At 53.5% G+C, this 57,671-nt stretch carries 55 protein-coding genes and 1 tRNA gene (1 of these 56 cut by a window edge); 21 read left to right on the forward strand and 35 right to left on the reverse strand.

Annotated elements, in window-relative coordinates; all coding sequences use genetic code 11:
* Positions 1-261 precede the first annotated feature (261 nt).
* The gene (fbaA, locus tag O4G22_RS03810) at positions 262-1,293 is read left to right on the forward strand and encodes a class II fructose-bisphosphate aldolase (protein WP_012419773.1); all 1,032 of its coding nucleotides are present in this window, start codon (positions 262-264) and stop codon (positions 1,291-1,293) included.
* A gap of 400 nt (positions 1,294-1,693) precedes the next feature.
* Here fbaA and typA read toward each other — a convergent pair whose 3' ends face one another.
* A complete protein-coding gene (gene typA / locus O4G22_RS03815; protein WP_290489461.1) occupies positions 1,694-3,529 on the reverse strand; it encodes a translational GTPase TypA in 1,836 nt (611 codons plus the stop codon).
* A 207-nt stretch (positions 3,530-3,736) separates the two neighbouring features.
* Between typA and ilvE the strand changes: the two genes are divergently transcribed.
* A complete protein-coding gene (gene ilvE / locus O4G22_RS03820; RefSeq protein WP_094136739.1) occupies positions 3,737-4,603 on the forward strand; it encodes a branched-chain-amino-acid transaminase in 867 nt (288 codons plus the stop codon).
* A gap of 291 nt (positions 4,604-4,894) precedes the next feature.
* On the opposite strand, the gene O4G22_RS03825 is transcribed toward ilvE, so the two are convergent.
* Complete coding sequence (locus tag O4G22_RS03825) at positions 4,895-5,767, reverse strand: glycoside hydrolase family 16 protein (protein WP_297404619.1); 873 nt, start codon at positions 5,765-5,767, stop codon at positions 4,895-4,897.
* Positions 5,768-5,949: 182 nt separating this feature from the next.
* Positions 5,950-6,540: an FHA domain-containing protein gene (locus tag O4G22_RS03830; protein WP_297404617.1), complete on the reverse strand. Its 591-nt coding sequence runs from the start codon at positions 6,538-6,540 to the stop codon at positions 5,950-5,952.
* 498 nt (positions 6,541-7,038) lie between these two features.
* Between O4G22_RS03830 and obgE the strand changes: the two genes are divergently transcribed.
* The 3 genes from obgE to O4G22_RS03845 all read left to right on the forward strand — a co-directional run bounded on the left by obgE (position 7,039) and on the right by O4G22_RS03845 (position 10,431).
* On the forward strand, positions 7,039-8,091 hold the full coding sequence (obgE, locus tag O4G22_RS03835) for a GTPase ObgE (RefSeq protein ID WP_094136736.1): 1,053 nt from the start codon (positions 7,039-7,041) through the stop codon (positions 8,089-8,091).
* Between the two features lie 30 nt (positions 8,092-8,121).
* Positions 8,122-9,279, forward strand: a complete 1,158-nt coding sequence (locus O4G22_RS03840; protein WP_094136735.1) for a phosphotransferase enzyme family protein — start codon at positions 8,122-8,124, stop codon at positions 9,277-9,279.
* 126 nt (positions 9,280-9,405) lie between these two features.
* Entirely contained in the window at positions 9,406-10,431 is a 1,026-nt protein-coding gene (locus O4G22_RS03845; RefSeq protein ID WP_306702209.1) for a hypothetical protein, read from the forward strand.
* Between the two features lie 48 nt (positions 10,432-10,479).
* On the opposite strand, the gene O4G22_RS03850 is transcribed toward O4G22_RS03845, so the two are convergent.
* The 13 genes from O4G22_RS03850 to O4G22_RS03910 all read right to left on the reverse strand — a co-directional run bounded on the left by O4G22_RS03850 (position 10,480) and on the right by O4G22_RS03910 (position 23,569).
* On the reverse strand, positions 10,480-11,520 hold the full coding sequence (locus tag O4G22_RS03850; RefSeq protein ID WP_306702210.1) for a glycosyltransferase: 1,041 nt from the start codon (positions 11,518-11,520) through the stop codon (positions 10,480-10,482).
* 253 nt (positions 11,521-11,773) lie between these two features.
* Complete coding sequence (locus O4G22_RS03855; protein ID WP_306702211.1) at positions 11,774-11,977, reverse strand: hypothetical protein; 204 nt, start codon at positions 11,975-11,977, stop codon at positions 11,774-11,776.
* Positions 11,974-12,792 (reverse strand): hypothetical protein, encoded by an 819-nt coding sequence (locus O4G22_RS03860; protein WP_094136729.1) that lies wholly within the window; start codon positions 12,790-12,792, stop codon positions 11,974-11,976. Before O4G22_RS03860 ends, O4G22_RS03855 begins: the two co-directional genes overlap by 4 nt.
* Before the next feature lie 130 nt (positions 12,793-12,922).
* On the reverse strand, positions 12,923-13,453 hold the full coding sequence (locus O4G22_RS03865; RefSeq protein ID WP_143247172.1) for a hypothetical protein: 531 nt from the start codon (positions 13,451-13,453) through the stop codon (positions 12,923-12,925).
* 26 nt (positions 13,454-13,479) lie between these two features.
* A complete protein-coding gene (locus tag O4G22_RS03870; protein ID WP_143245663.1) occupies positions 13,480-13,791 on the reverse strand; it encodes a hypothetical protein in 312 nt (103 codons plus the stop codon).
* A 350-nt stretch (positions 13,792-14,141) separates the two neighbouring features.
* Positions 14,142-14,546: a hypothetical protein gene (locus tag O4G22_RS03875; RefSeq protein WP_306702212.1), complete on the reverse strand. Its 405-nt coding sequence runs from the start codon at positions 14,544-14,546 to the stop codon at positions 14,142-14,144.
* Positions 14,539-14,916, reverse strand: a complete 378-nt coding sequence (locus O4G22_RS03880) for a hypothetical protein (protein ID WP_143245661.1) — start codon at positions 14,914-14,916, stop codon at positions 14,539-14,541. Before O4G22_RS03880 ends, O4G22_RS03875 begins: the two co-directional genes overlap by 8 nt.
* A gap of 3 nt (positions 14,917-14,919) precedes the next feature.
* The gene (locus O4G22_RS03885; protein ID WP_306702423.1) at positions 14,920-15,477 is read right to left on the reverse strand and encodes an RHS repeat domain-containing protein; all 558 of its coding nucleotides are present in this window, start codon (positions 15,475-15,477) and stop codon (positions 14,920-14,922) included.
* A gap of 2 nt (positions 15,478-15,479) precedes the next feature.
* Positions 15,480-15,674: a hypothetical protein gene (locus O4G22_RS03890; RefSeq protein WP_143245659.1), complete on the reverse strand. Its 195-nt coding sequence runs from the start codon at positions 15,672-15,674 to the stop codon at positions 15,480-15,482.
* A 212-nt stretch (positions 15,675-15,886) separates the two neighbouring features.
* Complete coding sequence (locus O4G22_RS03895; protein ID WP_300770781.1) at positions 15,887-16,738, reverse strand: tetratricopeptide repeat protein; 852 nt, start codon at positions 16,736-16,738, stop codon at positions 15,887-15,889.
* A 31-nt stretch (positions 16,739-16,769) separates the two neighbouring features.
* Entirely contained in the window at positions 16,770-17,603 is an 834-nt protein-coding gene (locus O4G22_RS03900) for an RHS repeat domain-containing protein (protein ID WP_306713939.1), read from the reverse strand.
* Positions 17,590-22,620 (reverse strand): RHS repeat domain-containing protein, encoded by a 5,031-nt coding sequence (locus O4G22_RS03905; RefSeq protein WP_306713940.1) that lies wholly within the window; start codon positions 22,618-22,620, stop codon positions 17,590-17,592. The genes O4G22_RS03900 and O4G22_RS03905 overlap by 14 nt, the downstream gene beginning before the upstream one ends.
* 454 nt (positions 22,621-23,074) lie before the next feature.
* Entirely contained in the window at positions 23,075-23,569 is a 495-nt protein-coding gene (locus O4G22_RS03910; RefSeq protein ID WP_306713942.1) for a low molecular weight protein-tyrosine-phosphatase, read from the reverse strand.
* A gap of 188 nt (positions 23,570-23,757) precedes the next feature.
* On the opposite strand from O4G22_RS03910, the gene guaB reads away from it, so the two are divergent.
* The 7 genes from guaB (at position 23,758) to O4G22_RS03945 (ending at position 30,597) form a co-directional block, all read left to right on the forward strand.
* Positions 23,758-25,209 carry an IMP dehydrogenase gene (gene guaB, locus O4G22_RS03915; RefSeq protein ID WP_102733769.1) on the forward strand — a complete coding sequence of 484 codons (1,452 nt, stop codon included), beginning with the start codon at positions 23,758-23,760 and terminating at the stop codon, positions 25,207-25,209.
* A gap of 12 nt (positions 25,210-25,221) precedes the next feature.
* The gene (gene guaA / locus O4G22_RS03920) at positions 25,222-26,745 is read left to right on the forward strand and encodes a glutamine-hydrolyzing GMP synthase (RefSeq protein ID WP_306702215.1); all 1,524 of its coding nucleotides are present in this window, start codon (positions 25,222-25,224) and stop codon (positions 26,743-26,745) included.
* Between the two features lie 80 nt (positions 26,746-26,825).
* Entirely contained in the window at positions 26,826-27,431 is a 606-nt protein-coding gene (locus O4G22_RS03925) for a sugar O-acetyltransferase (protein WP_345781591.1), read from the forward strand.
* Positions 27,428-28,066 (forward strand): HAD family hydrolase, encoded by a 639-nt coding sequence (locus O4G22_RS03930; protein WP_306702216.1) that lies wholly within the window; start codon positions 27,428-27,430, stop codon positions 28,064-28,066. The genes O4G22_RS03925 and O4G22_RS03930 overlap by 4 nt, the downstream gene beginning before the upstream one ends.
* A 34-nt stretch (positions 28,067-28,100) precedes the next feature.
* On the forward strand, positions 28,101-28,820 hold the full coding sequence (locus O4G22_RS03935) for an NYN domain-containing protein (protein WP_306702217.1): 720 nt from the start codon (positions 28,101-28,103) through the stop codon (positions 28,818-28,820).
* A 53-nt stretch (positions 28,821-28,873) separates the two neighbouring features.
* Positions 28,874-29,860 (forward strand): AEC family transporter, encoded by a 987-nt coding sequence (locus O4G22_RS03940; RefSeq protein WP_094136721.1) that lies wholly within the window; start codon positions 28,874-28,876, stop codon positions 29,858-29,860.
* A gap of 257 nt (positions 29,861-30,117) precedes the next feature.
* A complete protein-coding gene (locus O4G22_RS03945; protein WP_306702218.1) occupies positions 30,118-30,597 on the forward strand; it encodes a hypothetical protein in 480 nt (159 codons plus the stop codon).
* Positions 30,598-30,746: 149 nt separating this feature from the next.
* Here the strand turns inward: O4G22_RS03945 and O4G22_RS03950 are convergent, their stop codons facing one another.
* The 8 genes from O4G22_RS03950 to O4G22_RS03985 all read right to left on the reverse strand — a co-directional run bounded on the left by O4G22_RS03950 (position 30,747) and on the right by O4G22_RS03985 (position 36,641).
* Positions 30,747-31,814 carry a 3-deoxy-7-phosphoheptulonate synthase gene (locus O4G22_RS03950; protein ID WP_288675854.1) on the reverse strand — a complete coding sequence of 356 codons (1,068 nt, stop codon included), beginning with the start codon at positions 31,812-31,814 and terminating at the stop codon, positions 30,747-30,749.
* Between the two features lie 155 nt (positions 31,815-31,969).
* Positions 31,970-32,611, reverse strand: a complete 642-nt coding sequence (locus tag O4G22_RS03955) for a type II secretion system protein (protein ID WP_295979185.1) — start codon at positions 32,609-32,611, stop codon at positions 31,970-31,972.
* Positions 32,612-32,774: 163 nt separating this feature from the next.
* Positions 32,775-33,248 carry a preprotein translocase subunit SecG gene (secG, locus tag O4G22_RS03960; RefSeq protein ID WP_306702219.1) on the reverse strand — a complete coding sequence of 158 codons (474 nt, stop codon included), beginning with the start codon at positions 33,246-33,248 and terminating at the stop codon, positions 32,775-32,777.
* A 41-nt stretch (positions 33,249-33,289) separates the two neighbouring features.
* Entirely contained in the window at positions 33,290-33,628 is a 339-nt protein-coding gene (locus tag O4G22_RS03965) for an aspartate 1-decarboxylase (protein WP_012419798.1), read from the reverse strand.
* A 73-nt stretch (positions 33,629-33,701) separates the two neighbouring features.
* Positions 33,702-34,637 carry a riboflavin biosynthesis protein RibF gene (gene ribF, locus O4G22_RS03970; protein WP_306702220.1) on the reverse strand — a complete coding sequence of 312 codons (936 nt, stop codon included), beginning with the start codon at positions 34,635-34,637 and terminating at the stop codon, positions 33,702-33,704.
* A 4-nt stretch (positions 34,638-34,641) separates the two neighbouring features.
* Entirely contained in the window at positions 34,642-35,376 is a 735-nt protein-coding gene (gene truB, locus O4G22_RS03975) for a tRNA pseudouridine(55) synthase TruB (RefSeq protein WP_297406911.1), read from the reverse strand.
* Complete coding sequence (locus O4G22_RS03980) at positions 35,373-36,350, reverse strand: DHH family phosphoesterase (protein WP_306702221.1); 978 nt, start codon at positions 36,348-36,350, stop codon at positions 35,373-35,375. Before O4G22_RS03980 ends, truB begins: the two co-directional genes overlap by 4 nt.
* 123 nt (positions 36,351-36,473) lie before the next feature.
* Positions 36,474-36,641 carry a hypothetical protein gene (locus tag O4G22_RS03985; protein WP_179218443.1) on the reverse strand — a complete coding sequence of 56 codons (168 nt, stop codon included), beginning with the start codon at positions 36,639-36,641 and terminating at the stop codon, positions 36,474-36,476.
* Between the two features lie 189 nt (positions 36,642-36,830).
* Here O4G22_RS03985 and O4G22_RS03990 point away from each other — a divergent pair, with 189 nt between their 5' ends.
* Positions 36,831-37,682: a metallophosphoesterase gene (locus tag O4G22_RS03990; RefSeq protein ID WP_295979178.1), complete on the forward strand. Its 852-nt coding sequence runs from the start codon at positions 36,831-36,833 to the stop codon at positions 37,680-37,682.
* Between the two features lie 103 nt (positions 37,683-37,785).
* On the opposite strand, the gene O4G22_RS03995 is transcribed toward O4G22_RS03990, so the two are convergent.
* Genes O4G22_RS03995 through rfaD form a run of 4 tightly spaced genes read right to left on the reverse strand, consistent with a single transcriptional unit; the run spans position 37,786 to position 41,787 of the window.
* Positions 37,786-38,772, reverse strand: a complete 987-nt coding sequence (locus tag O4G22_RS03995) for a glycosyltransferase family 8 protein (RefSeq protein WP_306702222.1) — start codon at positions 38,770-38,772, stop codon at positions 37,786-37,788.
* Between the two features lie 10 nt (positions 38,773-38,782).
* Positions 38,783-39,808, reverse strand: a complete 1,026-nt coding sequence (locus tag O4G22_RS04000) for a glycosyltransferase family 2 protein (RefSeq protein ID WP_306702223.1) — start codon at positions 39,806-39,808, stop codon at positions 38,783-38,785.
* Positions 39,805-40,779 carry a glycosyltransferase family 9 protein gene (locus O4G22_RS04005; protein WP_306702224.1) on the reverse strand — a complete coding sequence of 325 codons (975 nt, stop codon included), beginning with the start codon at positions 40,777-40,779 and terminating at the stop codon, positions 39,805-39,807. Before O4G22_RS04005 ends, O4G22_RS04000 begins: the two co-directional genes overlap by 4 nt.
* A gap of 21 nt (positions 40,780-40,800) precedes the next feature.
* Positions 40,801-41,787 carry an ADP-glyceromanno-heptose 6-epimerase gene (gene rfaD / locus O4G22_RS04010; protein ID WP_290489407.1) on the reverse strand — a complete coding sequence of 329 codons (987 nt, stop codon included), beginning with the start codon at positions 41,785-41,787 and terminating at the stop codon, positions 40,801-40,803.
* A 301-nt stretch (positions 41,788-42,088) separates the two neighbouring features.
* Between rfaD and O4G22_RS04015 the strand changes: the two genes are divergently transcribed.
* The 6 genes from O4G22_RS04015 (at position 42,089) to O4G22_RS04040 (ending at position 50,256) form a co-directional block, all read left to right on the forward strand.
* Positions 42,089-43,243 (forward strand): glycosyltransferase family 2 protein, encoded by a 1,155-nt coding sequence (locus O4G22_RS04015; protein WP_300770761.1) that lies wholly within the window; start codon positions 42,089-42,091, stop codon positions 43,241-43,243.
* A 27-nt stretch (positions 43,244-43,270) separates the two neighbouring features.
* On the forward strand, positions 43,271-44,077 hold the full coding sequence (locus tag O4G22_RS04020; protein WP_300797011.1) for a hypothetical protein: 807 nt from the start codon (positions 43,271-43,273) through the stop codon (positions 44,075-44,077).
* A 516-nt stretch (positions 44,078-44,593) separates the two neighbouring features.
* Positions 44,594-45,796, forward strand: coding sequence for a glycosyltransferase (locus tag O4G22_RS04025; protein WP_300770748.1), 1,203 nt, complete (start codon positions 44,594-44,596; stop codon positions 45,794-45,796).
* A gap of 114 nt (positions 45,797-45,910) precedes the next feature.
* Positions 45,911-46,909 (forward strand): glycosyltransferase family 10 domain-containing protein, encoded by a 999-nt coding sequence (locus O4G22_RS04030; protein ID WP_306702225.1) that lies wholly within the window; start codon positions 45,911-45,913, stop codon positions 46,907-46,909.
* 81 nt (positions 46,910-46,990) lie between these two features.
* Entirely contained in the window at positions 46,991-49,063 is a 2,073-nt protein-coding gene (locus tag O4G22_RS04035; RefSeq protein WP_306702226.1) for an acyltransferase family protein, read from the forward strand.
* A 161-nt stretch (positions 49,064-49,224) separates the two neighbouring features.
* Positions 49,225-50,256, forward strand: coding sequence for a glycosyltransferase family 10 domain-containing protein (locus O4G22_RS04040; RefSeq protein WP_306702227.1), 1,032 nt, complete (start codon positions 49,225-49,227; stop codon positions 50,254-50,256).
* A gap of 168 nt (positions 50,257-50,424) precedes the next feature.
* Here the strand turns inward: O4G22_RS04040 and O4G22_RS04045 are convergent, their stop codons facing one another.
* From O4G22_RS04045 to O4G22_RS04075, 7 genes are all read right to left on the reverse strand, one after another.
* The gene (locus O4G22_RS04045) at positions 50,425-50,658 is read right to left on the reverse strand and encodes a hypothetical protein (protein WP_306702228.1); all 234 of its coding nucleotides are present in this window, start codon (positions 50,656-50,658) and stop codon (positions 50,425-50,427) included.
* 123 nt (positions 50,659-50,781) lie between these two features.
* Positions 50,782-52,647 carry an SLC13 family permease gene (locus O4G22_RS04050; protein ID WP_306702229.1) on the reverse strand — a complete coding sequence of 622 codons (1,866 nt, stop codon included), beginning with the start codon at positions 52,645-52,647 and terminating at the stop codon, positions 50,782-50,784.
* Between the two features lie 241 nt (positions 52,648-52,888).
* Positions 52,889-52,974: transfer RNA gene (locus O4G22_RS04055), tRNA-Tyr, on the reverse strand.
* Positions 52,975-53,132: 158 nt separating this feature from the next.
* A complete protein-coding gene (locus O4G22_RS04060; protein ID WP_306702230.1) occupies positions 53,133-53,618 on the reverse strand; it encodes a bifunctional nuclease family protein in 486 nt (161 codons plus the stop codon).
* A gap of 19 nt (positions 53,619-53,637) precedes the next feature.
* Positions 53,638-54,165, reverse strand: coding sequence for a gamma carbonic anhydrase family protein (locus tag O4G22_RS04065; protein WP_256943566.1), 528 nt, complete (start codon positions 54,163-54,165; stop codon positions 53,638-53,640).
* Between the two features lie 128 nt (positions 54,166-54,293).
* Positions 54,294-54,842, reverse strand: a complete 549-nt coding sequence (locus O4G22_RS04070; RefSeq protein WP_306713943.1) for a hypothetical protein — start codon at positions 54,840-54,842, stop codon at positions 54,294-54,296.
* A complete protein-coding gene (locus O4G22_RS04075; protein WP_306702232.1) occupies positions 54,778-56,442 on the reverse strand; it encodes a hypothetical protein in 1,665 nt (554 codons plus the stop codon). The genes O4G22_RS04070 and O4G22_RS04075 overlap by 65 nt, the downstream gene beginning before the upstream one ends.
* A 356-nt stretch (positions 56,443-56,798) precedes the next feature.
* On the opposite strand from O4G22_RS04075, the gene O4G22_RS04080 reads away from it, so the two are divergent.
* Both O4G22_RS04080 and O4G22_RS04085 read left to right on the forward strand, forming a co-directional pair.
* Positions 56,799-57,452 (forward strand): nitroreductase family protein, encoded by a 654-nt coding sequence (locus O4G22_RS04080; RefSeq protein WP_094136695.1) that lies wholly within the window; start codon positions 56,799-56,801, stop codon positions 57,450-57,452.
* Positions 57,453-57,460: 8 nt separating this feature from the next.
* Positions 57,461-57,671 carry the 5' end (the start) of a tyrosine-protein phosphatase gene (locus O4G22_RS04085; protein ID WP_094136694.1) on the forward strand. The gene runs 362 nt beyond the window's last position, so 211 of the gene's 573 nt are visible here — the first part of the coding sequence; its start codon is at positions 57,461-57,463; its stop codon lies off the right edge, out of view.

Below are 57,671 nucleotides of genomic sequence, written 5' to 3' on the forward strand. Positions count from 1 at the left end.
TTCCAACGGCAAAACGAAGGAGGGGCATCTCCTTTCAGCCGTACTGAGCGGAAAACAAAGCAGCATTTTCAGGTCCGCCAGTCCACGCGGAGCCCTTTCCGGAGACGCCGCACGCTACTGCCGTACGGACTCCGGAGGACCAGTTCGACCGCAAGTAAAAATGCGCCGGACATGAACATGCCCCCAAGAGCGCCGCAACCCCGGCGTGCACCTGAGTTCAGCCTTGCCCTCCCGGAAAAAAACACCTATCATATCCCCGTTATGCCAATAGCCACACCAGAACAATACATTACCATGCTTGAAACGGCCAAAAAGGAAGGCTACGCCTATCCGGCCGTTAACGTGACCACGATCGAAGTCATCAACGGCGCCCTCCGCGCTTTCTCCGAAGCCAAAAGCGACGGCATCATTCAGGTTTCCATCGGTGGCGGCAAATTCGCCTCCGGCAGCTCCGTAGGCAATTCCGCCCTTGGCGCCATTGTTCTGGCGGAAGCCACGCGCCGTCTGGCTGAAAAGCACAACGTTCTTGTGGCCCTCCACACGGACCACTGCCAGCCCGAACACGTGGATACCTTCCTGCGTCCTCTGATCGCCGAATCCCGCCGCCGCGTGGAACGCGGTGAAGCCCCCCTCTTCAATTCCCACATGCTGGACGCCTCCACGCTTCCCATGGCGGAAAACCTCAAGCTTTCCCGGGAACTGCTGAAGGAATGCGCCGAACTGGGCATCGTTCTTGAAATCGAAATCGGCGTTGTGGGCGGAGAAGAAGACGGAGTGGACAACTCCGGCCATCCCGCGGACAAGCTTTACACCTCTCCGGAAGACATGCTGATGACGTATGAAGCCCTTGCTCCCCTCGGCAAATTCATGCTGGCCGCCACTTTCGGCAACGTGCACGGCGTGTACAAGCCCGGCCACGTCAAGCTGAAGCCCAGCATTCTGCGGGACGGCCAGGAAGCTGTGGTCGCCAAACACGGCGAAGCGGCTCGCATGCCCCTCGTCTTCCACGGCGGTTCCGGTTCCGAACTCTCCGATATCCGTGAAGCCGTTTCCTACGGCGTCGTCAAGATGAACATCGACACCGACACGCAATACGCCTTCACCCGCCCGATCGTCTCCCATATGTGCGAACACATCAACGGAGTGCTCAAGATTGACGGTGAAGTGGGCAACAAGAAGGATTACGATCCCCGCTCCTATCTCGCCAAGGGTGAAAAGGGAGTCGCCGCCCGTCTTCAGGAAGCCGCAGACAACCTCATGTCCGCCGGCAAGACCCTCTTTGGCAAAATCTAAAAAGAGTTCCCTCAACGAATTTGATGCCATGCCCGGTTTCTTAAAAGAAACCGGGCATTTTTTCTGGAAAAGCCCGCCAGCAGGGTAAGGAGGGAAACACTTTCACCGGGTATCTATCCCTCTGAGACGACGGGAAAAACGAACCGTTCTCCTTCTTCTTCTTTTCTGCCCTCCAGGTTCCTCCCCCTCCGATTGATTATGGGGGGACCATTAACACGCATTCTTCCACAAGGGAACAGTCGCGGGCATATAAAACGATAGCCGCACAGGAAAAACGGGAAACATTTACAATGGAACAAGGATATTCCTCCGCTCAGAGGAATACAGAAAATCCGGCAGGGCGGCTCTACCTCGGCCCGCTTGTAAAACACAGGCACCTTTCCCCAGCGCTTCAGGCCCCTTAATTTCCAGCTTTGCGGGATTCTCTTACCCGGTCATTGGCGTTCAGGATGCGCTTGCGCAAACGGATAAAATGAGGCGTAGCCTCCACCAGTTCATCAGGTTCAATGTATTCAATGGCACGCTCCAGGGAAAAAATGACGGGAGGGGAGAGCTGGATGCCGTCTCCCTTCGTGGCTGAACGGATGTTGTTCAGGTGCTTTTCCTTGCACGGGTTGACCGGCATATCCATCTGCCGCGGGTTTTCACCTACAATCTGCCCTTCGTAAATATCTTCCTGCGGCCCCACAAACAGACGTCCGCGTTCTTCCAGCGCCACCAGCGCGAACGGGGTGGAAACGCCCGTTTCCATAGAAACCAGGGTGCCGGTGGTACGCGTCGTGATGTCCCCGGCGTAAGGCCCGTAATCCCGGAACAGGTGGGAGAAAATGCCGTGGCCGGACGTCAGGTTAACCAGCTCAAATTCAAACCCGATAATACCGCGGGTGGGAATATAAGCCTGAATGAACGTATGGCCCGTGCCTTCCCTGCATACCATGTCTTCCATCTGTCCCTTGCGGGCGTTAAGGAGCTTCATGACGCCGTTGGCGTGTTCGTCCGGAACTTCTACGTACATCGTTTCATACGGTTCCGTAAGACGGTCGTTTTCATCCCTCTTCATGATCACGGTAGGACGGGAAACGCACAGTTCGTAATTCTCACGGCGCATAGTCTCCACCAGCACGGCAATCTGCATGGCGCCGCGGGCGGAAACGGAGAAAACGCCGGCCTTGTCCGTATCTTCCACCTGGATGGAAATATTCGTCCGCATTTCCCTCATCAGGCGGTCGCGTATCACGCGGGAAGTCACGTTCTTGCCGTCTCGTCCCCCGAAAGGCCCGTTGTTGATGGAAAATTCCATGGAAATGGTAGGAGGATCAATCGCCACGAATGGCAGGGGTTCCGTATCCGCGGAACCGCCCAGGGTTTCCCCGATGTTGACGTTTTCAAACCCCGCCACACCCACGATGTTGCCTGCCACGCCAATGGCCGAATCCGTAGTGTTCAATCCGGAATATTCAAACATGCGGGTCACTTTTCCGGAAATGCAGGAGCCGTCGCTTTGATGGAGCCACACGGTATCCCCTTTCTTCACGGTGCCGGAAGTAATGCGCCCGATGGCCACACGGCCCACATAATCGTCCCAGTCAATATTGGAAACGAGCATCTTGAATTCACCCTCCGGATCGGCATCCTTCGGAGCGGGGATATGTTCCACAATCTTGAACAAAAGAGGCGTGCAGTCCACGGGGGGATCCCCTTCCATGGAATTCATGAAGTAGCCGTCGCGGGCGGAACCGTACACGAAGGGGGCTTCAAATTGTTCATCCGTGGCGCCCAGCTCCAGAAAAAGCTCCAGCACCTGGTCATGCACGGCGGCGGGATCGGCATGCGGACGGTCAATCTTGTTAATGACGACAATGGGCATCAGCCCTTCCTGCAGGGCCTTGCGGAGCACAAAACGCGTCTGGGCCTGCGGCCCTTCAAAAGCGTCCACCACCAGAAGCACGCCATCCACCATTTTCATCACGCGCTCCACTTCCCCGCCGAAATCCGCGTGGCCGGGAGTATCCACAATGTTGATCGTGTACCCATTCCAGAGGATGGATGTATTCTTGGCCTTGATCGTGATGCCTTTTTCTCGTTCCAGATCCATGGAATCCATGGCGCGTTCCTGCACGGCCTGGTTGGCACGGTAGGCGCCCCCCGCCTGCAAAAGTTGGTCAACCAGGGTCGTCTTCCCATGGTCAACGTGAGCGATAATGGCGAGGTTGCGGAACTTGGAAGGGTCTGACATTGCGCGCGAGAGCTAAAAACACTGGAAAATAAATGTCAAGTCTGCTCCATGAATACCGCTTATATTTTCAGCATTTGCAAGTCACCCTGCCCTTATTGCCGCAAGTGCTGGAACTTTTATGTTCCTCCGGTGCATTTATAGCTTTCCCCCCTCCTGAAATAGGAGTATTCTGCTTGGGCACAAGTAATTTCTCAATTCTAGATAACAATGAAGATTTGGTTAGATGGAAAGCTGGTGGAACAAGAAGAAGCGAAAACCTCGGTTTTTGACCACGGCACACTCTACGGAGACGGCATCTTTGAAGGTATCCGGTTCTATAACAAACGCGTTTTCCGCCTGGAAGACCACATGGACCGCCTGTACGACTGCGCCCATTATCTGTTGCTGGATATTCCTTACACTCAGGAAGAACTCTCCAACGCCGTATGTGAAACGGTCGCTGCCTCCGGCCTGAACGACGGCTATATCCGTCTGGTTGTTACCCGCGGCGTCGGCAATCTGGGACTCAACCCATTCAACTGCAAACGTTCCTGCGTCTTCATCATTGCGGATAAAATCTCCCTGTACGATCCGGCCGTATATGAAAACGGACTGGCCCTGATTACCAGTTCCGTACGGCGCAACCGTCCGGATACTGTCTGTCCGCAGGTCAAGTCGCTCAATTATCTCAACAACATCCTGGCCAAAATGGAAGCTGTTCGCCAGGGTGCGGCGGAAGCCCTGATGCTGAATGACCTGGGTAATGTGGCCGAATGCACGGGCGACAACATTTTCATTGTGAAGGACGGCGCCGTGTTCACGCCGCCAGTTACAGACGGCTGCCTGGACGGCATCACGCGCCGGGTAGTGCTGGAAATCTGCCGGGAACTGCAAATCCCGGCGAAGGAAAAAACCATGAACCGCTTTACCATCACCTGTGCGGATGAATGCTTCCTGACCGGTACTGCTGCGGAGTGCGTTCCCGTAACCAAACTGGACGGCTATCAGTTGGGTTCTGGAAAAATCGGTCCTGTCACGGCCCGAATCCTGGCCCGCTTCCAGGAACTGACCCAGACCACGGGAACATCCTGCTAGAATCGGCATCTCCCCTTTGATTAAAGAAAACGGCCCGTCATCCGGCGGAGCCGTTTTTTTGCGTTACTGTGTAAATATAAAAAAGAAAACACAGGCAAACACATTCCCAAGGCGGCAATACGGCAGGCTCCTCTGGAAATAAAAACCCGCAGCTTTCATGGCCTCCCCATCCCGAGATGCAGCAGAAAGCTCAAACACTAAGAACCACTCCGCCTGTGACGTAACAAGGCAAGCGGCATCTTGCATGTCCGGCCACCGGCGCCGGACATGCCTCAACCCGGAAAAGCAACGCTATTTCTTTTTGGGCAGGCCGGTTTCCGGATCAAACTGCTTGGCTTGCCGGACATGTTCCTTCGTCTGATAGAATCGAACGTAATCAATCAGGAATTTTACAGGATACCCTTGCCCGTCTTGAGGAGCTTTCTCGCACCAGGTGCCGCCCACGGCGGAATTGAGAATGAGGTAAAACGGCGTACGGAACGGATTACCCGCCCCATTGGCATAATTGGTGGTGTTCAGGTCAATGGACTTCACCAGCTTGTCATCCACCATCAACTTGATGGAATCTTTGTCCCATTCCATGACATAAGTATGAAAATTATCGGAAAGATGATCAATCTTCACCGTCCCTCCGCGGGAAGCATCCCTATTGGACACGCCGTCCGGACTTAAGTGGAAAGTGGAATAAACCACATCCGGCTGTTGGGAAATATTCTCCAGCATATCAATCTCTCCGTTGGCGGGCCAGCCCCATTTATTCTTGCCAAGCAGCCAGATAGCTGGCCAGATGCCCTTGGTTTTGGGAACCTTGGCACGCACTTCCAGTCTGCCAAACATGAAATTTTTGGTCTTGATCGTCGTAACGGAACCGGAGGTATAAGGCATGAACTTGGTATTCTTGATCCAATCCGCCGAACTTTTTTTGTAATTGATATTAGCGAACTTTTCAAAATGGGTTTCCAAAACAAGGCAGCCATCCTCCAGTCTCATATTCTTGGGCCGGCCTGTATAAGTCTGCTGGGATCCCTGGTTTCGGATTACTCCCAACTCCGGCTTCCATTTCTTGGCGTCTATCCTGGAACCATTGAACTCGTCACCCCAGACATAAACCCACCCGCCTGGGAGGGTCTTCGGTGGTTTGGAGTCTTCTCCTTTTACAGACATGCAAAGGCATGCAGTCAACAACACGGCAAACAGGCTCTTCTTCATACGGAGCAATACTGCACCTGATTCCGCAGCCTTTCAAACAAAATACATCTATCCGGGGTCTCATGCCTCCTTTCTCCTGCCAAATGGCGAAATACCATGCAAAAGAAAATGGCAGGACTGAGAAATTCCGGTCAGTATTACATGCCGTTTTCCGCCTGGTGAAGAGACATGGTTTTCAAGGCGGCCTTGGGAGATTCAATACCCAGCCATTGAAGAGGCAGCAATTCGCCCGTCACCCTGTAATGTTTGTAGGTTAATCCGGCAAAAACAGCCAGAAAAAATATCAGGACGGCATAAAGGGACATCCATAAATAATGATTCCGGGTCGTGCGGGCGGCTTCATCCGCCAACTGCTGCAAATTCCGCATGGCGGCCGAAGGAGCGGCCTTTTCCTCCTTTCCGGAAGATTCGGCAGGAAATCCCGGAGAAGGCTCTTCCGCAAACCGGAGCCTGGCATCCCCCAGAGCGATTTCATCGCCATCGTAAAGAGTGGCGGCGCCCATCGGCGTCAGGCCGTTGATTTTAGTCCCATTAGTAGAGCCAAGATCTTCCAGGACGTATCCCCCTTCCTTGAACTGAAGCAAAGCATGCTCTCCGGAAACCGACTGAAAGGGAAGCGCTATCTCGCAATGCTCGTCACGTCCGATGCGTGCGAAATATTCACCGTTCTTCGGAAGCACTATGGTTTTTTCGGAACCGTCGGGAAGGTAGATGAAAAGGCGTGGCATGATTTCCGGAAATCATGCCACGCCCATGTTCATTTTCAATCCAAAAGACCGTTCCCCCGTCACGTATAAGAAGAAACGTCCATATCCTCCTTCTCTCTGAGACAGAATTCCATGCGGATTCATGCTACGGCCCCATACTCCCCGATTTCTGTTTTTCCCGCCCCTCCTCCGGCATGAAGCCTTTTTACTCCCGGCCCCTCTCCGTCCGTCACGCGCAGAGACTGCATGGCGCCAATAAAAGCGGCATGTTGCCGCTATCCCCGGATTTCTTTAACAGGAGGAATCTTTTCTTCATTTATTGCTGAGAAAACAGCCGGCACGGCACAAACCCATCCGGGCCATCGTAAAAACATCCGGAGTTTCCGTGATGAATATGAACTCCTTTTTCATCAAAAAGCCTTCCGACGCATCGGAAAAATCAGCGGCCCACACCATGGAAAAGCCGTGCAGTCCTGCACATGTCTTGCGTTTTGAAGAAAAATGATTCATATTTAGAACATGTTCGTTGACAACATCCGCATATTCGCCAGGGCAGGAAAGGGAGGAAACGGGCTTGTCAGCTTCCGAAGGGCCAAATTCGTGCCCAAGGGAGGCCCGGACGGCGGTGATGGAGGCGATGGCGGAAGCGTCATTCTGGAAGTGGATCCGCACACGAATGACCTGCGTTCTTTTTTTTATGATCCCAAATTAATCGCCACAGACGGAGTAGGCGGCCAAAGCGCCAAAAAACATGGCAAGAACGGCAAATCCGTCATCGGGAAAGTGCCTCCCGGCACCATTATTTACCGCAGCAATGCCTCCTCCATGGCGGAGGCAACCTGGCTGGAACGGGAAGGTGAAGGCATTGAACTGGAAAAAATCGCGGATCTGACGGAAATCGGCACCCGGTTCACGTTGTGCCAGGGCGGCCTCGGCGGCAAGGGAAACTGGCATTTCCGCTCCGCGACCAACCAGGCGCCTACGGAAGCCGAGATGGGAACGGAAGGGGAGGAAGGCGTCTTCTTCATGGAATTGCGCCGCATTGCGGACGCCGGGCTGGTAGGCTACCCCAACGCGGGCAAAAGCACACTGCTGGGAGACATTTCGGAAGCCAAGCCCAAAGTAGCCAGCTATCCTTTTACCACGCTTCAGCCTATCATTGGAGTGGTGGAATTCGACAGCTTTCGCCGTTGCATTGTGGCGGACATTCCCGGCATCATTGAAGGCGCGCACAACAACCGAGGCCTGGGGCATGAATTCCTGCGCCACATCACGCGCTGCAAAGTGCTCGTCTTCGTCCTGGACATGGCTGGCAGCGAAGGCCGCGACCCCATTGAAGACCTTCAGAACCTCCGCACGGAAATTAAACTGTACAGCGAAGACCTGGCCAAACAGCCCTGGTTCGTCGTCGCCAACAAAATGGACCTGGAAGGAGCGGAAGAAAATCTGACTAACTTCCGCATGCGTTTTCCGAAAGTGGACGTCATCCCCATTTCCGCGCTCAACGGGGACGGTGTTTCCCGTCTCAAAAGCAAGCTTGATGAGCTTGTAGGTTACAAATTCATTCGTTAACTCCTTCACTCAACTCTCTCAAAATTAGACATGACTGACCATCCCTCCGTAACGACAGACCCTGACCAGATTTTGAACCGCATCGCCGGAATTGGAGACCTCTTCGCCATTGAAGGGGAATTCGTCATCGGCAAGGAAATCCCCAGTGGGCACATCAACACCACTTACAAGGCCACCTATCGTAAAAGCGACGGGCGAAAAGACTCCTACATCCTCCAGCGCATCAACGATTACGTCTTCAAAGACCCCAAAGCAGTCATGCGCAATGTGGAAAAAGTGACGCGTCACATCAACTGGAAAGTCCTGCGTCGTATAAAACATTCTGCCGGGCAAACCCTCAACCTCTATCCGGCGCGAGGAGGACGCAACTACATTGACATTCCCGGCGACGGTATCTGGCGCTGTTATAACTACCTGGCAGGCACCCACACTTACGATGTGGTGGAAAACACCCGCCAGGCCTATCAGGCCGGGTTTGCGTTCGGCTCCTTTCAGGATTTAGTCAGTGACATGAACCCGGACGACATTGTGGAAACCATACCTGGCTTCCATCATACCCGAAACCGCTTCAACCGCCTGATGGAAGTGGCGGCACAGGATCCTCAGGGACGTCTTTCCTCCTGTCTGCCTGAATTGGAATTCATCAAAGCCCGTGAGCAGGATGTGGACCGGTTGCTGGATCTTCAGAAAAACGGCGTGCTTCCTACCCGCATCACTCATAACGACACCAAAATCAACAATGTCATGCTGGATGAGGACACCGACCACGCCGTCTGCGTCATTGACCTGGATACGGTCATGCCCGGTCTGGTGCTTTACGACTTCGGCGATATGGTGCGCACCGTCACTCCGCCTACAAAAGAAGACGAAGAAGATCTGGACAAGGTGCGCATGCGCATGCCCATGTTCCAATCCATTGTAGAAGGCTATTTGACCGCTGCCCACGGTTTCCTCACCCAGGCGGAAATAGACCAGCTCGCCTTCTCCGGAAAACTCATCACGCTGGAAATAGGTATCCGGTTCCTGACGGACTATCTGGAAGGAGACCAATACTTCAAGGTCTCGCGCCCTAATCACAATCTCATCCGTTGCCGTACGCAGCTCAAACTGGTGGAATGCATTGAACAGGAACTTCCGGCCATGGAACAATATGTTCAGCGCGTCGCCAGGGGAATGTCCAAAAAATAAGGAAAAGATTCTCCCCTTTCTATTCCACCTCCTCCGGGAACGGCTATGCCGTCCCTTATTTTTTATATTTGAACATGGCGGCCAGTTCCATAATCCAAAAAACATCGCACGCGACAGCCACAAGCCATGTTTGAAATACCAGACATCCAACTCAATCAATATGGCAAGCCGGCAAGGATCATGTTCCTGGCTCCATATGCACCCGACGCTCCCGATTTTTCCAAAAAACCTTACACCGGCAATGGAGGCTATCCCCAATACCACTACAACATTTATAAAGCCATTCAGGACATAGGCTACGACGTCGTCTCCTCCTCCAAACCCTATTCCGTCCAATTCGCCAAAGGGAATGTGGACTACGTATTCTCCCTGATGAACAGATTCGCCATGTCCAGGCCTGAAATATTCATTTCCTCCTACTGCGAATTCATTCAGATTCCCTACTTGGGCGCCCCTCCCAACATCCGCGCCATAGCGGAAGACAAATTGCTGACCAAGATGGTGTTCCGCTCCCTGGAATTAAACGTTCCGGAAGGCATTGGAGTTTCCGGGGAAAAAGGCATTCCGGCCCAGGCGCCCTTCCCTGGACCCTATTTTGTCAAAAAGCGTTTTGGAGCCGCTTCCGGCGGCATCCGGGAAGACAGCATCTGCAGCTCATGGAAAGCCGTGGGAGCATGTGCCCGGCGCCTGATGGAAGAAGGGCACGAAGTGCTCGTGGAACAATACTGCGAAGGCATTGACGTCACCGTTCCCGTACTGGGCGGGGAAAACCCCGTCATCCTGGGATATGTGCAGCCGAAATCCGACAAACCGGGCAGCATCATCACGGAAGACCTGAAACTGCACGACCATCTGGGTTATCAACTGGTCTCCGTCCGGGATATGGAGCAGGACATCGCCAGTGACGTCCGGAAAATTTGGAACGCTCTGGGGCCGATGGACTATTTTCGCATCGACTACAGAATCGACTTCGAGACGGGAGAACGGCGCATTCTGGAAATGAACATCTGCTGCCACCTGGGCAAAAGCGGATCCATCTGCCTGGCGGCCGCGGAACACGGCTATTCCCAGGCGGACCTTCTCAAATACATCATTGCCTACAGCATGAACAGGCAGAAAAACCTTCGCCAATACGGCACATGGCTCATCTGACCCGCAGAGAGGAAGCGGTTAGCATTCCGGTCAGGGTAAAAGCGGCACTCACGAATCCGGTATCCGGCTGATTGCCTCAAACACCTCCCGCCAGCTTTCCATGGAAGCTTCCTGTCCGCCCAGGGCCATGCCCCGCTCACGGGCGGCGGCGGCCATGTCCTCCCGGTAGTGGGGTTCCCAAGCCATCTTAGTGGCGTACGTGATGAAATCCCCTGGGCATTCGCACAGCCATCCGGTCTTCCCGTGTTCCACCATCTGTTCCCATCCTCCGCGCCTGTCCACAATAAGCACACTCCCGCTTGCCATGGCCTCAAAACCCACACGCGGCCAATTCTCCGTCGTATCGGTGGGTTGCAAAACGATGTGGCAGCGCCGGTAAAACTCCTGTTGGGACAAAGATTTTTGATCATGGAAAGTCTCCACCCAATCGGGAGGCCTGCCGGTCTTCGCCTCGCTCCGCCGATCAAAACCGAGAAACGTGCCCTTCTTCCGGACAGGAGAAGCAAAATGCTCGTAAATATGCCACGTATCCTTGCTGAACTTATCTTCATCCTGCCGGGAAATGTGTCCGGCTCCAAACCAGTCCGTGGAACGCCCTGCAACAAAAGGAAAATCTGCCGCATCAAAATACGGTCTAAACGTCATGAACCGGATGGCCGGATCAGGATTTAAAGCCCTCAGGCGTGGCATGACGTTTCCCATTACGTTGTTATTTTGATAAAGAAACAGGGAAATATCTCCCCGCCTCATGGCTTCCTTTTCCCTGCCGAAAATCCAGGTCATGCAATTGACGAAAACTGTCCTCCCCGTCCGTTTTCGTATCTTCGGTAGAGCAGCTAAAAACTCTTCATTACAGAAGCTGATGACGGGAGCCCCTGCCGGAATGGCCTCCCAATCATAGCCTTCATGCACCGCAACACCCAATTTCACCATCTCCGGATAAAGTCCGGCACCGTGTGCATTTTTCTGGGTGGGGATAAGATGCATTTCCACCCCCATCTGTCTCCAAACCTTAATCTGGTGATAAAGCTCGGCCCCCGCACCGCCGTAAAGTGAAGGAAATCCAATGATGTAGAGAGAATATGTCATTAATTAATTCATGCCTGAATGATATTTCCCCGGAACTGCATGGAATAGTCTTGCCGTAAGGTTTTGAGAACATTTTAACTATTGCCATTTGTTAGATGAACCGTCTCTTCGACAGTAGGGCTTTCTCTTCATAGACGACTTTTTTCATATCATTATGAATGATTTTCTTTCCTCTTACCCAAATCGTTTTTTATTTTCCAAAATTTCTAAGAAATGAAAGGTATACTGGATGGTTAGTCAAGTATGTAGATCCCTATTTTTTAATAACTTTCTCTATCGTTCCTGGAGCAATAACTTCAGTAATGGCTACGGTAATTACTGCAACAGCTACAACTATCAATCCAACTGGATTCAACAACGCCGGCAATGCAAACCCAAATTTTCCTTGTACGTCTATAAAAGCGCTGGGGAAATTTCTCACATAGCCATACAGATTTTCCTGAAGCCTTTCCATCATCGGCTCCCGGGACAACCATCCAAAGTTTTAGCAGTTCCAAAGAGAGAACTATTCAAAATGATTTTTTCAATATTTGAATTTAATCCATTAATAAATAACGAATCACATCTAGGTATATCATTATTCTTCAAATTCTCAAAATATGCCATCATTGAGTTGAATAGTGAATAAATTTTAAAGGCTGTTGAATCCTCACGTGGTAATAACAGCCCCCCAAAAACTACTCCAAAAATTTTTGAATTGTATCCGTATGCAACCAGAGGAGTTCCAGAAACTTCATTTCCATATGCTCCAAATAAATTAATTATAAACTCCAGATTTTCTAACGACACTTGCTGATTAATCATATTTGATAATTTATATTGTTTCATTATTTTCATCAAAGCGCTACTGACGACGTCTTCAGAATCGGAAACCATAATAGAATATTGTTTCATCATTTTATTTTCAAGAAGACATATATAATAAAAATATATTTTATTATCATTCAAAAATAAAATATTATATTTTTTTCTTTCTTCATCTGCTTTCAAAAATAAAATATCATACTTATCAGGAAATTCAGCCTTTAAACAAGGATGTTCTCCAACCCAACATTCATAACCAAGAAAAGGCAAAATACTTCTCTCTTCACATGAAAAGGGAATGTATGTAGACAGACTTTTATTTATTATTTCAATATCTGAACTGATTTCTTTTATCTTATGCAAAGCGGTTTCTACAGCTGCATCCAACGGGGTAATATTATTGTTTCCCGCAAATAAAATATTACCCGCCGAAATAAAAAATAATAAAAATAAATAAATAATATTCATAGTCACTGTCTTATTCCATTAATAAATGTTGCATTCGTTTTTCCTGCAGATCTGTTAGGATTATAGAGATGGATACGCATATTATCCCCCGATTTCTTACTAATACCGTAATTATTACTACTGAAAAATTTTAACATTTTCTTTCATTTTTAATATTTTTCATTGCCGAATCTAATATTTTAAGAGCGTTGTCACAACTATCTGCAAAATAATTATCTTTATTTTGAAACAATATCCACTTCCTTACAATTTCAAGCTGATTTTTTGTATAAGAACGGTATATATAATTTAATTCTTTTTGCACATAAGTACGTATTCTCTCCGAAAAACAAACGACAATAAGTTTATTCATCATCCATTCCTCAGAGTCAGCCATATAATTATTTACCCCTGATATTTCTTCCATATAAGAATTCCTTATGATAGAAGGGAAAAAATAGGAAATAGCGCGATTAGATGAAAAATTAACAAATTCTGAATTATGATACCATTGGATGGCAGAAACGTCAATCCAACGTTTATTTAAAAATGCTTCAGCACATTCAGTCGCTTCCTCATCCGGATAATTTGGATTCTTTATTAGCCTTCGAATGTTTTTTGTTGGGAAAAAAGAGTTTTCTAAAGGAAATTCTCTTTCCACTTCCCGAATCATATCATTCAAATTTTTATGAGTATAATAATTCACCATTATAGTAATTTTTTCCTGCATTCTTTATATAAATTCCAACATCTTTCGGCACCTTTTCCTATCCCTTCAGACTGCTCTATATGTCCGTTATCTCCATCATCAAAGCAATTTGAATCATACATTTTTCTTGCTTCTTCAGCATTTTTTAATTTTTGAGATCGTCTCTTAAATTCATCACAAACAGAAGCTGTTGGATGCTCTGGGATACATAATTTTTTGCATGATTGACCTCGAGATGCTTCTTTAGCTTCTTTCTTTTTCCGCTTTAATTTTTCCCAATTTACTTTGGGAACTGTATTTGAAACAGGCACAACAATTGACTCGACTTTAGGAATTACATTCTCAGATATTTTTTAATAACTTCTTCTGTCGTTCCTGGGGCAATAACTTCAGTAATGGTTACGGTGGTTACTGCAACAGCAGTAACCATCAATCCAACTGGATACAACAACTCCGTTAATATAAATTCATAATATCATTAGTTCAAATCATTGTAAAAATCTTCCGGGAGACTGTATCTAAAGAAAGCATTTATCCTATTAAAAAACCAAATGAAGCAAACTGTCATTCCTTATTTTCAAATGGAATATATACTTCTACTCTCATTTATGATACTAATCTTAGTATTTTTTTCTTTGTCTACATGCGTCAGTTTCAATTGCTACTTGCAAAAGGAGAAACGAGAAGTTCGTCGTTTTTTACGAGCCTGTTTTTTTACAACATCGCTAAAATTACGAACATTTTTTAAAAATATCCCCTTGCGAATACAACTATGAATCCGAGCCTGATAGCACGACCAAGCTCTACTTGAATTTATTAGATTTCTCATCATGGAACATTCAATTTCAATACTTTCTGCTACGTTAGCATGCATCATGGGATGCATAATGAATAAATCCATTTCCATTTCCACAAAACAACGGGCATAATACTCTTGTTTACATGATAAAAACGTCTCTATTTTCAATCGTTCAATATCTCTTCCTGCATCTGGTAAAAAACAAAATTCTTTGAACCAATAATAATCCGTTCTGATTTTTCTCCCTGATTTAATTAATTCAGCCATGGTTTAATGGATTTTCATCTATAATACAGTTTTTTACATTGGGTGGTATTTCCCTGTTATTGATCCAATGATTGAGGTAGCTCTCCAGAATTTGTACTGCATGATCTTCATCCTTTGCCCGAATATGAGCATCCCAGCATAAATCTCTAAACGATTCTTCTGTCCACAACCAATGAGACACCGAACGCTTTCCATGTCTTGAAATCATATAGAGTTCCCGACTAAAAATTCGTGGATAATAAAGAACTTCCTTATTTTTTTTAGTTTTATACAAATCTAGCCTAACAATCCAATCAGGCAAAGAAGATTCTGTTGCAAGTTGGAATTCCAAAGTTGTAACTAATTCATATTTTGTGATTGACTCCATCATATTTTACCATTTCGCACATTTATAGTTGTTAGATTCATGTTTGGCTGTGCATCCCCTGGGAGTTCTAGAGGAAGCGTATCTCTTTGTAGCCTCATGAGCAATGTTTTGAGTTTTTCCTACACCATAACCATGAATAACTTCTGAACAACATGTTCCTTTATTTTCCTTCGTCGGGAGAGTGCTTCCTCGAACGTAACATACCCACATTCCTTTCCGATGTTTTAATTCTTTTAATATTTCTTCAACCTTGATTCCGCTTCTCATCATAGATCTTTGAAGGGATTCTTTAGAGACTATGGCTACTGTTCCAGCCGCTGCTATTACTCCTGCTGCCAGTGCCACTTTGGCAGGTTCTATCAATGTAGCTGCGCCGACGGAATTTGTTGGGCCAGTACCAAGCAGAGACGCGTCTATTGCCTGAAATCCTAAAAAATCAATATGTTGAGTCAATTTATTGTTGATAAAAAAATACAAATTCCATCCATCTATTTCTCCAGCAGGCTCCCTACTCATCCACCTGCCATTTTGGGGATTATAATAGCGGTAATTGTAGTAAACCAGCCCTAGTTCGTCATCAGCGTATTCGCTGGAGAACCGGAACGGATTGTCCTCTGCGGCATTCCTTCCATCCTGAGGATATTACCATACGGGCCGTATTCGTACAAGGCGCGGCGTCCCGCTCGGATGCCGAAGAGCGCCGTGGTGTTTTTCAACAGGTCGCGTGCAGTACAGGTCTTCCGCCCAGGTTCCCTTTTCATCAAAGAGGCTCATGGCCAGGATTAAAGTTCAATTTCAAGAATACAACCTTCTATGTGTAAAATAATAGTAGTAACAGATGCCATTCTAAGTGTCATATTAGATGAATTATTTTATCTTCAATGAAAAAGATTAATATTACCTCCCCATCCTTTGAATTTGGTTCTTGTCCCTCTCAAAAAAGAGCCGATGATGTAGAAATTCTTAGTTCATATTATTTCAGTTGCAAGGGAAGTTGTTCCAACGTTTTTTTAGCGCTTTCACAACCTTGCTCCGCTGCTTTTTTTAACCATTCAGATGCTTTCTTAAAGTTCTGCGGACAACCTCCCAACCCTTGCAAATAATAGAGACCTAAAACGTTCTGAGCATTCATGCTACCCTGGGTAGCTTTTTTTATTATCATAGCGGAAAGCATTTCGGAGGGGGAATACTCATTTTCTTCCGTTTCCTTTTCTAAAATTTTAGCTATCTCCAAAAACGCCTCCGCATATCCATGACTGGCTGACAACTTGGAAGAAACAGCAGTTACAGCTTTTCGAGCAAGAGTTAGATTATAATTTGAAAATCTATTAAAAAGATCGTCGTTATTTCTAAATCCGTATTTTTGAAGTTCTTTCAAATATTCAATATTATTGCTTCTACTTCCATAGGAATTGTCAAGCAACTTTTCAGCTATATCTAGAGTTACTTGCTTACTCTTATTCTGCGTAATCTTCAACAACTCCTCATATTGAATCTTTATTTGCTTTTGATAAAAAATAGGCAACTTGGAGAACCAGTCAGAATTAATACCTTTCTCCACCACACCTTTTAAACCCTGAAGAAATTGGGGATCGGCAAAATCTATCACGGGATTTTCTCCTTCTTGAGACTGTTTCAAAAAACCAGCCATCAAACGGAATTTATCAGCATAATCCTGATTAATGTAGTGATAAAGGGCTTTCCTCTCTTCAGAAGAAAATAATTTTAATCCGGAAGAAGAAGACTCCAGTTCTTTCAAATAAGAAGGGCTTATCTCCCATTTTTTCAAAAACTGGTTGTTTTCTCCTGATGCTGTGTTCCACATACAGCTGGCTATACACGAAATGGTTAATATTTTATACATGGGGAAATTGTTTTTTACAGTTTTCTACACATTCATTGTATTTAACCTGAATAGATGCCACAGTTATGAATTGACCGCCCCCTTTTAGTATCGAAGATCCTAGACAATCAGGATTGTATCGTATAGGGGGGCCATTGACTGGACTACAAGCCTGAGCCGCCCCCAAACTTTCACTCAATAATTTAATCGCTCTATCCCATCGCGATTCATCACATTCTTTAGAAGTTTTCATCATATCCTCCCACGCTTTGGAATGAGTATCTTCAGTTTTTCTATTCAGTTCTTCTGCACTTGCCTGTCTTTGGTCATCACATCGCTTCACACATTCATCATATTGTTTTTTACGTTCTTCTTTTTCTTTTTGCCTTTGTTCTTCTGTTTTGGCAGCTTCCTCCAATTGCCTTTGCAAATCTGCCCAAGCAAAACCAGCTTGCGATATTACAGATGGATCAATTGCCCAAGGAATCATATCCAACCCTATATAATCAAATCTAATTAGGGGATTATTATTTACGAATTCATAGAGATTTCTTGCGTAGAATTCTCCAATGGGATCCCTGCTTACCCACCTGCCATTTTGAGGATTATAATAGCGGTAATTGTAGTAAACCAGCCCCAGTTCGTCATCAGCGTATTCGCTGGAGAACCGGAACGGATTGTCCTCTGCGGCATTTCCTTCCATCCTGAGGATATTACCATACGGACCGTATTCGTACAAGGCGCGGCGTCCCGCTCGGATGCCGAAGAGCGCCGTGGCGTTTTTCAACAGGTCGTGCGTGTAGTACAGGTCTTCCGCCCAGGTTCCCGTTTCATCAAAGAGGCTCATGGCCAAGATGCGCGTGGCTACCGGTTCCAACGGATCCCACAGATAGGTTTTCCGCAGTACGGGCATTGCTGTTTCCGTCGCAACGGCGGCGTCCAGTTCCGCGATTTGCAGGTAGCCGTGATAGATGAATCGTTTTTTTCGACATCAGGACTTCTCCTTCATAGACGGCTTTCTCAATCCGTCTGTTCAGATAGTCATAGCGGCACTCCACCCGCCTGTTCCCCTGAATAAACCTTGCCGCCTGATTCAGGGCATTATAAGAAACTTCCCATTCTCCTGTGGACGTTTGAATCTTTGTCTGGTTGCCGTCGGCATCATAGCCAGGCGCGAAAGGCACTTCTTCCTCCCGGGTGATGGCCGTGTACTGGTTCAGGCTGTTGGCCGTGTACGCCGCCGCTGACGCGCCCGAACCTTCCCGGGAGGTGACGCGGTTGCCGATGTTGTCATACACATAGGAATATGTTCCTCCCCGGCTCATCGCGTCGGCGGCCAGTTCGTCGCGGCCGTTGTAGCTGTAGCTGTGCGTCAGGTCAGGAGCAGGGGTATTGAAGTAATCCTTCTTTTCCGTGGGCCGCCCCAGCGCGTCATAGGCGTAGTCGGTTTTGGCCGGGTAGTTGGCGCTGCCGGGACGCAGATAGTCGATTCTGGTCAGCAGATCCCGTTTTTCTTCCCGGGTGTACCATCTCCGGAGGGTATTGGGGTAATCAAGCGTTTCCAGCAGTCCGTTGACGGCGTGGTAACCATAGACGAAGGGATCGGCACCGTTATTGAGCGAAACCGTAGAAAGACGTCCGCAACCGTCATATTCCCAGGCCGTCTGCTGGACAACGCCCTCTCCGTAATGCAGACTGTAACCCGAAGGCCGCCCCAAACCGTCGCGCAGATAGTTGAGCGCGCTTGCCGCCAGCCCTGCCGCAGTTTCCGATTCCGCTTCATTATATTGGTTGTAAGCCAGCGTCCTCGTGCCGGAATCGTCCGTGACCTGCGTGAGCAGGTTAAGGTGATTGTAGGTACAGGTGATGGAAGGAGTCGCGTCGTTGTGAGTGACGGAGACCAAGTTGCCCGTCTGCGGATCGTAGGCATAAGAAGTCGCCAGAGGCGTTCCCTGCCCGTCCACCACCCGGGCCTGTCGTTTAACCGCCAGCCTGTTCCAGTCATCGTAAGAGTAGCTTTCCCCATGGCCGTCGGCATAGGTTTTAGCCGTCATCAGGCCGGAGGCGTCGTCATAGCTCCACGCCGTCACGTCCCCGTCCGTCCGTTCCCGCGGATCGGCAGCGATGGTTTCCCCCGGAACGCGGAACGTCATGAGGGATACCAGCCTGTCCGCATCATCGTAGCCAAAGACGGAGGGCTGAAGGGCCGTACCGTATTCGGCGGTTTTGCGTCCCCGCGGGTCATAAGCGTAGCAGGCCGTGTTGCCCAAAGAATCCGTGACGCAGGAGGGGGAAGCCGTGGACGGGTCATACTGGATGGCGGTCGTATTGCCGGCGGCGTCCGTCCTGGCTGTTTCACGTCCGGCGATGTCAAAGACGGTAACGGCGGCATTGCCGCGGGCGTCCGTATAAGTCTCCGTGCTGCCGCTGGCCGTATAAGCGCGGGAAGAAGCGGTCAGAACTCCCGCATGGTCTTTCCGGGATACGGCGTAACCGTCTATGACGACAGTTTCCGCAATGACGGAAGAAGCCGGAGACTGCGTTTTTACCGTCCGTCTGGACGGAGCCGCGTATTCCGTCCATTGCAGGGTTTCATTGCCCCGCGGATCGGTGGAGATGTTTTTTCCGGCCAGCGAGGGGGACAGGAAGGAAACCAGTTCGGCCGTGCTTTCCGCATATGTTGTTCCCTGGCTGTTGCAGCGCGTGACTGTGGTTACCCGGTACACGCCGTCTTCCCGCTGCCGGCGGGCATAGGCGTACTCCGTGACTAGGGAGTTGGCGGATGTGGGGTTTTCGGCCAGTTTGAGCGTGGTTTTGACGATATTGCCAAATGGGTCATAGTCATAAAGCAATGGAGCCATTCCATCCACTTGCTGCCGCAAAAGCCTGTTGTTCAGATCAAAAGCGCGCCGGTCATGAATAAGGCCGTCGTTGGCGTTCGCCCGGGAGACGCGCACCATGTTGCCCCTGCCGTCCGTGACGGTTTGTTCCACCAGCGCCGGTTCTCCCTCCGCCCGGGGAAGCAGCGAGGAACGGACCACGCCTTCCGCGGAGTATTCCGTACGGTAGAGGAGATGCCTCTGCCCCGTGCCGCTCTGCTCCAGCACGGTCCCGTCCGCATGGCGGATAGTGACGAGCGTCGCGCCCGTCGGCGTGGTGACGGTTTCCGTCAGGCCGTCCGCACTGTAGGCATGCGTATTGCTCCTCCCTAATACGTCCGTTTCCTGCACCAGCTGCCCCAGCAAATCGTAAGCCCTGCTTTCCGTCGTCGTCATGGGGCCGACGTCCCGGCGCGTTTGCAGGATTCTGCCGAAGGCGTCCCGAGTGTAGCTGACGATGGTTTCAGGCGTGACGATTGTTTCTCCGTCCGTGACTTCCGACCGGCTGACTTCCACCAGCTGGCGCGCCGTATTGTAGGAGTAAGTAGTCATGATGCCGTCTTCATCCTTTTCCCACAAGGGGCCGCAGCACATCATCTCCCGTTCCGTCACCCTGCCGTTGCCGCGCGTACGCTTAATCCACCGGTTTTCCTTGTCGTATTCGTAATCCGCCGTATCCGTCAGCGCCCAGGTTCCATCCGTCAGCAAGGCGTATTTCTCAACGCGCGTGTTATTTCCCTGAGCGGAAACGTACGTGACTTTCCTCGTACTGTGCCCCGGTACGGCCTGCCCCGCTATCTGCGTTTCCCTGGTCTCCCTGTAGAGGGCGCCGTACTGGCTGGCCGCCTCATAGCCATAGACCGTCTGCACGCCGTTGGCGGACTGCTTCATCTTCAGCCTCCCCCGGGCGTATTCGTTAGGCGCCGCCGGCAGCCACGTTTCCGTCACTTCCAGCTGCTCTCCCTCCGCGCCCAACGCCGTGGTGCGTTTTTCCACACGGCGCACATGGTTGGCTTCCGTATAGGCGTAATGCGTATCCGTCAGCCGGGCGGCGTTCATAGTAAGCACCACGTACTGGTGCGCAATATCCGGATCGGCATGGTCGGAGCAGCGGTAATAGGTATAGGTGCCCTTCCTTCCCCCGCCCGCCCAAGGTTCCATCCGGACGGTTTCACGCCCGAAGACGTCGTAGGACCAGGTCTTTTCGCCTCCGTCGGGAGCCGTCTCCCGGATCAGTTTGCCCACGGCGTTATAAGCGTAAGTCGTTTCACGGGCATAGTCGGTTCCATAAGCCTCAATACGGCTGGTGCACAGGTTGCCGCTGCGGCCCTGTTCATAGGTTTCGCACACCCGGGAAATAGGAGCGCCGTTTTCCCCGCGCTGCACGGTAGTAAAGAGCTTCCAAATCCCCGAAGAAACCTCCTGCCTTTCACGGATCGTGTAAATCGCGTCTTCCCCTTCCCCCTGGGACATGCACCAGGCCCCTCCCGTCCCCTGCCAGTAGCGGGTGACGTAAGGTGCGCGCGCTTCCGCCTGCTCCGTGACGGTGAGCTTGCCGGTCTCCGCATTGCCCTCAATGGTGAAGGTTTTAAAAGGCGCCCCCGTAACGGCGTAAAGACCGGTGGAGACGTTTTTGGCCCCCACCTGCTCGGGCAGATAAAAGGCGATCACATAGCCCGTATCCGTCACGTTCTCAATATTGGCCAGACCGTCCCACAGGTTCCAGACCTGGCGGATGACATCATCCGCGCTTCGGACGATGTCTAGGTAATTGGCAAAATCCTGAGTCGTCCATGAAGAACCCAGCTTGGTCCGGTAGCCGGAGGCCGCGTCCAAAGCGGAAACGGAAGAACCACCGTAGATGACTGTATTGCCCCTGGCGTTGCTGACCCTCATTTCCGCCGCGCTGGCGAAAGCCGAGACGGCACGCCCCTCTGCCGCAGCATACACCATGGAAACGGAACCCGTCCTTTTCCGCGAGCCGCCAATGGAGCCTGCACTGGCCGCGCCGGCATAGCAGTAATAGTTGGCGCGGGTGCCTCCGTTCCGGATCTGGAATGCCATGTCAGCCCCCAGCTCCGGACCGGAAGGGGGCAGAATACAGCTGGCCATGGGATGCAGGTATTGCAGGGCTGCGGGCGTCCACAACCTGGAAGAGAAGTGATAAGCCACAATTTCCAGCATCCCGTACGGCACGCCTTCCATACCGCGGAAGGAACCGAAGCTGGTGCGCCATACCATGCTGGTTTTCCGCGTCTGGGCAGTTACCCGTTTGCCTGCGGAAGAGAACTTTCCATAGGCGGAGGCGGAGGAAACTAGGCTGCGCACGGCAGACGCGCTGGGGGAACCGCCCCGGTTGTCCATGCAGTCATCCGGGGAAAAGGGATTGTCCGGATCAGTCTCATCCTCATCCCCGCCGTTGTCGCCATTCGGGCACGGATTGCTGGAACTGCTGTTGGGAGAACTGCTGCTTCCGCTGCTGGAGCCTCCGCATGGATCATCGTCGCCCTCGTCGTTGTTGTCCACTGGCTCCGTTTCTGCCTCCGGGGGCACATAGGAAGAAGAAGAACCCGTTTGCCTGTTGGTAATTTCCACCTTCAGGTCAAAGGTGAATTTGGCCATGTTGTTATTGGCATTGGGAATGGAAATATTGCTATAGTCCACATGCGCCCGATGCATTCCGGGCTCAATGCTGAAAGAAGCCGTCTGCGGCTCGTAGCTGCCGCCTCCGTACTGTCCGCGCGGACCGATGTCCAGCCGTTCTTCTCCATCCACGGTCAAGTTAGCCAGATCGTCGGCGCCCATGGTCACCTTGCATTCGGCCGTTTCATCAGGCCCCAGCTCCCTGACTTCAAAATCCCAGTCCCAGCTTCTTTCAAAAGCGTCCGTTGGCGCTTGTTCGTCGATCGCGGAGGGAGCTCCGCTATTGGAATTGCTCATGCCCGTCAGGGAATTGACATCGTTATCAAAGGATTGTTCTTTCATGGTTTGAATCGGATTAGCTATTGAAACGCAAACATTGCATCATCCCAATCTTGGAAAAACTGCAATAATTTTTATCCGTTCCTTATCCATAACAAAAAAACCTCCTGTTTCAACACGTCCAACACGGGATGCCCCCTGGCCTCAGCCGTGGTTCAATAAATGGTAAAAATTTCTTCTCTGCGCTTCCGAATGAAAAACCCTGGCCCATATGGAAAATTCCGGAAGCAACATATCCAAATGGCCTTTAACTGCGCGCCATGAAACACAGCAATTTTTCATTTAACATGGATTCATGAACTCTTCAACGAAAAAAGCATGATCTCCCTGAATTGGAAAAGAAATCCAAAATCCATAAAAACGGTTATCGCCTTCGGGCATGTTCAGCAACCCCGGCATGTCTGAATGGAAAGAAAGCAGGATAAACCACCACTTTCCCAGCCACCACGCCTGAATTTTACAAGGAAAGCTGCTCCTTCAAACGCTCCAGCAGATTGCCGCAACCGTCCTGAAGCAGTTTTACCACATATTCAAAGCCTTCCTGCCCCCCATAATAGGGATCCGGCACTTCTTCATCCGGAAAACGAGTCGTGAAAAAACACATGGGCGCTATCTTGCCTACCCACTGTCCCTTTTTATCCAACCGTTTCAAATCCCGCAGATTTTCACGGTCCATTCCCACAATCAGGTCAAATTGTTCCAAATCCTCTTTCCGCACGGGGCGCGACTTAAGCCCCGGATCCTCATATTCGTATTTTTTCAGCGCCGTCAGCATCCGGCTATCCGGAGGGCAACCCCGATGGTAACCGATCATTCCAGCGGAATCGCTCTCAATCAAATGTTCCAGACCTTGTTCTGCGACCATTTTTTTGAAAATGATTTCCGCGGCAGGAGAGCGGCAGATGTTGCCCAGACAGACAAACAGGACTCGGTAAGGTTCGGGAGCATTCATGGACGTCATTTCTTTTTCAGGATAGGCAGGCGGCCTCCCCATTTCAAGAGGGAAGAGTTTCTGCACGGGAAACGGAAACGCCCGCGAATATGGCATGGGGCAAAGAAAGAAACTGCGCCGCTCATTCAAAAATAAGATTCTCCTGTGTTTCGGCTTGCGTCAGAGGTTGTCCGGCTGTAGATTATCGCATGGCAGATTTCCCTCTTGGATTAAGTTTTGATGACGTGCTCCTGCTGCCCCGCCTGAGCGCGATTCTTCCCGGCGACGCGGATATCAGTTCCCAGCTTGTTCCCGGCTTTGACATGAAAATCCCCGTGTTGTCCGCGGCCATGGATACCGTTTCCGAATCGGAACTGGCGATTGCCCTGGCGCGGGAAGGCGGCCTGGCCGTCATCCACCGCAACAACCCCATTGACATCCAGGCAGCCATGGTTTCCCGCGTGAAGCGTTTTGAAAACGCGGTCATCCCGAATCCCGTCACGGTCAACAAGGACATGACGCTGGAAGAAGTCCACCAGATCATGATGGACCAAGGCTATTCCGGCTTCCCCGTCGTGGATGCCAACCGCAAGCTGGAAGGCATCATCACCGGCCGCGACATGCGCGGCGTGGACGATTACCAGAATGTCCGGGTCGAGGACGTCATGACTCCCCTTCCCCGCCTGATTACGGCGGCTCCCACCACGACCATTGAGGAAGCGCGCCACATCCTTTACACCCACCGCATTGAAAAGCTTCCCCTGGTGGATGAACACGGCGTGCTGGCCGGCCTTATCACGGAAACGGACATCCAGAAGCGCGCCATGTTTGCAGACGCTTCCAAGGATGAACACGGCCACCTGCGCTGCGGCGCCGCCGTGGGTGTGGGTCCCGATTATCTGGACCGCGCCAAAGCCCTGATTTCCGCCGGAGCGGACGCCCTGTTCATTGACGCCGCCACGGGACACACGACCCGAGTGATGGACGTGGTTTCCAACCTCCGCAAGCTGACGGACCGTCCCATCGTAGCCGGCAACGTGGTTACGGCGGAAGGAGCGGCCGACCTCATCAAGGCGGGCGTGCAGGCCATCAAGGTGGGCGTGGGTCCCGGCTCCATTTGCACCACCCGCGTCATCTCCGGCGTGGGCATGCCCCAATTCACCGCCATTCAGGAGGTAGCCTCCGTGGCGCGTCCCGCGGGCGTCACCGTCATTGCGGACGGCGGCATCCGCTATTCCGGGGACATTGTGAAAGCCCTGGCCGCCGGCGCCGACCTGGTGATGCTGGGCGGACTGCTGGCAGGTACGGAAGAAAGCCCCGGCAAAGTGGTTCATTACCAGGGCCGCCACTTCAAGCAGTATCGCGGCATGGGCTCCCTGGGAGCCATGCGCCGCGGTTCCGGCGACCGTTACGGGCAGAACAGTTCCGGCAAGCTCGTCGCGGAAGGCGTGGAAGCGCGTGTTCCGTACAAGGGCATGCTGGCGGACGTGGTATTCCAGCTCATGGGCGGCCTGCGCTCCGGCATGGGCTACCTGGGCGCGCACAACCTGGAGGAACTCCGAAACAAGGCTCGGTTCGTGCAAATCACCTCCGGCGGCCTGAAAGAAAGCCATCCCCACGATATCACCATCACGGAAGAACCCGTCAATTATTCCTGTTAACTCCTCCCTCACATGGACGACAAGCACCTCGTAGCCGTCATTGACTTCGGCTCCCAATACACCCAGCTCATCGTGCGCCGCGTGCGCGAACTGGGCTACATGGCCAAGCTGTATGCGCTGGAAGACCTGGACCAGATTCACGAACCCGGCGCCGTCATCCTTTCCGGCGGTCCCAAAAGCACCACGGACGCGGACGCCCCGGACATTGACTTTGAATGGCTCCAGAGCCTGAATGTCCCCGTCCTGGGCGTGTGCTACGGCATGCAGCTGCTGAACATCAAGCACGGCGGCACCGTAAAAGCCAGCAACAAGCGGGAATACGGCCCCGCCGCCCTGCTGCCGGAAACCTGCACGGGCCTGTACCGGGACATGTCCCCCTCCTCCCAGGTATGGATGAGCCATTCGGACACGGTGGACCATCTGGCGGAAGGCTGCCGCGTCATCGCCCGCAATGCGGAAGGCGTCCCTGTCTCCCTCCAATGGGGAGAAACCACCTTCGGCATCCAGTTTCATCCGGAAGTGACCCATTCCCATGAAGGGCGCACAATCCTGCGCAACTTCCTTTCCTGCGCGGCCAACCTCAAAAAATTCGACATCGGAGACTTTAAAAGGGAACTCATCCGGGAAATCCGGGAGCGCGTGGGCGACAAGCAGGTGGTCTGCGGCGTCTCCGGCGGCGTGGACAGCACCGTACTGGCCGTTCTGCTGCATGAAGCGGGCGTGAACATGCGCGCCATCTTTGTGGATAACGGCCTGCTCCGCAAAAACGAGGCAGAGGAAGTGCGAGCCAATTTCGCCCGCATGAACGTGGAAATTGAAACGGTGGATGCTTCCGAACGCTTCCTGGCGGCTCTGGCCGGAGAAAGCGATCCGGAAAAGAAACGCCATATCATCGGAGGCCTGTTCATCGACGTTTTCTGGGATGCCGTGGGAGACGCGGAAATGCTCGCCCAGGGCACCCTGTATCCGGACGTGATCGAAAGCGCCTCCAACGCCAAATCCAAGGCCTCCGTCATCAAGACCCACCACAATCGCGTGGAACGCGTGCTGGAACTCCAGGCGCAGGGGAAAGTATTGGAACCCCTGGCGGAACTGTTCAAGGACGAAGTGCGGGAACTGGGCGCTTCCATGGGCATCCCGCATGACATTCTGTGGCGCCACCCCTTCCCCGGTCCCGGCCTGGCCGTGCGCTGCCCCGGCGTGGTCACCAAAGAACGCCTGGACATCATCCGGGAATGCGATGCCATCTTCATCGGCAACCTGAAGAAATACGGTTGGTACGACAAAGTCTGGCAGGCCTACGCCGGCCTCATTCCCGTAAAAACGGTGGGCGTGAAGGGGGACGAACGCTCCTATGAATGGGCCACCAACCTGCGCGCCATCGTGTCGGAAGACGCCATGACGGCGGACTGGGTGGAACTCCCCCCGGCCCTGCTGAGGGAAACCAGCAACCGCATCCTCAATGAAGTAAAGGGCATCAACCGCGTCCTTTACGACATTTCCACCAAGCCCCCGGCTTCCATTGAGTGGGAGTAAAGCTTCCGCGCCCTGTTGACGCTCGTTCAGCAGGGTGCCCCGCTCCTCCTCTCCGGTAATAAGGATCAAGAAAGGAGAAAATAATGACTGAACTGGAAAAATGCATGGCGGGCGAATGGTATGACTGCCATGACAAGGTGTTTCTGGAATTCAAGAACAAGACGCACCGGCTCCTGATGAAATACAATTCCCTGCCTTACGACCATAAGGAGGAAAAGCGGCAGGTGCTGCAGGAAATGCTGGGCAGCATCGGCGCCAAGGTCTCCATCGGCCATTCCTTCATCTGCGATTACGGCCGCAACATCCATATCGGAAACAACGTCACTGTCAATACGGGCTGCACGTTCGTGGACTGCAACAGGATCACCATCGGCAACAATGTGCTGATCGCCCCCAACGTACAGATTTACACCGCTACGCACCCCATTGAGCTGAATGAACGCCTCACTCCCGTGGAAACGGATGAAGGCGTTGAATACATCCGCCATACCTACGCTCTTCCGGTAACGATAGAAGACGGCTGCTGGATTGGCGGCGGCGTCATTATCCTGCCCGGCATTACCATCGGAAAAGGAAGCGTCATCGGAGCCGGCAGCGTGGTCACCAAAAATATTCCTCCCGACAGCCTGGCGGCGGGGAACCCCTGCAAGGTTATTCGTAAAATCAACGGAAGTCGGGAACAATGATCAAGCTGATCGCTTTTGATCTGGACGGAACCATAGGGGACACGGTCCCCATGTGCATCAGGGCATTTGAAAAAGCGGTTTCTCCCTACGCCGGCCACACGCTGAGCGAACGGGAAATCACGCAGACTTTCGGCCTGAATGAAGTAGGAATGATCAAGAAAGTCGCCGGAGAAAAATGGCGGGAAGCTCTCCATGATTTCTACCCGGTTTATGAAGAAATGCATCAATCATGTCCGGCTCCGTATGAAGGCATACGCGAATTGATAGAAACCCTGCACAAGGCTGGCGTGCTTGTCGCCCTGATTACCGGAAAGGGAGACAAAAGCTGCCGCATCACGCTTGAGCAATTCGGCATGCGGGATTTGTTCTGTTCCGTCAAAACCGGAGCGGAAGACAGGCCCAACAAGGCGGAAGCTATTGAAGAGCTTCTGCACGACTTCCGCTTGAACAAAGATGAATTTTACTATATCGGGGATGCGGTTTCAGATGTGGCCGCCTGCAAAAAAGCGGGGGTGACCTGCCTGTCCGCCGCCTGGGCAACGACCGCAGACGTCGGCGGATTGGAAAAAGCCAACTCCTCAAAGGTTTTTCCCAGCATTAAGGAATTGACATTATTCCTGTCCATTGAGAAATAATTAGAAGATCCTCCTCACTTGGATAAGGAAAAACATGATGGAAAAATTTCAAAAACTGGCCCTTCTGATTGATGCTGAAAACGTCGCTCTGGATAAGCTTGAAAGCGTCATTCGGAAAATATCTGCATATGGCCGCATCGTGATTCAAAGAGCCTACGGCGACTGGAGCAAGGAAAGTTTAAAAAACTGGAAAGACTCGCTAAACCGGTTTGGCATAAAAGCGGAGCAGCAATTTAATTATACTCCCAAAAAAAACTCGACGGATATGGCGTTGACTATTGACGCCTTGGATTTATTGTATCAGTCATCTTACGATGCCCTCGCCATTGTTTCGAGCGACTGTGATTTCACTCCCGTTTCCCTATATGTCAGGGAACATGGTGTTTATGTAATCGGTATCGGGAAAAAGGACACTCCTGAATCCTTCCAAAAAGCATGTGATAAGTTTATTAAACTGGAAGATCTTGACATAAAAACGAATGCGGATCCATCAAAATCCTCTCAAACTGCCCCAGCCATCCACGGAATAACTATTCCCCCTATTCATGAAATGTTAAAAGAAGCAGTCAAAAAAAATCAGGATCCTAATGGATATGCTCCTATAGGAGCAGCTGCATATTACTTAAAAAAAACATATGGATGCACTTGGATAACTTATGGAAGAAAAAAATTCCTTAATCTTATTAAATTATTTCCTGATAAATACGAAATAAAAGAAATAACACCTACTGTAATAAAATACAAATTAAAATAATTTAAAATTATTTTATATTTTAATAATATTATCCAAAAACAGTTCCTTCTGCCATGGATACCGGCGCCGTCATCCTCACCACCTTTCTCTCCACCATTCCCGTTTATCTTTTCTTTGCCACGGGTTTCTATCTGCGCCACAAGCAAGTCATCCAGGCAGACCATGACGCGCCCATCATGCGCATCGCGATGGATGTGGCCTATCCCTGCCTCGTCTTCCACAGCATCATGAAGTACATGGTGCTCTCCGGAAATGAGACGCTCAGCAGCGTTTCCTTTTCCCTCCAGGCCATCGCAGCCGGGGCCCTGGAACTTCTGCTGGGCATCGCGGCCGCATGGCTGGTCGCGAAAATGCTGCGCATGCGCATCGGCACGGGCCTTCGTACGTTCACCCTGACGGCGGGAGTGCAGAACTACGCTTTTTTCGTCATTCCCATCATCCAGATGCTGTTTGCCGCCGGCAACGATCCCACGCTGGGCGTCCTTTTCGTCCACAATGTGGGGTGTGAGCTGGTCGTCTGGAGCATCGGCGTCATCATCATCGCGGGCGGCCCGGGCAATCTGAATATGGGCGTTTTCTTCCGCGGCCCCCTGCTGGCCGTTATCGTGGGCCTGGCTCTTGCCTGGTCCGGTTTGGGAACCTATGTAGCCCAACCGCCCCTGATGAAGACTCTTGAAATGATCGGCAACTGCGCCACTCCCCTCTGCCTGATTCTGTTCGGCTGTTCCATGCGGGATTTGTGGCATAACATGAAATGGGAACCCAAACCCATCATTTGCGGCCTGCTGACGCGCCTGGGGCTGGCCCCCGCGCTGCTGCTCCTGATGGCTTATTTCCTGCCGGTGGATGATTATATCAAGCGCGTCATCATCATCCAGGCAGCCATTCCCTCCGCCGTCATTCCGGTCATTCTGGCTAAACGTTTCGGCGGTCATCCGGATCTGGGCACTCAAATCCTGCTGACAACGACGGTGGCTTCCTTCCTCACGCTGCCCTGCTGGCTGACCCTGGGTTCCACCCTGGTCGTACCATTGTATTAACGGGTGGAACCACGGCATCAATCCCGGGACAGCCTGAAGCGTGCCGCCTGCCCAAAATCCTCCGGTTTTCCGAATGACTCCGTCTTGTTTCCGATGTCCCGCCCCCTGATGGCAAAAGCCGATCCGCAGGATTTGGCGGCGGAACAATCTTACTGCTGAAATATCCGCATTCTTTCCGTCTCCATACCACATTTTCATGCTGAAGCTTCCCCACCTTTGGGTTGACTCCCCGGACAGATATGTATTGAATGGAATCCATGAAATTTCCTGCTCCTTTCTGCGCCGCCCTGCTGCCGGTCCTGTTTTCCTGCGCGGAGCAGGTTTCCCGGATTAAACATGTGCGGGAGGTTCCCTTAAAAACCACGGTGGTTCCTGCGGAAGACGTAGGCATGCACCATACCCAGGCCACTTACCTGCTGCACGACGCCGTCTCCCAGCAACAGCGTCTTCAGCGTCTGGGCCAATACTACTTCGTCACCTGGAACGATGCCAATCCGGAACAGGCGGTAACCCTGGTCATGATGTATCGCCAGGGAAAAACAGGTTCAGCCGTCCTGACGAAATCCATTTCCTATCCTGCCGGGAGAAAAGGCGGCACGCAAAACTCCGTTTTCGAATTTATCGGGGATGAAGCCAAGGGAAAAGGGGAAATCCTCGCATGGAAACTCGTCCTGAAGGACAACCGCGGCAAAACGATTTCCGAACGCCATTCCTATCTGTGGGGGGACGAGTATTGACTCTTCGGCAAAAAACACCAAAGAGCCAATAAAATCATCCGGATATGAAAAATGAACCCCGCAGTGTCCGGCTGCCCCGTCAGCCAAGGCATAGCCGTTCCAGCCTTCAACTCCGTTGATAATCCTCCGCCTCCGGAATATGGGAAAGCTTACGCTTCCTGCCGTTTGGCACGGCGTTTGCGGACAGCGGCGGCAAGGGTTTCCAGCACTTCCTCCGTCGTCTCCCAGCCAATGCACTGGTCCGTGATGCTCTTGCCATACACCAGGTCGGAACTCAGCGGCTGGGCTCCTTCCACAATGTTGCTTTCAATCATCACGGCCACAACCTGGTCGGACCCGTTGGATATCTGTTCCGCGATATTGGCGGCTACAGCCGGTTGTTTGCGATAATCCTTGCAACTGTTTCCGTGGGAGCAATCTATCATGATGCGGTTGTTGATGCCGGCCTTCTGCAAGGCCGCTACCGCTTCTTTTACATGCTCTTCATCAAAGTTCGGCCCCAGGGAGGAACCGCGCAGAATCAGGTGGCAGGACTTATTGCCCGTAGTGGAAACAATGGCGGAAACTCCCTGCTTGGTCACGGAAAGGAAGCAGTGCGGGCAGGAGGAGGAAACAATGGCGTCCACAGCGATTTGCAGGCTGCCGCTGGTGCCATTCTTGAACCCCACAGGCATGGAAAGCCCGGAAGCCAGTTCACGGTGCACCTGGCTTTCCGTAGTGCGCGCGCCGATGGCGCCCCACGTGATCAGGTCCGCAATATACTGCGGCGTGATGGTGTCCAGGAACTCGGTGGCCGCGGGCACCCCCATGTCCCCCAGGCGCAGCAACAGCCCGCGGGCCATGTGAAGGCCGCGGTTAATGTCAAAGGTATGGTTCATGAACGGATCGTTGATGAGGCCCTTCCAGCCCACGGTGGTGCGGGGCTTTTCAAAATACACGCGCATAATAATCACCAGATCCTTTTCAAAGCGCGCCATTTGTTCCTTCAGGCGGGAAGCGTAATCCACGGCAGCCTGGGGATCATGGATGGAGCACGGCCCCACCACCACCAGCAGGCGGTCGTCATGGCCGGAAATGATGTTCTCCGCATTCTTGCGGGTCGTAGCCACCATTTTGGCGATCTCCGTGGTCGCCGGATAATCCTTGATTAAAATGGCGGGGGAAATCAGGGGCTCAATGTCTTGAATGCGTATGTCGTCTGTTTTGAACCAGTTCATGTCTGAGGCTTATTGAGAGGTTTTTGAGAGAAGTTGAAAAGAAAAAAATACGGTTTGAAGCCTTTATGCCTGAATATGCCGCGGGGCCTCACGGCCATAAGCCGGAAGCCCCTAAAAAACCGGCGCTGCCTCAAGACAGGAGGCGCTGCCATGCATTACCAGGAAGTCACATTGTCTTCCGTCAATTCCGGATTGTTGATATGGCCGTCCTCCGTGCTGCCCTGCTTGTCCTTGCCGGTGCTGTAAACGGCCACATTCTTGGTCACCATGCGGGAACCGACCTGGACACGGGGAGTGCGGTCGTCAGGGTTGGCATTCAAAATAATGTAATAGGGGGATTCCCAGGGATCCATCAGGCCCACACGGCCGCGGCTTTCGAAGAACAGGCCGGGAGCGCCTTCCACGTCCGTAGTGGTCGTATTAAAATAAGCCGTTTTTCTGGGGTTCAGCTTTCTGTCCTCATCTGCCCGGTCCATGTAATTGGTCAGGATGCTCATGATGCGGCTATCATCGTCCACAGCGGTTGTCACGTAATACTGTCCGTCTTTGCGGGCCTGCTTGGCCATTTCCCGGCCGCTCCAGGCCACGGGAACTCGACCGTTGTCCAGCATGTAATTTTCCACAGCCGTCTGCAGGCCGTTGCAATCGCTCCGCGCCGTCGTAACCTTGGATTTTTCCATCACGCCGTTCACCACCGTCATGGCGATTCCGGCCAGCGTCAGAATAATGGCGATCACCACAAGCAATTCAATCAACGTGAATCCCTTGGATTTACGGTTCAAAAAAGGTGTCTTCATACTTTGCCAAGAGTAGCGCAATTACAGTTCAGGGCAAGCGGAAAACAGCCGGCGCCGTTAATTTCAAAACCTGCTTCCGAAACGGCATACAAACGGAACAAGCCCCGGCACACAAACGCCCCGGCGTCTTCCGACAGCCGGGGCGTTTAAAAAGAATATTCCCTTAGTTGGCGGGAACAGAGGGTTCCGCAGGGGCCGGAGCCGCCGGCGCGGAGGAAACCGGAACCTGAGAAGAAGCGGCTTCCGCCTCAGCGGCGCGCTTGCGCAGTTCCTCCTGCTGGAGTTCCTCCGGCGTCTTGGCGGGAACGGAGGCTTCCTGCCTGGCGGCAGCTTTCATCATTTCCGGGCTCAACAGACTTTCCGAACTCTTAACATGCTGACGGTTGATCAGCATGCCCAGCACCAGGCAAAGAACCATGAACGCGGTTCCAAAATATACCGTAGCTTTTTTCAGCACATCCGTCGTCCGGGCGCCGAAAGCCTGGTCCGTGATGGCTGCGCCAAAGGCGGCGCCCAGCCCCTCCTGCTTGGGCCTTTGCATAAGCACCACCCCCAGAAGGAGAAGCGATACAACCACCAGGACGGCAAAAAGCAACTGGATGCTGATATTGAGCGAATCTGCTAAAAAAAGGTTCATGAGCGCGGGGAGTATGTGTGAATTCGGATGATTTGTAAAGTCTAGGAAATAATTTCGTTATGTTCGTTGCAGACGATTTTTTTGGGGATGATGGGCTTGTCCGACAAAGCAAAACTCATAATGACCACCCGTTCGCCCGTCTTGATTAAATGGGCTGCGCCGCCGTTCATGATGATGTTCCCCGTGCCGGCAGGCCCCTGGAGAGCATACGTTTCCAGACGGTTCCCTGAGGTGACGGAGGCCACAAGAACTTTTTCTCCCGGCCACAAATCCACGGCGGCCATCAGATCGGCAGGAATTTCAATGCTGCCTTCATACTGCACATCGCCACGGGTAATCATGGCGCGATGAATTTTTGATTTTAACTGCTCAACCAACATGACGTTCGAACAACAAACCCCCGATCGCTCTTCCGGTCAAGCCGTCATCCTCCATTTTACGGTTTTCTGTGTCTTACTCACCACCCTTCAGCACTTTTTCCGCATGGGAGGCATCACGGGCAAGCTGGCTTTTCAATTCTTCCAAAGAAGGGAATTTGATTTCCGGCCTCAGGAAACGGACCGGTTCCACTTCCATCTCCTGCCCGTAAATATCCCCCGGCCAACCGAATAAATGCGTTTCCAGCAAAAGCTCTCCCGCGTCCCCTTCTACGGTGGGACGCACCCCCAGATTGGCTACGCCTCCGTATTTTTTGCCGTCCACCCGGGCGCGCACGGCATAAACGCCATGGGGGGGCTGCAACCCGCAACCGGGCCTCATATTGGCCGTGGGGTAGTCCAGCAGACGCCCCAACCGGCGCCCGTGAATCACCAGCCCCTTCCAGCGGTAGGGACGGCCAAGCATGCCGGCGGCCTGCAAAAAATCCGCCGCGCGCACGGCTTCGCGAATCCGGGTGCTGCTTATGCGCTCCCCGTCCCGCAAAATGGGAGGAACGGCCGTCACCCGGAACCCGTAGCGGCAGGACAACAGGCGCAGGGTCTCTACATTCCCGGCCCGGCCGCGGCCAAAATGCCAATCCTCTCCCACGGCAATCTGCGCCACCCGGCAGGAGGAACAAAGTTCCCCGATAAACTCTTCCGGACTCATGGAAGCCAGCCTGGAAGAAAACTCCAGCGACAGCACCGCCTTCACCCCCAGCTCTTCCATCAGAACAAACTTTTCCGCATCCTCCGCTATAATGGCGGGAGGCACGCTTTCCGGCTTCACCTGGGCCAGCGGATGGGTGCGGAAAGTCAGAACAGCGGGAATTCCTCCGTCACGGGTAGCGCCTTCCACCGCTGCGGCAATCACTCCGGCATGCCCCAGATGCACCCCGTCAAACATCCCCATGGCCCAGTGTACGGGGGCGGAAAGGCGTTTTAATTCCTTGAATTCCCGGCAAATGACCATATTGCTACCCGGCAATCAGAATATCCGCCAGCTCCTGCAGGGAAAGCATGGCCCGGAACAGTTCCTCCCTGGGAGCGGTTTTCAGGGTATCCACCGTAATGGCGCGGTCCAGCGTAAAAGAACCGGACCTGGTGCGCCGGAGGGCGCTCAAATGCGCTCCGCAGCCCAGTGCCTTCCCGATATCATAAGCATAGGAACGCACATAAAAACCTTTGGAACATTGAACGGTAAAATCTACTTCCGGAATAGCCACGCGTGAAATCCTGTGGCCGAACACTTCCACAGGCCGCGGTTCCCGCACAACTTCCTGACCTTTCCGGGCCAGCTTGTACAGCGGAACCCCGCCCTTTTTAATAGCGGAAACCATCGGAGGGATTTGTTCAAAAGCGCCGTCAAACCGGTCAAACGCCTCGCGCACGGCCTGTTCCGTCACTCCGTCCACGGAATACTCCGCCACTACTTCTCCCATGGCATCCTGGGAGGAAGTCTCCACGCCCAGCATGAGAGTTCCGGCGTATTCCTTGTGTTCGCACATCAACTTGTCCTGAAGCTTGGTCGCCTTTCCTACCACCAGCATCAGCAGCCCCGTGGCCATGGGGTCCAGCGTGCCGCAGTGGCCTATTTTCTTAATTCCCAGGGAACGCCGCGCAATCGCCACCACATCGTGGGAAGTCATGTCCCGCGCCTTGTCAATCAACAGGACGCCCGAAGGAACCTGGATGGAATCTGAAACATTCATGAAATTTTCTGTCGGAGCACTCGTTCCACTTCTTCCCGCATGGCCTCCAAGATGGTAAGGCGCACTTCGTCAATAGGCCCCCGGATGCGCACTCCGGCGGCCATGGCATGGCCGCCGCCGCCGAAACGGGAGGCAAGCTCCGCAACGGATATTTCAGGAGTCTTGGACCGCAGGGAAATACGGATGCGGGGATCGTCCTCCGTTTCTTCCAGATAAGCGGCCAGCCAGACTCCCTGCACGGAACGCAAAAGGTCTATCAGGCCCTCCGTATCTTCCGGACGGCTTCCGATTCGCGCTTTTGCCTCATTCGTCAGGCAGAATGTGCAAATCCTGCCGTCCGGCGTCAGCTTCATTCCGTTCAGCACTTCGCGCATCAACTGCATTTTCACCCACGGCTTCTCCTGGTAAAGCTGGCGGTTGATGTCCTGGACGTCAACGCCCATCCGGATCAAATCCGCGGCCAGCTCCATGACGGCCGCCGTCGTCATCTGGTACTGGAAGGACCCCGTATCCGTACTGACGGCCACGTAAAGAGCGTCTCGCATCACGGGAGTGACGTGAATGCCCAGATACTTGAAAAAATAATACAAAACCGCTCCCGTGGCGCATTCGTCCGGCAAAACGCACTGCACGTCTCCAAACAACTCATTCGTCCGGTGGTGGTCGATGTTCGCCCACACCTTCACTCCCTCCAAAGCCCTCAGGCTACGTTCTCCCAGCCTCTTGAGAGCGCCGTTGTCCACGGAAATGGCAACTTCCACGTCCACCGGATCATCAGGCGTGGGAATGATATTCTCCACACCCGGCATAAAGGCCAGATTGGAAGGCACACCGTCCTCGTTCATCATCACCACCTTCTTTCCCATCTGCTTCAGGGCCTCCCCCAAAGCCAGCGTGGAACCGATAGCGTCGCCGTCCGGGTGGACATGCGCAATTACCGCAAAACTGCCATGGCTGCGGATCAGATCCGCCAAGGGCGCGAATTGAGGACAATGTTTCCAATCTTCCATATGTACTGCCGTGTTTTTATAGAAAAAGCCGCACCTGGACAATCACCAAGTGCGGCTTGAAAAGTCGTACTTAATCCCGGAAGAGGATTACTTCTTGGACTTCATGACCACCGGAGCCACATCCATGGCGGGCTGGTTCAGGTCATTGAACTTGGGAAGGGGGGTCAGGGGCGGAGCGCCCTGATCCTGGCAACAGCAGGAAGCCATGATGCTCGCCGCGAAAGCGGCAAGAGCCATAACGGTAATCTTCTTCATATGCGTGGTTAAATGATGAGTGATAAAGGATATGAAAATATCTTGGAGCATAAAAGCATACCATGCGGGCGCCCGTCAATCAAATTTGCGAAAATCTCCCAGGGAGGGCCCTTCTCAAAAGGCAAGACGCATAAATCGCTCGCCCGGGGTTATCCGTAATTATAATCTCTGCCAAACTGTATCCCTTTCATGCCCTTTTCCGTCAAAATACTCCGGTTTTTCGGCATTCTCCTGCTGAGCCTCTGCGCGCTTGGCGTGGCCGGCATGACCTGGGCGTACCTGATAGAACCCAATCTTCTGTTTGTCCGGAAAGTGGACTACCGCGTCCCCCAGTGGAAAGGAAAGGGAACACCCGTTAAAATCGTTATTGCCGGCGATTTGCACCTGATGCCCACCGCATTTGATGAAGTGAGGGCTCTGCGCTATGTTCAGAGGATCATGCAACTTCATCCGGACCTGATCCTGCTGGTCGGGGACTATGCCCGGGGAAGCAGCGAAAACGCCAGCATGGATCCCGCTACGGCCGCCCGGCTGCTGAAAGGCCTGGCAGCCCCCTGCGGAGTCTTCGCTATCCAGGGAAACCATGATTTCACCTTCGGCTGGAACAACTGGAGCAGGGAACTGAAACAGGCGGGAATCACCGTGCTGGAAGACCAGAGCGCTCTTGTCACGTTCAAGGATGGAAGGCGGCTCCAGCTTTCCGGAATACTGGATACGACGCGCAATGCCAGAAGACGGCTTCCTAAACGCCAGTCGCCGGACATCCCCCATTTCCTGCTTTCCCACCGTCCGGAAACGAACCGCATACTTTCCCGTGGAGACGCGGATATCGTCATCAGCGGCCACACCCACGGAGGCCAGGTTTGCCTCCCCTTCGGCCTCCTGCGGTTTGAAGCCAGCCCGGACCACTCCGTACCCTACACTTACCCCTGGCACATCTCCGGCGGCAATACCTATCTGATCACCAAGGGACTGGGAACCAGCACGCTTCCCCTCCGCTTCAACTGCCCTCCGGAGATCTATCTGCTGGAACTGCATTAACCCATTCCCCCGTTAAAATACAGACCCTCCTTTTTCGGTTCTCGCGCCCGCTCCATCCCGGCGCCCCCAAGACAAACGAAAAAAACGGACGGATGCCATATTTTCAGACAGGCTGTTGGTCAAACCTTTCCTTCAGCCTTAAAATCTTTCTCGCCGTCAGCCGGTAAACAGGCCGGTAAAGGTGCTTTTTCAAGACGGCCGGGAGCGTTCTTCCTGGCAGCGGGCCGCACAGCAGCCCGGCTTCACGCATAACCCGTTCGTAACGTTCCCCCTCATAACGCCAATTATACCGCCAGGGCTTGTGCACCCCCTGGTAATGAAGAATGCCCGGTTCCAGAGCCGCTTCCACCGCCTGGCGCGGAGTAACGCCGCGCCAGAACCGTTCCCGGGGATCGTTCTTCAAAATGCGGCGCGTCAGACCGTCATGCCAGTTCCAGCGCGGGTGCAGCGGCACAGTCAGTTCGCACAGGGTTCCATTCAAGGCATCCTGATCCGGGCAAGTCAGCCTGTCCCGGTGAGTGACGGCGTAATCCAGCACAGCCCTGACCAGATTCCTTTCCCGGAAAACATCCACATTCATCAGCAGCACGCCGGAATTGAAATATCCCGTGCAGGTCAGCGGCATCTCGAGACGCTCGTTAAAATGGGAACCGGGTCTGGAAAAATTCTCAAACACCACCCCTACCGCTTTCCCGTCCATATCCGTCCGGAACAGCTCCGTTAAATCCCGGCAAACCAAAACGTCAATGTCCAGATACAGAATATTGCCCCGCTCTTCCTTCAATAATTCCGGGATGAACACGCGTCCCCAGGCGGGCACCGGCCATTGTTCCGTATGGGGAAAGTCGTGCTCTTCCAGAATTCCGGAAACGTCTATGAATTCCAGACGGCAATCGAACGGAGCGGCCAGACGCTCCACGCTTGCCCGGTTCTCTCCGTCAATACCGTCGGAAAGCACGTAAATTTTGTAAAAAGTCTCCGGACCGGCAGTATTCAGAAGAGAAAAAACAGTAACGCTCAAAGGCAGGATACCCCGGTTGTCACTGGCCAGGACGACGGCAAATTCATTCTTTTTCATCGGATCGTTCATTCGGGTGGTGTCAGCGGCGCAGCAACCGGGCTCCCGCCTTGCGTATTCTCTTCCAGTAATAGGAAAAGTCCAAGCCGGATTTTCCGCCCATCCAGGTTTTCAGCAACTTTCCTTCCCGGCGGGACAGACTGGAATCATCCTCTCCGGGACGGTACAGATTTTCCTGACAAAGCATATCGGCCACCTTCCGGGTAACCTCCTTTTGAACGGCATGAGGGGCGTATTTGCGGATATTCCTCACGCCCATTACCAGCATTTTCAAAAATGCCGTCCTGTATTCCTCCAGAATTCCGGCTTCTTTCCATTCCTTCAGCACCAGCTCCGCCACCGTCAGGTAATCCAGCGACTGGAGGGAACTGCCGGACGCAAAACCACTGGTAATGGACCCGGCCCGCTTGCGGTAAACGTAAGCCGCCCTGCTGACGACGCAAACTCTCCTGCACCACGGAAAAACGGCGTAATGGAAATACAGGTCTTCACAGGCAACGCCCTCGGGGAACCGGATGCCATGCTTTTCCACAATGGAACGCCTGATCATCATACCTCCCGCTCCATGATGTATTTTCCCAATGGTCTCCGGAGAGCTGGGAATCCACCCCTTTTCCGGAGAGGCCATATCCTCCGGCAGGAACCGGTCTTCCCTGTCGGGGTCGGCCTCGTAATAATACCGGAACCCGCATACCAGCTTATCGGCATCCAGCGCCTTCGCACGGGAATACATCTCCTCCAGCAAATCCGTCTCCAGCCAATCGTCGGAATCCACCAAAAACAGATATTCTCCCACAGCATGGTTCATCGCCAGATTCCGGGAACGGGATAAACCGCCGTTTTCCGGGGCTTGCACCACTTTCACCCGCGGGTCCCGCTCCGCGAATTCCCGCAGAATGGACAGAGAGCCATCTGTGGAAGCGTCATCCACGCAAACTACTTCCAGTTCACGAAGCGTCTGAGAGCAAATGCTTTCCAGGCACTGGGCCAGGTACGGCTCCACATTGTAAACCGGAACCAGCACGGAAATGTTCACGGGAACCGTCATGACGCCAACGGAGAGCCTGCCGCCCTTATTTGTTCAAGCCCCTCCTGCGGCGGCAGAAAGGGTTCCAGAGCGGACCATACCTGGTCTACTGTAATTTCCTCAATGGCGCCGGGGGAAATCAGGTTGGAAATGCACCGGGCCGTAATGGCGGAGTTGCGCGTCCGGTGGCAGAAAATGGCGGTCACGGGAACCCCGGCATAGGCGCACATGTGCGTAGGCCCCGTATCATTGCCCACACAAGCCAGGGAACGTAAAGCCATCTGGGGAATATCCATCAGGGAAGACTTGCCCAGAAAACTGACAGCCAGGGGAGAGCTGGCAGCAATGGCCTCCACTTCCGCAGCCTCCGCCCGGGTGCCGATCACGACGGAGAACACGCCCCGTGCCGCCAGGCGTTTCGCCAGGGCGCAGAAATTCTCCACAGGCCAGCGCTTGTAGGGATGGTTGGGAGAACAGCCCGGAATCATCATCACATAGCGTTCCGGAAGCTCGTCAAAGTGCAGCCCCTCCCCGTGCATGAAGGAAAGATCCGTCAGGACGCGTTCCAAACGGAACGGCGCCCGTTCCACCTTCCCCCACCGGAAGGATTTCTTTTTCAGCAATCTGCGCCGTTCCCCGGAATTGCAGGCCACCCAGTCCATGTCATGGTCCAGCAGGAAGCGCACGGCGGGATAATAGCGTTTTCTTGTGCGGGAAGATTCCTGAAGATCGTACACCACGTCAAAATTCCCCTTCACTATGGAACGGACGGCTTCCCAGGTGGCGCCCAGCTTCCGGTAGGGCAGGCGGTTGTCCACGATAAAATCGTCAAACACCCCGAGCTGCTCCGCCATGGGAACAAACATTCCCATGGTCATCAGGGTGATATGCGCCTCCGGATGAAGTTCGCGAAGCCGCTTCATCGTCCCCATGGCGAGCACCACATCGCCGAGGGCGCCATGCTTGATAATCAGAATGCGCTGTGCGGGCATGGGAGAAAAAAGAAATGGGGGTTAAACGTAACTGTCTTCCCTGTCCAGATACTCCTGCACGTACCGGCGCACGCCATCCTCCAGGGAAGTCATGGGCGCTGCATAGCCGGCAGCGCGCAGCCTGGAAAGATCCGCCTGCGTATAATACTGATATTTTCCCCTGAGCTCTTCAGGCATCTCCCGGTAGGCAATCTTTTCCTGGAGGCCCAGCGCATGGAATGCCGCCTTCGCCAGATCGTGGAAAGAGCGTGCCTTCCCGGAACCTACGTTGAACAGGCCGCTCACCTCCGGATGCTCCAGCAGCCAAAGCACCACATCCACGCAGTCGCCCACCCACACGAAATCCCGGAGCTGCCATCCGTCACGGTAATCGGGATGATAAGACTTAAATAGCTTCACCGTCTCATTTGCCTTCACCTGGGGGAATATATGGGCCACCACGCTCTTCTGCCCGCCCTTATGGTATTCATTGGGGCCGTACACGTTGAAAAATTTAAGCCCGGCGTATTGGGGGGGGGCCGGACGCCCTTCTTTCACTTCCCGGGCCACTTTGCGGTCAAACAGGGCCTTGCTCCAGCCGTATGCGTTCAGGGGCCGCAGCGCGTTGACGTGCTCCAGGGAGGCGTCATCGTCAAACCCCAAGGAACCGTCCCCGTAAGTGGCCGCGGAGGAAGCGTAAATAAACCGTTTGCCGTACAGGGAGCAAAACTCCCACAAATGCCAGCTCAACGTGAAATTCGTCCGGATAATCAAATCGGCGTCCGTCTCCGTGGTGGCGGAAATGGCCCCCATGTGAATGACCGCCTCCACCTCCTCCGCATGCGCCTTCATATAATCAAGCATGCCTTCCGGAGAAACCACGGCGCACAGCTCTCTCTTGGCGATGTTCCTCCACTTGTCGGAACAGCCCAGCTCGTCCACCACCACAAGATCCTTTTTACCGGCTTTTTCCAGAGCGGCGACAATGTTTGAGCCGATGAAGCCGGCCCCACCCGTGACAATAATCATAAGAGAAGAATCAATAAAAAAGTTGTACGGCTTTTTGTACCACATCCCCCCGTCCCTAGGCAACTGCCATTTGAAACGTTCCCCGGTTCCCAATTTTCAACGAATTTACAATCCGGACACTCCAAACCCTGATCGTTCCATGCGGAAAACCATTGGAACGCAATCCCCGCGCAATCTGCGGAGAATGCGTCTCCCATACCTCCTTTTCATGCTGGAAACGTTAAAAAAATCGGTAATGCCTGTCTTGCAAAAATTATCATTGACCACGGATTGTAAATCCGTTACACACCTCCCCACCCCTATGATGCCCGACGTTTCCATCATTGTTCCCTGCTACAATGTAGCCGCTTATGTGGACAGCTGTCTGGATAGTCTGGTACGCCAGACTCTGCGGAACATTGAAATTATCTGCATCAATGACGGCTCCACGGACGCGACCTGGACACGCCTGTTGCGCTGGAAAGAAAAGGACGACAGAATCACCCTTCTGAACCAGCGGAACGCGGGCGTCTCCGCAGCCAGGAATGCAGGGCTGGATGCCGCCCGCGGCCTTTATGTCGGCTTTGCGGATCCAGACGACTACATGGACCCGGAAATGTATTCCCGCCTTTTTTCGGCGGCTCTGGAATATGACGCAGACATCGTGGAATGCGGCAACCATGTTTTTGAAGACTCGTCAGACCGGCTTATTGAGGCCAAAAGAAGATCGCCCTCCCGGCATTTTGAAGAGAACGCCTCTCCGGCCAGCTTTTTCCGGGATTCCATCTGGGGGAAAATGGACATCTGCGTATGGAGCAAGCTGTTCCGGAAAAGCATGCTGGATGCCCACCGCCTCCGTTTCAACGTGCATCTGAAATCCGGCGCGGAGGATGAAACCTTCCGGCTGATGGCCGTTCCCCACGCCTCCCGCCTCCTGTTCATTCCCGACTGCCTGTATTATTACCGCCTTATGCGCAACGGCTCCCTCTCCCGCCGCTGCAACACACCCACCTACTCCAAATGCGTACAGGAATTCCAGCGGCTGCTGTACATTGTGGACTACTGGCAGAAACAAGGGTGGCAAAATGAAGGACTGTTCGCTTACGGCGTTCGGAAAATCAGGCCCTTTTTTGTTTCCAAGCATCCCCTTTTCCATCAAATGACCGCTGTCCAGCAACGTTCTGCGCTGAACTTATGGAAGCTGTTCTACCAGAAAGCGGAAGGAGAACGTTTCCTCTCCGCGCTGGCGGGACGGGACAGGCAACTGGCGGACCTGCTGAACTCGGCGGAACCGGTTCCCCACGGCTGGGGGCGCATTCTGCTGGCCGCCTGTTCCCTGCTTCCCGGACAAAGAGGACGTTATTACTCCTGCAAAAAAATGCTTGCGGAACATTTTTCCCAAGTCTGCCCCAATGGATTCCAACAAGAAAACGCCTCTCTGGAAGAGCCGTTTGACACATCGCCGCCTTCCCTGTAAATTGCCTTACCCTCCCATTCCGGATCAATGAATCGTTTTCTCTCATTTGCAGACTCCCGCATGTCGGCTACTCTGGAGCGGCTGGGCAGGCAGGCGGAAGAACTGGATTTTTTTGATGAGATCACGCTTTTCACGGAACATGACCTTTCCGCAGAATTCACCAGCCGCATGGGCCGGTACCTGACCCCGTCCTGCCGGGGATTCGGATACTGGTCCTGGAAACCCTGGGCCATCCACCATGTCCTCCAAAAAATGGAGGAAGGCGACCGCCTCCTTTATCTGGATGCAGGCTGCCATATCAACGCCAACGGAATGGCGCGCTTCCGGGAATACGTAAGCATGCTGGACCGCGACAGCCGCGGCATGCTGGTCTTCACCAACGGGCAGCCGGAATATAAATGGACCAAAGGAGATATCTTCCGCCACTTCGGCGTTTCCGAAAAAGACGGACATATCACGCACACCCAGCAAATTGCGGGCGGACATGTTTTTCTGAAAAAGAACCCGCTCACGGAAAGCCTGATCCGGGATTGGCTCCATGTCTTTTACGACCATCTGCATCTCGCGGACAACACTCCTTCCGTTTCCCCCAACCTGCCGGGGTTCGTGGAAAACCGGTATGACCAGAGCATCTTCTCCATCCTGTGCAAACTGAGAGGCATTACCACCCTTGACGGATCGGAAACCTATGCGGAAAACTGGGAACAGCTCTCCGCGTTCCCATTCCAGGACAGACGGGACATGGGAATCCCACGGACCGGAAAAAAGGGATGGCTGGAAAAATGCAGGCAGATCCTCCTTTCCTCCAAAAGGAACGGATTAGGAATCCGGTAAAGCTTCCTCATCCGGAACAACCGGACTTCGCGCTGCTTCCGGACAGGGCAATCTGACGCCCCATGAACTATTTTCCCGCCCTTTTCCACGGCTTCATTCCTAAAATTCCTTCACTCCTTAAGTTGCCGTTTCCGCCATATAACGACGGTTATTTGAACAAACCCTTTCCATCTGATCAGGAATGTTTTGCCATCATGAAAAGAAACATCTCCCCACTCCAAAACTCCGCCCTCGCACCATCCTCCGCCGACATTCTGCCACCCCTCTTCACGGTTATGCCGTCACCGGAACCCGGCTTTTCCCTTATCTGCAAATAAAAAAATCATCACGTTGGGAACAGCCTGTCACAGTTCACCAAATACCGGCAGCCTGAATTTCCCCAAAACGTTTTTCTTTCAGATTTGTAGGCTTGACGGCGGATTCCTAATCCTCATACTTCCCTATGTGGCTTTTCCTCAATGCCGAACAATATTTCAAGTCTCCCATAGCGTATCGGCCAGCTCTGCCCCTTACCGGTTGAGCGACGCTCTGAACCGGCATATTCCCGGTCTGAAATCCACCCTGCTGCTCCGGAGGCGCAAGGGAATCGACGGCCTGGAAATTCACAGGCCCCCCGCCAGAAGGGCTGCGGACGCCTTGCGCCGGCATCTGGCCCATGGATTTGACATTCTGCTGCCGGCAAGAAGAAAAGACCTGCCTTTCTCCCTGAACGTGCTGGGCATGGGATTTGACACGGCCCAAATGGAAAAAGCCGATGTAGTGCATCTGCACTGGATAGGCGGCAGAACCGTGGATTTCTCGCAGCTGCGCCATATCCGCCGCCCACTGGTTTATACCCTGCACGACATGTTTGCCTGCACCGCGGGATGCCACTGCACCATGGACTGCGGCCTGTTCCAAAACGAATGCCGCGGCAACTGTCCCCAGCTTGGCGCTCCACGCCTCTTCCGCAACCTTCCAGCGTGGCTGTTTTCCCGCAAACGCCGCGCCTTCGGCCGCATCCCGTCCCTCACCCTCGTAACTCCCTCCCTCTGGTTGAAAAGGGAAGTGGAAAAAAGCCGCATGTTCCCTGGAAGAAAAATCGTACAGATTTATAATCCTGTGGACACGGACCTTTTCCGTCCGGCGGAAGACCGGAATGCCGTCCGGGCGTCCCTGGGCATCCCGCCCGGGGCGTTCGTCATCGCCTGCGGCGCAACCGGCCTGTTCAATCCGGTCAAAGGCGGCCATTTCATTCCTCTGGTGCTGGAGGAACTATACCGGCGCGGGCACCGGAACCTTCATCTCCTGCTCTTCGGCAACCAGGAAAAAAATGTGGACTACCCTTTCCCCAGCACAAACGCCGGATTCATTACGGATATGAACAGGCTGGCCGGGCTTTACAGCGCGGCGGACATTTTCCTGAACCCCACGCTTCAGGATGTCCTTTCCAACGTAGCTCTGGAATCCATGGCCTGCAAGACCCCTTCCGTTACCTTCCGGACGGGAGGAGTTCCGGAAGCGGTTCTGGACGGAAAGACGGGGCTGGTCGCTCCGCAGGGAGACCTGAACCAAATGGCCGCCCATTGCGAGCGGCTCATCCTGGACGGACAACTCCTGCGGACTCTGGCGGAGGAAGGCCGCCGCCACGCGGAACAAACATTCTCCTACCCCGTCATTGCCGCACAACACGCCGCCCTGTATGAGGAAACGCTCCGGGAACGCCGTTACAAAGAGTGAAAACGGCCGGCGTTCAACCCCGGGCTGCCTGTTCCTGTACACCCGGACGCACCCTCCTTTGTCATTGACAAGAAAAAGACGCCCCATACACTCTGCACCGTTCCGCCACGCCCCATGAAAACGCTCAAAATCTCCTTTTTACAGTCCACTCCGGATTTCGGCAGGGAAGGAATGCTCCAGCTTCTGAAAAGCCGGTATCATGTGGTGGAAGACGACTCCGATTTCGATTACCTGGTCGCCACCCCCTGGTTTTACGTCAACCGGGAAGCTTTTTACGATTTTCTGGAACGGGCCCCCGGCCATATCACCGTCATGTATGGCTGTCATGAAGCCATTGCGCCGGATTTCATGCTGTTTGACTATTACATCGGGCTCGATACGGTGCCCGGAAGCGACCGTACTGTCAAACTTCCCTACCTTCGCCACCATTTGCAGGAAGTGCACGGCGGTAAGGAAGGCCTGGATGCCCATGCTCTCCTGGCCTCCAAAACGGGTTTCTGCAACTTTATTTACGCCAACCGCAAATCCCATCCCAACCGGGATGCCATGTTCCACAAGCTCTCCGCTTTCCGGTTCGTCAATTCTCTGGGGCCCCACCTTAACAATACGCCGGGGGACGGCCACCGGGCGGAAGACTGGTACGGCTCCTCCATCAGCATGAAAAAGCCGTACAAATTCTCCATTGCCTTTGAAAACGCATGGTATCCGGGCTACACCAGCGAGAAAATCGTTACCAGCATGCTTGCGGGCACCATTCCCATTTACTGGGGAAATCCGGACATCAGCCGGGAATTCAATTCCGCCTCATTCATCAACTGCCACGACTTCCCAACCCTGGACGATGCCGTGGCCTATGTGAAAAAAGTGGACGAAGACGACAGCCTGTGGTGTGAAATCATGTCGCGTCCCTGGAAAACCCCGGAACAGGAAGCCCGCTTTCTGGAAGAGACGGAAAGGGAAACGACCAAACTTTACAAAATATTCGACCAATCACCGGAAGAAGCGCGCCGCAAAGGTGACGGAACATGGGTATCCTACTACCAGCGCTTCTTAAAACGCGGCCACAGGATGCAGCTGGCATGGCGGCGGCTGAAAAACCGCCTGCGCCGCTGACCAGAATTTCCGGGCCATTCAACCCATGCCGGTTTTCCTCCATCCGCCTTTCCCCACTCCCATCTACCCTCTCTCCGCTTCATGAGCAAATGCTTTTCTGAAACCTTTTGTTCACCTTCTCTACATCAAGCCGGAGGCGCCATCCACGGAACCTATTTCCCGCACATTGACGGCTTGCGCACCTTTGCCGTGCTGGCCGTCGTCCTGTACCATTTGCAGGAAGGAATCTGCCCGGGGGGCTATACAGGCGTGGACATCTTCTTTGTCATCTCCGGATATCTGATTGGCGGAGGCCTTATGCGCGGCCTGAAGGAGGGGACCTTCTTCCTGACCTCCTTTTACCTCCGGAGAATCAGGCGCATCATGCCCGCCTATTTCTGTCTGATTGCGGTTGTGCTGGCCTTCGGCTGCGTCGTGCTGGACTGCGATGACCTGCGGACTCTGGGCCGGACGGTAAGATCCAGCGCCCTTTTCATCACCAACATTTATTTCAGCAGAACCACAGGGGATTACTTCAGCCCGGCGGCGGAAGAAAACCCTTTGCTGAACCTGTGGTCCCTGAGCGTGGAAGAGCAATTTTACCTCATGATTCCACTCACCCTGTGGCTGCTCTGGAAATTCAGGGAAAAAGCCGTCAAGCCCGTTCTATGGGGGGTGCTGGGCCTCTCCTTCTTCGCCGCCGTCTGCCACATGGAGCATCTGGAACATAACAAGGCCTTCTACCTGCTTTACTGCCGCGCCTGGGAACTTCTGGCCGGCTGCCTTCTGGCCCTCGCCCCCGCCGCGGAACAAAACCGGGGCGCCGGATGGCTGCGGACGGCGGGATGGGCCGGCATCCTGCTCCCATTTGTCTGCTATACTCCTTCCACTCCTTTTCCCGGATACACAGCCATCCCTTCCATCGCGGGGGCGGCTTTGCTTATCCGTTACGGGAACCATGGCTGGTCCGGGCGTATCCTCAGACACCCGCTCAGCACAAGCATCGGCAAAATCTCCTACTCCCTGTACCTGTGGCATTGGCCGGTTATCGTGTACTGGACGTACATCTGCTTCGACGAATGCGCTCCCTGGGATTATGCGGGAATGTTCCTTCTCTCTCTTCTTCTGGGTTTCCTCTCCTGGAAATTCGTGGAAACTCCCTTCAGAACGACCGTCTCATGGCAAAATCCCCAAAAAGCGTTTCTGGCCACGGCAACGGGGTGCCTCATGCTGGGACTTGCCGGTGAATGGCTCAAATGGACGGACGGCGCGCGGGATTACTGGCATGTAGCGGCCAACAACATGGAATTCCCTGAATACTGGAAAGGGCCGGCCTTCCCTCCCTCCTTCGGCATCACGCCTCCTGACCGGGCGGTGGTGGAAAAGGGGAACGCCATCCAGCGCCATCATCCGGAGCTGGGGGATGTGACGGATTACCCCTTTGTCCTGCTGGGAAAAACCGGGCAGGCCCCTTCCTTCCTGCTTATGGGGGACAGTCACGCCATGGCCAGTTCCCCCGGGTTTGACGAGGCCGCCCGGCTTCTTCAGCGTTCGGGCCTGTTCTACCGCGCGCGCCTGTGTCCGCTGAGCGGCATTTCCGGCTCCGGAGACGCCTCTTCCCTAACGCTCCTGCGCCTGATGTACCCCCATTGGGAACACAATATGGAACTCATCCTGGACTGGCTGGAAAATACCCCTCAGATCAAGACCGTATTCATCCACAACCGCTGGATTGAACTGGTCAACAACCGCCGGGACGCGCGCCTGAAACAACTGGTTGCAGACGGCCTGCGCCACACCTGCGCGCGCCTCCGGAAAGCCGGCAAGGAAACTGTGCTGCTGGGCCCCGTTCCCGAATGGACTTTCGGTCCGCGCAAGCTTATGCGCCGCAATGCCCTGCTGAACGCCAAACGGACAGACCGCCTGCTGGACGGCGACTTCATCGCGCGGCAGCGTCCGGTATTCTCCCTGCTGGAGCACATGGAATCCACAGGCCTGTGCCGCTTCATTCCCCTCCACGGCGCCTTCCATAAAAACGGGCGGTGGCTGGCGGAAGACGGCGGCCAATTAATGTACTGCGACGACAACCACCTTTCCCCCTATGGGGCCAAAAAAATGGTCGGCGACTTCATCGGCCAGTTTTTCCCGGGAATGGAAAGAACAGCTGCCAATTGACGGAATTTCCGCACGGGAAAACATCCAATCCTTTGACATTGACAAGGCATGCAGGCCCCCTACACTGGCGCCGGGCAGCAACGCCTTCGCGATGGTCCCGGATAAATGCCCCGGAATATGGAGGCCATGCCGCGCCCCCCTTCTTCAACGCCTGTACTCCCATGACGGATTCCCCCCGCCCCACACGCATCAAGGTCATCAGAAAATCCATGAAGGCCTCTCCGGATCAAACGGAATCCCTGTTGTGGGGCGACTGTCTGTTCTGCACGGACGCCGCCATGACGGATTACGACTGGATTCTGGTATACGACGAATTCCCCAGAACTCCCGTGGGCACCGTCAGGAATGAAACGGAACCCCTTCTCTGCCCGCCGGATCAGACTATCCTGATCACGGTGGAGCCCCCTTCCATCAAAATATACAGCAGGGCATACACCAGCCAGTTCGGCACCGTTCTCACCACCCACTCTGCCCGGGACCTTCCGCATCCCGGGCACACCCTGGGCCGCGGATGTCTTGAATGGCTGTATATCAAACCCATGCAGGAAATTCTGGATCAGAAGGAATTCCCGAAGACAAAAATGCTCTCCACCATCTGCTCCGCCAAGCAGCATACGCATACCATGCATAAAAAGCGCTATGATCTTACGCGCTACCTGGCGGACCGTCTGCCGGAACTGGACTGGTTCGGACACGGTATCCGGGAAATAGAAAATAAAACCGTTGCCATGGATGACTACAAATATCATTTATGCGTGGAAAACCATCTGGAACCCCACCATTGGACGGAAAAACTGTCTGATGCCTTTGTCGCCATGACCCTTCCTTTTTACGCCGGGGATCCGTTGGCAACGGAATGCTTCCCGCAGGAAAGCTTCATCCCCATTCCGCTGGACAACCCGCAAAAAGCCCTGGAAATCATCCGCAAGACCATGGAAGACGGAGAATATGAAAAACGGCTTCCCGCCATCCGTGAAGCAAGGCGCCTGGTGCTGGAAAAATACAATATGTTCGCCCAAACAGCGGCAGTCATTCACAGCCACAGGGAAACGGGAACCATCCGGCCTGGAGCCGTGTTGAAAGGCCGCCACGTTCTGCGGAAAAATCCGCTCAATGCCCTTCGGGAATTGGCGGACACACTGGCCTATAAAATCAGGTCGCGCGGCAGACGCGGAACCGGCCCCGGCGTGTAACCTGGATTCCGGGCGCGCGGCAACAGGAGGGAACAAATTCCCCCCCTGCCGGTAAAAAGAATGGGCGGCCAATATTCCGCCAACTGCCTTGCGGCAGACGGAACGGCCCAGCCCGGTCTGAAACCGATTCAAACCGGACGGGAAACAGGCCATTAAAACGGAAAAAACTTAATCCGCTCTGCGGGAAGTGTGCCTCTTGGCCCGTTCCTCCTCCCGCTGCTTCTTCAGGTCTTCCTTCATCTTGGCCTTCTCTTCGGAATCCAGCTTGCCATCCTTGTTAATATCATATTTTTCAAGGAGAACGGCTTTCTTCTCCGCAGAAGTCATTCTCTTGGGAGCGTCTTCCTCCGCCATGGAAGGCATGGCGAACGCAACGGCCAGAACAATAAGCAAATACTTCATGATTAAATGGGGTTTTTGAATAATCCTTTTCTACTCCCGCACGTGCCGGTTGTCTCTCTTTTTTTAGCAATACATGCAAATTACCCGGCCATGCCCCTTTTCCGCCGCATGAACTCCCCCCGGTCAAGCCTTCCCGAACGGGAAAAACAGCGGAATCATCACGACCATGACCAGCCCCATAATCACCTGCAGGGGAACGCCCACTTTCACGTAATCCATGAACGTATATTTCCCCGCCGGCATGACCAGGGCATTGGGAGGCGTGGAAAAGGGAGAGGCAAAACACATGCTGGTGCCTACGGAAACCGCCAGCAGCAGCGGATAGGGGCTGATGCCCATACTCGCCGCGGATTGCAGGGCGATAGGCGCCAGAAGCACCGCCGTAGCCGTATTGCTGATAAACATGGTCAGCAGGGAAGCCGTGAAATAAACGCCCGCCATCAGGGCAAACGGCCCGAATCCCCCCAGCCCGGCCACCAGCCCATGGGAAATAGCCTCTGAGGCGCCCGTCTTCTCCAGCGCTACGGACATCGGCAGCATGGCGGCAATCAGGACAATGCTCTCCCAGTTGATCGTCCGGTACGCCTCCTCCACATTGCGCAGGCAACCGCACAACACCATCAGGACAGCGGCAACCAGCACCGCCGCCACAGCAGGCACCCAGTTAAACACCATGGCCGCAATCATCAGCAGCATAATGCCTGCGGCCAGGGGGGCCTTATGCGTCAGGGTCACCTTAGAGGCCTCCGCCAGAGGCTGGCCCACCACGACCCATTCAAAAGTTTTCTCACTCAGGCGAGCAATATCCGTCCAGGTTCCCTGAACCAGCAGCGTATCTCCGTACTGGAGCTTCACATCCTTCAAATTATGGAAAATGTAATGATTGTCCCGCTGGATGGCCAGAATATTGACCCCGTACTTGGCGCGCAGCCCCGAAGACTTCACGGGCATGTTGATCAGATCCGAGTTCCGCATGAGCAGCATTTCCGCAATGCCTATCTCGTCAAACTTCAACTTGCTTTTCAACAGGGAATCCGTATCTTCCGACGTCTTCCGGTTAATCATCTCCACCCCATATTCCCGGGCAAAACGGGCTACGTCCTCAAACTCCCCCATTACATAAATGACGTCGCCCCGGGCCACCCTCGTATCTGAACCCGCCATGGTCTGGCTGACCGTCTGCAGGAAGGAATGCCGGCCGGAATGCCTGCGGCGCACCTCCACAATATTCACGCGGTAAAGGTCCGGTATCTGAAGATCGTGCAGAGGATGTTCCGTCAGAGGGGAATCCTCCAGCACCCGGAGGCGGTAAAGATTATTAATAATCTGGTACTCATCTATCAGCTGGCTGAGGGATTTCCCCTTGGCCTCGTCTTCCGCCCTGTCGTCATGGCGACCCAGAAACTTCCTGCTGAGGGGAATCAGAGCCAGAATGCCCGTCACGATGCAGACAAAGCCGATGGGGGTGAACGAAAAAAAGCCCAGCCCCTCCATCCCGGCCTCCTGAAGCTGGTTGTTGACGACAAGGTTGGGAGGCGTGCCGATCAGCGTCAGCATGCCGCCCATACTGCTGGCGAACGCCATGGGCATGAGCAGGCGGCTCGTCTGGATGCCTCCGTCTGCGGCCAGGCTCACCAGAATAGGCAGCATCAGCGCCACTGTCCCCGTATTGCTGACAAAAGCGCCTATGCCGGCCGTAACAAGCATGGTCAGCACCAGCAGGCGCAACTCGCTCCTGCCGGCCAGCTTCATGATTCTGCCGCCCATCATCTTGGCCAGGCCCGTCCGGAAAATGGCGCCTCCCACCACGAAAAGCCCCACCATCATCACCACAATGGAATTGGAAAAGCCGGAAAGCGCCTGCTCCGGGCTCAAAATCCCGAACATCATCAGGCAGAGAAGGGAACACAGCGCGACAAGATCGGAACGGACCCTCCCCTGGACAAATAAAACGGCGGATACTCCCAGAATGAGAAGCGTGGTCAACATAACAGTAAACGGCAGGAATGAAAAAACGGCAAGGGGGGGGATATCTAACACGTCCCGCATGTCTTGTCGATAGGCTGAACAAGTCATTCATCAGACCATCTCTCCGCCGGCGTTCGTCAGAAAAAACGCTTTAGGCATCCTGCTCGGAGACCCCCGCTCCTTCTTTCCTTTCCCAGCATCAGGAGGCTGAAGAAACAATAAAAAACGCGATCTCCGAAAGAACGCGCCATAAAATGAAAAGTGGTGGGTAGAGAAGGATTCGAACCTTCGAAAGCAAATGCTAACAGATTTACAGTCTGCCCCCTTTGACCGCTCGGGAATCTACCCACTTGAAGTGATGTGCGGCGAATGTATAGGGATTCCCGTGCCTTAGCAAGTTTTTTTTATAAAAAGTAGGTCCTCCCGGAAGCAGGAACCCCATAGGCGACAGCCGTGCCGTCGGAAGAAAAGCGGATGCAGGAACAAAAGGGAAGAAAGGGCAAGTTTTACGAATCTCCCAAATATACCGGAGCGCGGCTGTCCGGGGAATCCGCATCCAGTTGTTCCAGCTGGGGCAGAATATTCTCCATGCTCTCCCATACGGAGGGAACAATCTTGATTCCGGTTCCAAACCGGGCGGCGATCATCAGGGCGTCCGAAGGGCGGGCGTCCAGCTCCACCAGCTTGTCCATCACCTCATTGGCGGCCTCTATGGTCACGCGGGCGTAAAAGACTTCATCCTTGCGGCCGTTGATAAGCACCAGCCTCACCCGGCATTCCATAGAGGATAAAAAGTGAGCCAGCAGGGAAGACGTGTCCGGCCGTACCGGGCGTTCCCCGTTCAGACAGCGTTCCAGGGCCATGCCGTCTGGCAGCTCCATGAAAATGACGCCCACCTTGCCGGTCAGCGGATCACGCAGACACATACCCGCCCCGGCCCGGGTGTAAAGCAGGGCGTAAGGTTCCAGGGTAATCAGATGGTCATCCGGCATGGCGGGCGGAAATCACATGTTAAAAACCGGGATTAATAACCCGTTCCGTATAGCGGGCAGCCACCTTGACGTATTTTTCCGCCCATTTGTGGTTATTATCCGCGGATTCCGGCCCCAGATCCTTCACCACCTTGGCAGGAGAACCCAGCACCAGGGAATTGGGGGGGATGACGGTACCTTTGGTAATGAGAGCGCCCGCTCCCACCACAGACCCCCGGCCGATGACCGCTCCATCCAGAATGATGGACCCCATGCCGATCAGGCAATTATCTTCCACCGTGCAGGCGTGCAGAATCACGCCGTGGCCTACGGTGACGTACTTGCCTACATAGCAGCCAAAATCGTCTGCCAGGTGGATGCAGCTATTGTCCTGGATATTGGAGTAATCACCAATGACGATCTTATTGATATCCGCGCGCAGCGTGGTATGGTACCAGATGCTGGCATGTTCTCCAATGGTAACATCTCCAATCAAATCAGCGCTTTCCGCGACAAAAGCGGTATCCGCCACTTTGGGCCAGAAGTTCGCGTAAGGTTCTCTTGCCATATAAGTCATGTATTAATTGAAGATAAGACAGCATTCCAGCCTAAAAACGTTCATTCCTCTGGAATGCCGCAGCGGAAACGAACACGGCCGCGCCCACGCGAAAATGAAAGGCAGCAGACTCCGCCGCACTAATTCTCTTCCCGGATGCCTTTCTTGCTGTTCTTCTCCCGCTTGTCCGCATCCTTGCGCAGGGAGGCGGCTTTTTTCTCATTACCCCCTTTTTCATAATACCCGGCTATCCTCCGCTGGATGGCGACTTCCTTCTTTATCTTGAAATAATCGCCTGATTTCGTCCGGATAGAGCGGTTGTAGAAAGACTCCGCCTCCCTGGCCATCTGAAGCACGGCATCCTGGTCCTGGGAAACGTACTCGTAATATTGCCCCATCAGCGCTTCAAACACTTCCGCGCGGCGCGCATAATCCTTCATGGACTTCCGGTACAGGGCAGCAACCCCGGCCTTGTCCCCGTTTTCCATCAGGAGATCCGCCTGCCGCTTGATGGCGGCGGAAGTCAGGTCGCTGCGCCCCTCTTCCGTCTCCTTTTCCAGCTTCTTCAGGTCGCGGGCAACATGGCGCTTGTTGGTGGAAGCGTCCCTCATGGGGAAAATATACTCATCTTCCACTCGGGAGGCCATTTCCAGATAATCTGGACGGGAACGGAACTTGCGCTTGATCATGGTCACCAGCTCCTCCCATTCCTCCAGCTTCGTGCCGCTCTCCGGGCGGCTCATCAGGGCAATCAGGCGTTCCGCCGGGAGCGGCCTGCGTAGCGGCTTCCAGCATCACCCGGGCGCAATCCGGCTTCCGCGTTTCCTCAAACAGGTCCGCCAGGGAAAGATAATCCAGGGCAGTATCCAGCCGGACGCCATTCACCTTCTTGTCCATACCCTGGAGAAGAGTGGATTCATGCTTTGACTTACAGTTGTGCGGATGGGAAAAATGCCCCGTATTATATCCATACCCGCCGTAAGACTGCCAGGTTTCATCCGTCGTCAGCAGATTGACCCAGGCATGCGGCCCGCGGTTGCCGTCCCCGGTAACATAAGCGGAGGGGATGCCGTTGCATTTGGCGGTATTCACTGCAAAATAAGCTTGATCCATGCAAATGCCGCCTTCATCCAGAATCTCCTGGAAGGTATAATGCGTATATGGATCCTTGCCCAGCGCGGCGCGGTCCATCCGGTAACGGATCATGGAATAGGCCCCTCCCCAGCCTTTCCGGGTAAGGCGCACTTTTTTGCGCGCCCAATCCATCTCTGACCTCGGCAGTCGCACATCCACTACAAACAACAGCTCGGAAGGGCTCAATTTGGTAATGTCCGTGAGAAGTTCACGGGCTTCATCCATCTCCATGAAGTATTCGAATACCTGTTCCAGCGTTAAAGGCGTGGTGGAAATACTGGTGGAAGAAGACGCCCTCAACCTGGATGGGCTGGAAGCGATGCGGGGATCCAGCATGGCGCAGGCCAGCGCCAGGGCGGAATACCTGCTCCGGGGCATGGCGGAGGTTTTCATCCAGAACTCCGCCCACTTCCTCAGAATTCCTCCCCACTCCCCCCCGGGTGTCTGCTCCCGCGCCATCGTGCGCAGGAAAAGTCTCAGGGGATCGGAAGGATCCGAAAAAAGCCATGGATAGAAATATCTGGGGGAACCCTCCTTGATTTGTTCCCGGATGGTGTCCGCTCCCACTTTGCTGATGAGCTGGTACAGCTCATTGGCGCGCATGAGGTACGGGCTTTGATCGTACATGGACGCGTCAAATTTGCCGAATTTGATGACTTTCACGGCATCCCGTTCCAGATTGGAGCGCAGGAAATCGGCGTACAAATCATAACGGCCCGTTTCGAGAGCCAGATGGAAGGCATCCGTAAACAACTTCCTGTTGGCGGCGTTATTGGCCTTAAGACTGACCAGAAGAACAGGCTTCTTAAAAATCTCCAGCCGCGGATCCTCCTCCTGGACCACGGGCTCTTCCTTCGGCGCCTCAGGGGCAGGCTCCACCATCTCCGGCTCCTTTTTCTGCCGTTTTCCGGCGGCTTCCTCAGCTGCCAGGCGTTCCGCCTCAAGACGGGCTTTTTCCTCCGCCTCGGCGCGCGCCTGTTCCTCCGCTTTCTTGCGCGCCGCTTCCAATTCCGCGGCTTTCCGTACACGCGCCGCTTTCGCTTCCGCCTCTTTTCTGGCCGCCAGCTCAGCGGCGGCGGCCTTACGTTGAACGGAAACCCGGTGGTAAGCCACTCCGCCGGCGGCAAGGGCCAACACCAGGATGATCGTCATCATAATTCCCCTGGAGGAGGATTTTTTATGCCTGGGAAAACCGGGTCGCGGAGAATTGACAGAATTCATGAAATGCAGCTTGAACGCGTTGGAACAAATTGAGCAGGGGGAATGAGACGCCTTATCCCCTGTTCCGCGTAACATAAAAGCGCAATACCTTTCCGAGGTCAACTTGAAACAATGGTCTTTTGCAGAAGGTTCGTTCTCCAAAACACTTTAAGAATCAAAACAAAGTGTTTTTTCTTGTATTTTTATAGCCATTTTATAGTATCAGTCTCCTTCATGTTTCCAAAAACATGAGAAAAATACAAGCATCCTGCTGATTATTCCTAACCGCCATCTGTTTTTTCCCATTGCCTATGAAAACTTTCTTTCACCTCAGCCCGTTTCTGGCCGTCATTTCGGGAAGCCTTTTCTCCGGAACGGCCCTCTGCAGCGACATCGTGTTGCCTCCGCCAGATAAAAAGGGAGGAAAACCCCTCATGCAGGTTCTTCAAGAACGGCATTCCACCAGATCCTTTGCAGACAAACCCATCCCGGTGGAAGTCCTCTCTTCCCTGCTCTGGGCTGCGCAAGGCGTCAACCGGGATGATCCCGACTACCGTACGGCGCCGTCCTCCCGGAATTCCAACGAAATAGAAATCTATGTCGTCCTGCCGCAGGGCGCCTATCTTTACAAGCCGAAAACCCACCAGCTGAAGCAAGTGGTTCAGAGCGACATGCGGGCCGCTACGGGCACACAGGAATTCGCGGCTACCGCGCCGTTAAACCTGGTCTATGTAGTAGATCAGTCCAAACAGCCGGGAGATTTTGATGCCAGGAGAAAACTGATTACGGCCTGCACGGATGCGGGATTCATTGGAGAAAATGTTTACCTTTTCTGCGCTTCCGAAGGGCTTGGCACCGTTTTCCGCGCCATGATTGACGCCAACTATATCCAAAAGTGCCTGAAACTCCCCGTTCTCAAAAAAGTCCTGTACGCCCAGAGCGTCGGCTATCCGGCCGATTCCTGAAAAAATCCATGAACCGGAATACTGCGATACTGGCTATTCTGGCGGCGGCCCTTCCCCTTGCCTGTGCGGAAACTATGATGGAATCCGCCGCTCCCATACAGGTAAAAAACGTCCCAAACTGTTACCGCCTCAGCCCGAAGCTGTATCGTTCCGGACAGCCCGGCAACGACGGGTTCAAGGCCCTGGAAAAACTGGGGCTCAAATCTGTCCTGAACCTGC

It is taken from the genome of Akkermansia muciniphila (genome assembly GCF_030848305.1).
GTDB classification, from domain to species: Bacteria; Verrucomicrobiota; Verrucomicrobiia; order Verrucomicrobiales; family Akkermansiaceae; genus Akkermansia; species Akkermansia muciniphila_A.

Bases quoted from the DNA above. Each gene is read 5' to 3' on its own strand.
- fbaA (WP_012419773.1), top strand. From the start codon at position 262: ATGCCAATAGCCACACCAGAACAATACATTACCATGCTTGAAACGGCC.
- typA (WP_290489461.1), bottom strand. From the start codon at position 3,529: ATGTCAGACCCTTCCAAGTTCCGCAACCTCGCCATTATCGCTCACGTT.
- ilvE (WP_094136739.1), top strand. From the start codon at position 3,737: ATGAAGATTTGGTTAGATGGAAAGCTGGTGGAACAAGAAGAAGCGAAA.
- O4G22_RS03825 (WP_297404619.1), bottom strand. From the start codon at position 5,767: ATGTCTGTAAAAGGAGAAGACTCCAAACCACCGAAGACCCTCCCAGGC.
- O4G22_RS03830 (WP_297404617.1), bottom strand. From the start codon at position 6,540: ATGCCACGCCTTTTCATCTACCTTCCCGACGGTTCCGAAAAAACCATA.
- obgE (WP_094136736.1), top strand. From the start codon at position 7,039: ATGTTCGTTGACAACATCCGCATATTCGCCAGGGCAGGAAAGGGAGGA.
- O4G22_RS03840 (WP_094136735.1), top strand. From the start codon at position 8,122: ATGACTGACCATCCCTCCGTAACGACAGACCCTGACCAGATTTTGAAC.
- O4G22_RS03845 (WP_306702209.1), top strand. From the start codon at position 9,406: ATGTTTGAAATACCAGACATCCAACTCAATCAATATGGCAAGCCGGCA.
- O4G22_RS03850 (WP_306702210.1), bottom strand. From the start codon at position 11,520: ATGACATATTCTCTCTACATCATTGGATTTCCTTCACTTTACGGCGGT.
- O4G22_RS03855 (WP_306702211.1), bottom strand. From the start codon at position 11,977: ATGATGGAAAGGCTTCAGGAAAATCTGTATGGCTATGTGAGAAATTTC.
- O4G22_RS03860 (WP_094136729.1), bottom strand. From the start codon at position 12,792: ATGAATATTATTTATTTATTTTTATTATTTTTTATTTCGGCGGGTAAT.
- O4G22_RS03875 (WP_306702212.1), bottom strand. From the start codon at position 14,546: ATGGCTGAATTAATTAAATCAGGGAGAAAAATCAGAACGGATTATTAT.
- O4G22_RS03880 (WP_143245661.1), bottom strand. From the start codon at position 14,916: ATGATGGAGTCAATCACAAAATATGAATTAGTTACAACTTTGGAATTC.
- O4G22_RS03890 (WP_143245659.1), bottom strand. From the start codon at position 15,674: ATGAAAAGGGAACCTGGGCGGAAGACCTGTACTGCACGCGACCTGTTG.
- O4G22_RS03895 (WP_300770781.1), bottom strand. From the start codon at position 16,738: ATGTGGAACACAGCATCAGGAGAAAACAACCAGTTTTTGAAAAAATGG.
- O4G22_RS03900 (WP_306713939.1), bottom strand. From the start codon at position 17,603: ATGAGCCTCTTTGATGAAACGGGAACCTGGGCGGAAGACCTGTACTAC.
- O4G22_RS03905 (WP_306713940.1), bottom strand. From the start codon at position 22,620: ATGAAAGAACAATCCTTTGATAACGATGTCAATTCCCTGACGGGCATG.
- O4G22_RS03910 (WP_306713942.1), bottom strand. From the start codon at position 23,569: ATGAATGCTCCCGAACCTTACCGAGTCCTGTTTGTCTGTCTGGGCAAC.
- guaB (WP_102733769.1), top strand. From the start codon at position 23,758: ATGGCAGATTTCCCTCTTGGATTAAGTTTTGATGACGTGCTCCTGCTG.
- guaA (WP_306702215.1), top strand. From the start codon at position 25,222: ATGGACGACAAGCACCTCGTAGCCGTCATTGACTTCGGCTCCCAATAC.
- O4G22_RS03930 (WP_306702216.1), top strand. From the start codon at position 27,428: ATGATCAAGCTGATCGCTTTTGATCTGGACGGAACCATAGGGGACACG.
- O4G22_RS03935 (WP_306702217.1), top strand. From the start codon at position 28,101: ATGATGGAAAAATTTCAAAAACTGGCCCTTCTGATTGATGCTGAAAAC.
- O4G22_RS03940 (WP_094136721.1), top strand. From the start codon at position 28,874: ATGGATACCGGCGCCGTCATCCTCACCACCTTTCTCTCCACCATTCCC.
- O4G22_RS03945 (WP_306702218.1), top strand. From the start codon at position 30,118: ATGAAATTTCCTGCTCCTTTCTGCGCCGCCCTGCTGCCGGTCCTGTTT.
- O4G22_RS03950 (WP_288675854.1), bottom strand. From the start codon at position 31,814: ATGAACTGGTTCAAAACAGACGACATACGCATTCAAGACATTGAGCCC.
- O4G22_RS03955 (WP_295979185.1), bottom strand. From the start codon at position 32,611: ATGAAGACACCTTTTTTGAACCGTAAATCCAAGGGATTCACGTTGATT.
- secG (WP_306702219.1), bottom strand. From the start codon at position 33,248: ATGAACCTTTTTTTAGCAGATTCGCTCAATATCAGCATCCAGTTGCTT.
- O4G22_RS03965 (WP_012419798.1), bottom strand. From the start codon at position 33,628: ATGTTGGTTGAGCAGTTAAAATCAAAAATTCATCGCGCCATGATTACC.
- ribF (WP_306702220.1), bottom strand. From the start codon at position 34,637: ATGGTCATTTGCCGGGAATTCAAGGAATTAAAACGCCTTTCCGCCCCC.
- truB (WP_297406911.1), bottom strand. From the start codon at position 35,376: ATGAATGTTTCAGATTCCATCCAGGTTCCTTCGGGCGTCCTGTTGATT.
- O4G22_RS03985 (WP_179218443.1), bottom strand. From the start codon at position 36,641: ATGAAGAAGATTACCGTTATGGCTCTTGCCGCTTTCGCGGCGAGCATC.
- O4G22_RS03990 (WP_295979178.1), top strand. From the start codon at position 36,831: ATGCCCTTTTCCGTCAAAATACTCCGGTTTTTCGGCATTCTCCTGCTG.
- O4G22_RS03995 (WP_306702222.1), bottom strand. From the start codon at position 38,772: ATGAACGATCCGATGAAAAAGAATGAATTTGCCGTCGTCCTGGCCAGT.
- O4G22_RS04000 (WP_306702223.1), bottom strand. From the start codon at position 39,808: ATGACGGTTCCCGTGAACATTTCCGTGCTGGTTCCGGTTTACAATGTG.
- O4G22_RS04005 (WP_306702224.1), bottom strand. From the start codon at position 40,779: ATGCCCGCACAGCGCATTCTGATTATCAAGCATGGCGCCCTCGGCGAT.
- rfaD (WP_290489407.1), bottom strand. From the start codon at position 41,787: ATGATTATTGTCACGGGTGGGGCCGGCTTCATCGGCTCAAACATTGTC.
- O4G22_RS04015 (WP_300770761.1), top strand. From the start codon at position 42,089: ATGATGCCCGACGTTTCCATCATTGTTCCCTGCTACAATGTAGCCGCT.
- O4G22_RS04020 (WP_300797011.1), top strand. From the start codon at position 43,271: ATGAATCGTTTTCTCTCATTTGCAGACTCCCGCATGTCGGCTACTCTG.
- O4G22_RS04030 (WP_306702225.1), top strand. From the start codon at position 45,911: ATGAAAACGCTCAAAATCTCCTTTTTACAGTCCACTCCGGATTTCGGC.
- O4G22_RS04035 (WP_306702226.1), top strand. From the start codon at position 46,991: ATGAGCAAATGCTTTTCTGAAACCTTTTGTTCACCTTCTCTACATCAA.
- O4G22_RS04040 (WP_306702227.1), top strand. From the start codon at position 49,225: ATGACGGATTCCCCCCGCCCCACACGCATCAAGGTCATCAGAAAATCC.
- O4G22_RS04045 (WP_306702228.1), bottom strand. From the start codon at position 50,658: ATGAAGTATTTGCTTATTGTTCTGGCCGTTGCGTTCGCCATGCCTTCC.
- O4G22_RS04050 (WP_306702229.1), bottom strand. From the start codon at position 52,647: ATGTTGACCACGCTTCTCATTCTGGGAGTATCCGCCGTTTTATTTGTC.
- O4G22_RS04060 (WP_306702230.1), bottom strand. From the start codon at position 53,618: ATGCCGGATGACCATCTGATTACCCTGGAACCTTACGCCCTGCTTTAC.
- O4G22_RS04065 (WP_256943566.1), bottom strand. From the start codon at position 54,165: ATGGCAAGAGAACCTTACGCGAACTTCTGGCCCAAAGTGGCGGATACC.
- O4G22_RS04070 (WP_306713943.1), bottom strand. From the start codon at position 54,842: ATGATCAAGCGCAAGTTCCGTTCCCGTCCAGATTATCTGGAAATGGCC.
- O4G22_RS04075 (WP_306702232.1), bottom strand. From the start codon at position 56,442: ATGATGACGATCATCCTGGTGTTGGCCCTTGCCGCCGGCGGAGTGGCT.
- O4G22_RS04080 (WP_094136695.1), top strand. From the start codon at position 56,799: ATGAAAACTTTCTTTCACCTCAGCCCGTTTCTGGCCGTCATTTCGGGA.